Annotated in this window: 56 protein-coding genes and 4 pseudogenes (1 of these 60 running past the window's edge); 24 read left to right on the forward strand and 36 right to left on the reverse strand. The window is 60.5% G+C overall.

What is annotated here, in order from left to right:
- Window positions 1–288 precede the first annotated feature (288 nt).
- Genes NR193_RS28130 through NR193_RS28140 form a run of 3 tightly spaced genes read left to right on the forward strand, consistent with a single transcriptional unit; the run spans window position 289 to window position 2788 of the window.
- A complete protein-coding gene (locus NR193_RS28130; RefSeq protein ID WP_256753966.1) occupies window positions 289–564 on the forward strand; it encodes a metal/formaldehyde-sensitive transcriptional repressor in 276 nt (91 codons plus the stop codon).
- Between the two features lie 17 nt (window positions 565–581).
- Window positions 582–2588 (forward strand): cation-translocating P-type ATPase, encoded by a 2007-nt coding sequence (locus NR193_RS28135; protein WP_256753967.1) that lies wholly within the window; start codon window positions 582–584, stop codon window positions 2586–2588.
- Between the two features lie 2 nt (window positions 2589–2590).
- Window positions 2591–2788 (forward strand): DUF1289 domain-containing protein, encoded by a 198-nt coding sequence (locus NR193_RS28140; RefSeq protein WP_256753968.1) that lies wholly within the window; start codon window positions 2591–2593, stop codon window positions 2786–2788.
- A gap of 1008 nt (window positions 2789–3796) precedes the next feature.
- Here the strand turns inward: NR193_RS28140 and NR193_RS28150 are convergent.
- Window positions 3797–4333, reverse strand: coding sequence for a hypothetical protein (locus tag NR193_RS28150; RefSeq protein WP_256753969.1), 537 nt, complete (start codon window positions 4331–4333; stop codon window positions 3797–3799).
- Window positions 4334–4416: 83 nt separating this feature from the next.
- On the opposite strand from NR193_RS28150, the gene NR193_RS28155 reads away from it, so the two are divergent.
- Entirely contained in the window at window positions 4417–5172 is a 756-nt protein-coding gene (locus tag NR193_RS28155; protein ID WP_256753970.1) for a hypothetical protein, read from the forward strand.
- Between the two features lie 104 nt (window positions 5173–5276).
- The gene (locus NR193_RS28160) at window positions 5277–5552 is read left to right on the forward strand and encodes a hypothetical protein (protein ID WP_256753971.1); all 276 of its coding nucleotides are present in this window, start codon (window positions 5277–5279) and stop codon (window positions 5550–5552) included.
- A gap of 1 nt (window position 5553) precedes the next feature.
- On the opposite strand, the gene NR193_RS28165 is transcribed toward NR193_RS28160, so the two are convergent.
- The 12 genes from NR193_RS28165 to NR193_RS28220 form a co-directional block, all read right to left on the reverse strand.
- Window positions 5554–6147 (reverse strand): SOS response-associated peptidase, encoded by a 594-nt coding sequence (locus NR193_RS28165; RefSeq protein WP_256753972.1) that lies wholly within the window; start codon window positions 6145–6147, stop codon window positions 5554–5556.
- Window positions 6148–6218: 71 nt separating this feature from the next.
- Window positions 6219–6527, reverse strand: a complete 309-nt coding sequence (locus NR193_RS28170; RefSeq protein ID WP_256753973.1) for a DUF982 domain-containing protein — start codon at window positions 6525–6527, stop codon at window positions 6219–6221.
- Window positions 6528–6682: 155 nt separating this feature from the next.
- Window positions 6683–7243 (reverse strand): hypothetical protein, encoded by a 561-nt coding sequence (locus NR193_RS28175; protein WP_256753974.1) that lies wholly within the window; start codon window positions 7241–7243, stop codon window positions 6683–6685.
- 21 nt (window positions 7244–7264) lie between these two features.
- Window positions 7265–7999: a cytochrome c biogenesis CcdA family protein gene (locus NR193_RS28180; protein WP_256753975.1), complete on the reverse strand. Its 735-nt coding sequence runs from the start codon at window positions 7997–7999 to the stop codon at window positions 7265–7267.
- A 12-nt stretch (window positions 8000–8011) separates the two neighbouring features.
- On the reverse strand, window positions 8012–8809 hold the full coding sequence (locus NR193_RS28185; protein WP_256753976.1) for a DsbA family protein: 798 nt from the start codon (window positions 8807–8809) through the stop codon (window positions 8012–8014).
- Window positions 8810–8871: 62 nt separating this feature from the next.
- Complete coding sequence (locus tag NR193_RS28190) at window positions 8872–9606, reverse strand: SCO family protein (protein ID WP_256753977.1); 735 nt, start codon at window positions 9604–9606, stop codon at window positions 8872–8874.
- On the reverse strand, window positions 9606–9932 hold the full coding sequence (locus NR193_RS28195) for a hypothetical protein (RefSeq protein WP_256753978.1): 327 nt from the start codon (window positions 9930–9932) through the stop codon (window positions 9606–9608). The genes NR193_RS28190 and NR193_RS28195 overlap by 1 nt, the downstream gene beginning before the upstream one ends.
- 14 nt (window positions 9933–9946) lie before the next feature.
- Entirely contained in the window at window positions 9947–10471 is a 525-nt protein-coding gene (locus NR193_RS28200; protein ID WP_256753979.1) for a TlpA disulfide reductase family protein, read from the reverse strand.
- Entirely contained in the window at window positions 10468–11070 is a 603-nt protein-coding gene (locus NR193_RS28205) for a DsbE family thiol:disulfide interchange protein (RefSeq protein ID WP_256754051.1), read from the reverse strand. Before NR193_RS28205 ends, NR193_RS28200 begins: the two co-directional genes overlap by 4 nt.
- Before the next feature lie 169 nt (window positions 11071–11239).
- Window positions 11240–11680, reverse strand: a complete 441-nt coding sequence (locus tag NR193_RS28210; protein WP_256753980.1) for a DUF411 domain-containing protein — start codon at window positions 11678–11680, stop codon at window positions 11240–11242.
- Window positions 11681–11739: 59 nt separating this feature from the next.
- Window positions 11740–13158, reverse strand: coding sequence for a multicopper oxidase family protein (locus tag NR193_RS28215; RefSeq protein WP_306280625.1), 1419 nt, complete (start codon window positions 13156–13158; stop codon window positions 11740–11742).
- Between the two features lie 159 nt (window positions 13159–13317).
- On the reverse strand, window positions 13318–13680 hold the full coding sequence (locus tag NR193_RS28220; RefSeq protein ID WP_256753982.1) for a hypothetical protein: 363 nt from the start codon (window positions 13678–13680) through the stop codon (window positions 13318–13320).
- 496 nt (window positions 13681–14176) lie between these two features.
- On the opposite strand from NR193_RS28220, the gene NR193_RS28225 reads away from it, so the two are divergent.
- Complete coding sequence (locus NR193_RS28225; protein WP_256754052.1) at window positions 14177–15133, forward strand: murein L,D-transpeptidase family protein; 957 nt, start codon at window positions 14177–14179, stop codon at window positions 15131–15133.
- A gap of 238 nt (window positions 15134–15371) precedes the next feature.
- Window positions 15372–17141 (forward strand): DUF882 domain-containing protein, encoded by a 1770-nt coding sequence (locus NR193_RS28230; RefSeq protein ID WP_256754053.1) that lies wholly within the window; start codon window positions 15372–15374, stop codon window positions 17139–17141.
- A 217-nt stretch (window positions 17142–17358) separates the two neighbouring features.
- Here NR193_RS28230 and NR193_RS28235 read toward each other — a convergent pair whose 3' ends face one another.
- The 3 genes from NR193_RS28235 to NR193_RS28245 all read right to left on the reverse strand — a co-directional run bounded on the left by NR193_RS28235 (window position 17359) and on the right by NR193_RS28245 (window position 19324).
- Window positions 17359–17973 carry a transglutaminase-like cysteine peptidase gene (locus tag NR193_RS28235; RefSeq protein ID WP_256753983.1) on the reverse strand — a complete coding sequence of 205 codons (615 nt, stop codon included), beginning with the start codon at window positions 17971–17973 and terminating at the stop codon, window positions 17359–17361.
- Window positions 17974–18147: 174 nt separating this feature from the next.
- Entirely contained in the window at window positions 18148–18786 is a 639-nt protein-coding gene (locus NR193_RS28240) for an NrsF family protein (protein ID WP_256753984.1), read from the reverse strand.
- Window position 18787: 1 nt separating this feature from the next.
- The gene (locus NR193_RS28245; RefSeq protein ID WP_256753985.1) at window positions 18788–19324 is read right to left on the reverse strand and encodes a sigma-70 family RNA polymerase sigma factor; all 537 of its coding nucleotides are present in this window, start codon (window positions 19322–19324) and stop codon (window positions 18788–18790) included.
- 267 nt (window positions 19325–19591) lie between these two features.
- Between NR193_RS28245 and NR193_RS28250 the strand changes: the two genes are divergently transcribed.
- From NR193_RS28250 to NR193_RS28270, 5 genes and pseudogenes are all read left to right on the forward strand, one after another.
- Entirely contained in the window at window positions 19592–20734 is a 1143-nt protein-coding gene (locus NR193_RS28250; RefSeq protein ID WP_256753986.1) for an acyltransferase family protein, read from the forward strand.
- Window positions 20735–20978: 244 nt separating this feature from the next.
- Window positions 20979–22952 (forward strand): M23 family metallopeptidase, encoded by a 1974-nt coding sequence (locus tag NR193_RS28255; protein WP_256753987.1) that lies wholly within the window; start codon window positions 20979–20981, stop codon window positions 22950–22952.
- A 269-nt stretch (window positions 22953–23221) separates the two neighbouring features.
- Window positions 23222–23569 (forward strand): annotated as a pseudogene (locus tag NR193_RS28260) (aldehyde dehydrogenase family protein); the annotation flags it as partial.
- A 674-nt stretch (window positions 23570–24243) separates the two neighbouring features.
- On the forward strand, window positions 24244–24660 hold the full coding sequence (locus NR193_RS28265; protein WP_256753988.1) for a DUF305 domain-containing protein: 417 nt from the start codon (window positions 24244–24246) through the stop codon (window positions 24658–24660).
- Between the two features lie 45 nt (window positions 24661–24705).
- Complete coding sequence (locus NR193_RS28270) at window positions 24706–25038, forward strand: four-helix bundle copper-binding protein (protein ID WP_256753989.1); 333 nt, start codon at window positions 24706–24708, stop codon at window positions 25036–25038.
- A gap of 67 nt (window positions 25039–25105) precedes the next feature.
- Here NR193_RS28270 and NR193_RS28275 read toward each other — a convergent pair whose 3' ends face one another.
- The 6 genes and pseudogenes from NR193_RS28275 to lgt all read right to left on the reverse strand — a co-directional run bounded on the left by NR193_RS28275 (window position 25106) and on the right by lgt (window position 30677).
- Window positions 25106–25591: a hypothetical protein gene (locus tag NR193_RS28275; protein ID WP_256753990.1), complete on the reverse strand. Its 486-nt coding sequence runs from the start codon at window positions 25589–25591 to the stop codon at window positions 25106–25108.
- A gap of 12 nt (window positions 25592–25603) precedes the next feature.
- Window positions 25604–27358 carry a penicillin-binding protein 2 gene (locus NR193_RS28280; RefSeq protein ID WP_256753991.1) on the reverse strand — a complete coding sequence of 585 codons (1755 nt, stop codon included), beginning with the start codon at window positions 27356–27358 and terminating at the stop codon, window positions 25604–25606.
- 4 nt (window positions 27359–27362) lie between these two features.
- Complete coding sequence (locus NR193_RS28285; protein ID WP_256753992.1) at window positions 27363–28106, reverse strand: transglutaminase family protein; 744 nt, start codon at window positions 28104–28106, stop codon at window positions 27363–27365.
- Complete coding sequence (locus NR193_RS28290) at window positions 28103–29083, reverse strand: hypothetical protein (protein WP_256753993.1); 981 nt, start codon at window positions 29081–29083, stop codon at window positions 28103–28105. The genes NR193_RS28285 and NR193_RS28290 overlap by 4 nt, the downstream gene beginning before the upstream one ends.
- A 614-nt stretch (window positions 29084–29697) precedes the next feature.
- Window positions 29698–29826 (reverse strand): annotated as a pseudogene (locus tag NR193_RS28295) (class I SAM-dependent methyltransferase); the annotation flags it as partial.
- A complete protein-coding gene (gene lgt, locus NR193_RS28300) occupies window positions 29823–30677 on the reverse strand; it encodes a prolipoprotein diacylglyceryl transferase (protein WP_256753994.1) in 855 nt (284 codons plus the stop codon). The pseudogene NR193_RS28295 and the gene lgt, both read right to left, overlap by 4 nt.
- Before the next feature lie 39 nt (window positions 30678–30716).
- Between lgt and NR193_RS28305 the strand changes: the two genes are divergently transcribed.
- The 3 genes from NR193_RS28305 to NR193_RS28315 all read left to right on the forward strand — a co-directional run bounded on the left by NR193_RS28305 (window position 30717) and on the right by NR193_RS28315 (window position 33561).
- The gene (locus tag NR193_RS28305) at window positions 30717–30863 is read left to right on the forward strand and encodes a hypothetical protein (RefSeq protein WP_256753995.1); all 147 of its coding nucleotides are present in this window, start codon (window positions 30717–30719) and stop codon (window positions 30861–30863) included.
- A 380-nt stretch (window positions 30864–31243) separates the two neighbouring features.
- Window positions 31244–32377 carry a multicopper oxidase domain-containing protein gene (locus NR193_RS28310; protein ID WP_256753996.1) on the forward strand — a complete coding sequence of 378 codons (1134 nt, stop codon included), beginning with the start codon at window positions 31244–31246 and terminating at the stop codon, window positions 32375–32377.
- On the forward strand, window positions 32374–33561 hold the full coding sequence (locus NR193_RS28315; protein WP_256753997.1) for a ZIP family metal transporter: 1188 nt from the start codon (window positions 32374–32376) through the stop codon (window positions 33559–33561). The genes NR193_RS28310 and NR193_RS28315 overlap by 4 nt, the downstream gene beginning before the upstream one ends.
- Before the next feature lie 109 nt (window positions 33562–33670).
- On the opposite strand, the gene NR193_RS28320 is transcribed toward NR193_RS28315, so the two are convergent.
- The 4 genes from NR193_RS28320 to NR193_RS28335 form a co-directional block, all read right to left on the reverse strand.
- Window positions 33671–35935 (reverse strand): heavy metal translocating P-type ATPase, encoded by a 2265-nt coding sequence (locus NR193_RS28320; protein ID WP_256753998.1) that lies wholly within the window; start codon window positions 35933–35935, stop codon window positions 33671–33673.
- A 72-nt stretch (window positions 35936–36007) separates the two neighbouring features.
- Window positions 36008–36592: a DUF922 domain-containing protein gene (locus tag NR193_RS28325; protein WP_256753999.1), complete on the reverse strand. Its 585-nt coding sequence runs from the start codon at window positions 36590–36592 to the stop codon at window positions 36008–36010.
- Between the two features lie 30 nt (window positions 36593–36622).
- Entirely contained in the window at window positions 36623–37912 is a 1290-nt protein-coding gene (locus NR193_RS28330; protein WP_256754000.1) for an NRAMP family divalent metal transporter, read from the reverse strand.
- 61 nt (window positions 37913–37973) lie between these two features.
- Window positions 37974–38159, reverse strand: a complete 186-nt coding sequence (locus tag NR193_RS28335; protein ID WP_256754001.1) for a hypothetical protein — start codon at window positions 38157–38159, stop codon at window positions 37974–37976.
- Window positions 38160–38234: 75 nt separating this feature from the next.
- Here NR193_RS28335 and NR193_RS28340 point away from each other — a divergent pair, with 75 nt between their 5' ends.
- Complete coding sequence (locus tag NR193_RS28340) at window positions 38235–38660, forward strand: helix-turn-helix domain-containing protein (protein WP_256754002.1); 426 nt, start codon at window positions 38235–38237, stop codon at window positions 38658–38660.
- A gap of 188 nt (window positions 38661–38848) precedes the next feature.
- Here NR193_RS28340 and NR193_RS28345 read toward each other — a convergent pair whose 3' ends face one another.
- Window positions 38849–39535 (reverse strand): ZIP family metal transporter, encoded by a 687-nt coding sequence (locus tag NR193_RS28345; RefSeq protein ID WP_256754054.1) that lies wholly within the window; start codon window positions 39533–39535, stop codon window positions 38849–38851.
- Window positions 39536–40146: 611 nt separating this feature from the next.
- Window positions 40147–40929 (reverse strand): YdcF family protein, encoded by a 783-nt coding sequence (locus tag NR193_RS28350; RefSeq protein WP_256754003.1) that lies wholly within the window; start codon window positions 40927–40929, stop codon window positions 40147–40149.
- Between the two features lie 42 nt (window positions 40930–40971).
- Here NR193_RS28350 and NR193_RS28355 point away from each other — a divergent pair, with 42 nt between their 5' ends.
- The gene (locus NR193_RS28355; protein WP_256754004.1) at window positions 40972–41583 is read left to right on the forward strand and encodes a cytochrome b; all 612 of its coding nucleotides are present in this window, start codon (window positions 40972–40974) and stop codon (window positions 41581–41583) included.
- Here the strand turns inward: NR193_RS28355 and NR193_RS28360 are convergent.
- From NR193_RS28360 to NR193_RS28375, 4 genes are all read right to left on the reverse strand, one after another.
- Window positions 41566–42000 (reverse strand): YqaA family protein, encoded by a 435-nt coding sequence (locus NR193_RS28360; protein WP_256754005.1) that lies wholly within the window; start codon window positions 41998–42000, stop codon window positions 41566–41568. The genes NR193_RS28355 and NR193_RS28360 overlap by 18 nt on opposite strands.
- A gap of 6 nt (window positions 42001–42006) precedes the next feature.
- Window positions 42007–43512 carry a multicopper oxidase family protein gene (locus NR193_RS28365; protein WP_256754006.1) on the reverse strand — a complete coding sequence of 502 codons (1506 nt, stop codon included), beginning with the start codon at window positions 43510–43512 and terminating at the stop codon, window positions 42007–42009.
- Window positions 43513–43561: 49 nt separating this feature from the next.
- A complete protein-coding gene (cueR, locus tag NR193_RS28370; RefSeq protein ID WP_256754007.1) occupies window positions 43562–44026 on the reverse strand; it encodes a Cu(I)-responsive transcriptional regulator in 465 nt (154 codons plus the stop codon).
- A 78-nt stretch (window positions 44027–44104) separates the two neighbouring features.
- A complete protein-coding gene (locus NR193_RS28375; RefSeq protein WP_256754008.1) occupies window positions 44105–46561 on the reverse strand; it encodes a heavy metal translocating P-type ATPase in 2457 nt (818 codons plus the stop codon).
- 268 nt (window positions 46562–46829) lie between these two features.
- Here NR193_RS28375 and NR193_RS28380 point away from each other — a divergent pair, with 268 nt between their 5' ends.
- The 5 genes and pseudogenes from NR193_RS28380 (at window position 46830) to NR193_RS28395 (ending at window position 50639) form a co-directional block, all read left to right on the forward strand.
- Complete coding sequence (locus tag NR193_RS28380) at window positions 46830–47033, forward strand: heavy-metal-associated domain-containing protein (RefSeq protein WP_256754009.1); 204 nt, start codon at window positions 46830–46832, stop codon at window positions 47031–47033.
- A 115-nt stretch (window positions 47034–47148) separates the two neighbouring features.
- Window positions 47149–47814, forward strand: a pseudogene (locus NR193_RS28385) (DUF4396 domain-containing protein); the annotation flags it as partial.
- 269 nt (window positions 47815–48083) lie between these two features.
- Window positions 48084–49213: pseudogene (locus NR193_RS28390) on the forward strand (DUF2231 domain-containing protein); the annotation flags it as partial.
- 144 nt (window positions 49214–49357) lie between these two features.
- Window positions 49358–49735 carry a multicopper oxidase domain-containing protein gene (locus NR193_RS33670; protein WP_375162747.1) on the forward strand — a complete coding sequence of 126 codons (378 nt, stop codon included), beginning with the start codon at window positions 49358–49360 and terminating at the stop codon, window positions 49733–49735.
- Window positions 49736–49757: 22 nt separating this feature from the next.
- On the forward strand, window positions 49758–50639 hold the full coding sequence (locus NR193_RS28395; protein ID WP_306280619.1) for an NAD(P)/FAD-dependent oxidoreductase: 882 nt from the start codon (window positions 49758–49760) through the stop codon (window positions 50637–50639).
- A gap of 97 nt (window positions 50640–50736) precedes the next feature.
- Here the strand turns inward: NR193_RS28395 and NR193_RS28400 are convergent, their stop codons facing one another.
- Window positions 50737–51858 (reverse strand): FAD-dependent oxidoreductase, encoded by a 1122-nt coding sequence (locus NR193_RS28400; protein WP_256754010.1) that lies wholly within the window; start codon window positions 51856–51858, stop codon window positions 50737–50739.
- A gap of 187 nt (window positions 51859–52045) precedes the next feature.
- Between NR193_RS28400 and NR193_RS28405 the strand changes: the two genes are divergently transcribed.
- Window positions 52046–52240, forward strand: coding sequence for a TetR/AcrR family transcriptional regulator (locus tag NR193_RS28405; RefSeq protein WP_256754011.1), 195 nt, complete (start codon window positions 52046–52048; stop codon window positions 52238–52240).
- Between the two features lie 104 nt (window positions 52241–52344).
- The gene (locus NR193_RS33675; protein WP_375162748.1) at window positions 52345–52683 is read left to right on the forward strand and encodes a TetR-like C-terminal domain-containing protein; all 339 of its coding nucleotides are present in this window, start codon (window positions 52345–52347) and stop codon (window positions 52681–52683) included.
- Window positions 52684–52822: 139 nt separating this feature from the next.
- Here NR193_RS33675 and NR193_RS28415 read toward each other — a convergent pair whose 3' ends face one another.
- The 3 genes from NR193_RS28415 to NR193_RS28425 all read right to left on the reverse strand — a co-directional run.
- Window positions 52823–53245, reverse strand: coding sequence for a hypothetical protein (locus NR193_RS28415; protein ID WP_256754013.1), 423 nt, complete (start codon window positions 53243–53245; stop codon window positions 52823–52825).
- Between the two features lie 254 nt (window positions 53246–53499).
- Window positions 53500–53739, reverse strand: a complete 240-nt coding sequence (locus tag NR193_RS28420; RefSeq protein WP_127385872.1) for a hypothetical protein — start codon at window positions 53737–53739, stop codon at window positions 53500–53502.
- A gap of 105 nt (window positions 53740–53844) precedes the next feature.
- Window positions 53845–56726, reverse strand: the 3' portion of a protein-coding gene (locus NR193_RS28425) for an efflux RND transporter permease subunit (protein ID WP_256754014.1). 301 nt of this gene lie beyond the right edge of the window; only the last 2882 of its 3183 coding nucleotides appear in the window; the start codon falls outside the window, past its right edge; the stop codon is at window positions 53845–53847.

Here is a 56726-nt window from a genome sequence, read left to right on the forward strand (position 1 = left end):
CGGTTCTCCGCGACGGGCGCCGGAGGCCTCTCCTCCAGCTCTCAACCCGTCACGGAATTCCCATCCGCACTCTCACTCTCAGGGGGCGTTGCGGGGTCTCCCCCGCAGAAGGGGCCGGCCGAGACCTTAGCTCGGCCGAGGGGAAGGCTTTCCCCTCGAACAATTATCGTTGACGACCGCCGCACCGACTTCGACATGCATCGATTTCGACATCGACGACGTGATTTGTTCGGGATTGCATATGATAGGGGGGTATACTATTTGACATCTTAGAAAGAAGGAATTCCAATGTCGCATACGACCCGCGAGAAGACGAAGCTGTTGAACCGGGTGCGGCGCATCCGCGGCCAGATGGAAGCCGTCGAACGGGCGCTCGAAGACGAGAAAGGCTGCTCCGACGTATTGCAACTGATCGCCGGCGTACGCGGCGCCATCAACGGCCTGATGGCGGAGGTGGTCGAGGATCACATCCTGATGCATGTCGCCGACCACGACCTGGCCCAGGAAGAACGCAACGAAGGCGCCGCCGAACTCATCGATGTCGTGCGCGCCTACCTCAAGTAACAACGGAGTTTGCCGTCATGGCCGTCCAGGATATCACCCAGAAGCGAACGCTGGCCGATGCCGCCGAAGCGCCTACGATCGTTCCGGATGCTTCGCATCATCACGATCATGACCACCATCCTGATGAGAACGATCATGAACACGGGCATGATCACGACCATCCCTTTGAATGGCAGGAGGCTGCCCGCATCGCCCTGGTCGCGATCGCGGCGGCCACGGTGTGGCTCCGCGTCTGGGAGCCTTTCCCAGCAGTGAGCGTCATCGGCGGCGTCGGCCTTCTGATCGGAGGGTGGCCGATTCTCAAGGAAGCCTTCGAGAACATCGTTGAGCGCCGCATGACGATGGAATTGTCGATGACAATCGCCATTGTCGCGGCGGCCGCCATCGGCGAATTCTTCACGGCCCTGGTCATCACGCTGTTCGTTTTGGTCGCTGAGGTGCTGGAAGGCCTGACCGTCGGCCGCGGCCGCAAGGCGATCCGCGATCTTCTCGATTTCCTGCCGCGTGAGGTCTCAGTCCGCCGATCCGGCTCGATCCGGTCCGTCTCGGCAGAAGAACTGTCGGTCGGCGATGCCATTCTGGTAGCGCCCGGCGGACGAATCCCGGTTGACGGAGCTGTGCTCTCCGGCCATTCCTTCGTCGACCAATCCCGCATCACCGGCGAATCCATGCCAGTCGAGAAGACGGCCGGCGCTCAAGTGTTTGCCGGCTCAATCAACCAGTCCGGCGCGCTGGAGGTTGCCGCAGAGCGGATCGGCCGTGACACGAGCTATGGCAAGATTATCGCGGCGGTCGAACGGGCCGAGAAGTCCCGCGCGCCGGTACAGCGCCTGGCCGATCGTCTGGCCGGTTATCTTGTTTACTTTGCGCTCGGTGCCGCCGTCCTGACATTCCTGATCACGCGCGACATCTACTCGACGATCTCGGTGATCATCGTCGCCGGCGCCTGCGGCATCGCGGCCGGCACACCGCTCGCCATTCTCGGCGGCATCGGCCGCTCCGCTCGTCTCGGGGCCATCGTCAAGGGCGGCGTGCATCTGGAGACCTTGGGCCATGTCGACACGGTGGTGCTCGACAAGACCGGCACGCTGACCTTCGGACGTCCCGAGGTGCAGCACGTCGCACCCGTTGCTGGCACCACCGGTGATGAACTCCTCGATGCCGCTGCGACGGCCGAGGTGCGCTCCGAGCATCCGCTCGGCAGGGCGATCGTCGCCTACGCCCGAAAGCAGGGCCGAACCGTCATGGAGCCGTCAAGCTTCGCCTACACGCCAGGCCGTGGCATCATGACCAAAGTTGCCGACGCCACCATCTTGGTGGGCAACCAGGCCTGGATGGCGGAGAACGAGATCATCGTGCCGGCCGCTGAACAGAACGTCACGGCGGGTTCCGAGGTCTTTGTCGCTCGTGACGGTCGCCTGCTGGGCTCCATCGCGGTTGCCGACATAGTCCGACCCGAAGCCAAGAGGGCGATTGAAGCCCTGCACCGCATGAACATCCGAACGGTCCTGCTCACGGGCGATGCGAAGCGTGTGGCGACCGCCGTCGGTACGGCGCTCGGGATCAAGGAGATCGAGGCGGAACTTCTGCCGGAGGACAAGCTGGCGCGCGTTCAGGCTCTCGTCGCGCAGAAGCGCGTCGTCGCCATGGTGGGCGACGGCGTGAACGACGCCCCCGCGCTCGCCGAAGCCAATGTCGGCGTCGCCATGGGGTCGGGCACCGACGTGGCGCAGGAGAGTGCCGATGTGGTGCTACTCGGTAACGATCTCGAGCGCTTCGTGGAGACGCTTGCCGTTGCAAGGAGAACGCGGGGCATCATCTGGCAGAACTTCGCCGGCACCATCGGCGTCGACGCACTCGGCATCGCGCTGGCCGCCTTCGGCTTCCTCAACCCGTTGCTCGCTGCTGGCATCCATGTCGTCTCGGAGTTGGTGTTCATCCTCAACTCGGCTCGCCTCTTGCCGACGCCGGAGAAGACGGTCACGGCGGCGTCCGAACTCAGGCCCGAACCTGTGAAAGCGTAGCCGTGTCCGTGGCATCGCCGTGTCTCGACATCTGCCAGTTCGACCGCAAGGCCGACCTGTGCGTCGGATGCTTCCGCACCACGGCTGAAATCCGCCAGTGGCGGAAGTTCACCGACCACCGGCGTCGCCAGATCCTGGCTGAACGCCGCCGGCGCGAGGTCAAGCTGGCCGCGCGCAAGACCCCAAGGCCTCCTCAATAATGGCGACGGCAAGAACAATACGGTGCAAGTGGGAGACAGGGGAAATCGTCCTTCATGGACGAAGCCGGGAGCGGACCATCTGTCGTTCTTCGCACCACCGATGGAGAAGCCCCGCCCTGGGTATCGCGCTCCTCCCAACTGTGGCGGCGCCCTCGCTTCCCGCGGGCGGCCCACATGCTTCCACGCCGACCTTCGCGCGCAAGATTGTGCCCGATGGTGGGTGCATTGGACGCTCTCCGGAAGGTGACGCCCCGTCGCGCCTGAGAACCGCCGGCGCGAGTTACAGGCGCGCTGCGCTAGCGCCGTCGGGCCAAGGGAGATCAGGTCAGGCGTACCATAGTTGCAAGGGACAGATTATAGCCGTGTAAAATTAGCCGACTTTCAACAGTGACAAGGTGGCGACGCAGGAGCGAAGTGAGGCAGCCTCGATCGCGGCATAATGATCGAACTCATTCAGCACCTTCCCGCCGAGATCGGGCTCGAAGTGCTACTGGTTCGGGCTGGCGACGAACTCCTTTGCGGCACCATCGCCCAGGTTTGACGAGATATAGACGCCAACCTCAACCCGCTCGAAGATCTCTTCAGGTCACATTGGGTCAGATCGCGACAATTGCGGTGGTTCAGTGCCATGTCTCATCGTTCTCCGCGCCGGCGACCGGCGGCGCTCTAAGGAAGAACGGCGTATAAGCCGCAGTCCTGCGCGCGTCCGCAACAGCGGATCATTGTCGCGCGTAGGACGGAGGAAATTCGCCCCCGCCGCGGGCGGTGAACGGGACAGCCGTAGGAGCGTCAGCATAGCGCCGGCCGCAGGACGGGACGCGGGACCGACTGTCCCCGTCCGCGGCGGTCCGCATGTTTTGCGTCAGGATGGAAGCTGACCGGCCAAAATCGCGCGCAGTTCCGCTTCTCGACAGTCCGGCCGCTGATCGGCGACGATGCGATAGGATTGTCCAACCCAGCGCCGAGTTGGCCTGGACGAAATCGATGAGGTCTTGCATCCTTCAGCCCTCAATTGCGTGGCAGCTTGTGAATTTCCAGCCTGACAGGCCCTCCCCTGTCACAACTTGTGCAGAAGAGCGCTCGCTCGACCGAACTGAACAGAGCGCCTTTTCCATAGCGCTCAATGAGGCCGGCTGGCTTTACCGTTGCATGGTGCGAACAGGATCTGCACCAAGCCCGCAACACATGCCACTCACGAAGATCGCCGAGCGCAACATCCAGGCCAGCGTGAACGCTGCCATCGATGATGGCCCGCGGTGGGATCTTGACCTCGCCTGGTGTCAGGATTTTCTCCATCACATGCCGACTGTTGTAGTGGATCAGCAACATGCCCGGCCGGCGCCGGATGGCAGCTTGCCAGGCCGCCTGACTCACCGTTGAATCGGGGGGACGCGAAATGGTTTCGGATAGGGCCTGCTCGTCGCGATCCCAAACCTCGATCCGAAAATTGTCTTCCGCTGTTTTTGCCATAGCTTCGCCGGCCAGCGCGATTTGACGCCGAGCCATGGTTCCTTGCTGCTCAAGACCAACGGAAATAAGGAACATATTCCTCTCTCGTCAAGGGCAAGCTTGACTCGTCGTTCTCTTTTTGTTCACATTGGCAGCCTCAGCCCAACAGGAGGCGAACCATGGAACTTCGCTTGAACATAGAGAATGCAACACCCCAGGGACTCGCGCGCGGCATCGCGGCAGCCGAAGCAGTCTTCGCACGGGCCGGCATTACGGCTCTGCAAGGCGCGGAAGGACTGTTCGCCTTGGAAGGCTGGGATATCAGGGGCTTTCCCGATGACGACAAGCCTACCGAGGACGAGGACTTAGCTGCGGCAGTCTGGATAGAGGCCGACAAGGCTGCGGCGGCGGCATGTTGTGCGGGCTGGCCGGAGGACAAAGTTCCGCACCATCAGGTCATGGAACTGATCAACGTTCCCCGCACGAAGCTGCAAGCCGAGGCGATTCCAGACACCTGGCCAGAACGGAAGCAGCTCTATCCTGAGGTCGTCAAGCGGCTGGAGATCACGACCGGCCCGGACCGCCAGATCGATTTCGATATCGCCTTCGTTCTCGGTTGGGTTCCCGAGCGGCCGACGCTGGATCGGGTCGAGCCGCTTTCGGACGATGGAGACCGTATCCCCTTCTTCACCAGCGACCTTGCCCAAGTCGAAGAGATGGCTCGCAAGGCGCTCAAGGACTGGACAATCGAGATTGACCGGGATCCCTGTGATGCCCACGTTTTCGACCCGGCGGCCAGCGATGACGGTGATGAATTGCGCATGGCGGCATGGCGTGATTTCGACGGCTCCTTGCACATGGAGAGACCGCCGGCAAATCCTGCAATCGCCCTGACGCTGGCAATGATGCGCGGCCAGTCAATGCATTTCGAATAGTGGTCAAGCGCAGTCGGGGCTCACCGACGCCATCGGTCATCGACCGGGACTGGCCACACCAGGTTGCGCTGCCGGATGACCTCTGCACGGACCGGAACTTCACCATGATCGCGAACTTCTGCCAGGAACAGGGGCTTAAGCACCAGACGCGGCATGTGCAGGCGATATGGCCGAATGGCAAATATGAAATCTATCGGCTTCATTGCTTCAATGATGCCGTATCTGCAGAGGCCTTTCTTGATCACTTCGATGGGCTGAGGTTCGATCCGAGGCGGGATCGGGAGCATGGAAAGGTGCGGGGCGTCTGGCGCCGCACGGGCGAATACACGCCAGTTCTCGATCTCGGCCCACTCAGAGTGCCGGAGATACTACGCAGCTAGGTCACGAGCTTTCGGGGCGAACTGTCTCGACCGAGAGCGATCCGGCGGGAAGCGGCCGCAAAAGCTCGGCCTCAGGCTTTGTCAAATTGATCCAGGCCGCCCAATTCTCCGGCTGAAGGACCACTACCTGACGATTGTGATACGGCGCGACATCCGGTCCGGGATCGGTCGTCAGCATGGTGAAGGTGGGCGCCTTGTTGCCGACTGCCTCACGCCAAAGCCCCGCGACAGCCATGAACGGCGAGCCGTTGAGAGTGAAGCGATGTTTCGCCTTCGGATATTTCGTGCCTGTGAATTCGAAGAACGCGGACGCCGGAACGAGGCAGCGGTTGCTGTTTCCGAATTGCCGGCCTTCGGAGCGGAAGTTGAACACAGGCCCGCCTTTTGGTCCGGTCGGCGGAAATCCGAACGTCATCGATGTCAGTTCGATCGTGTCGTCTCCAGCACGCATTATCGGCGCCGGGTCGTTGATGCGGACGTCATCAGCCTGTGGCAGATCGAGTTCGGTCTGGTGCGCTGGCATCTTACGTGCCAGCGACGCCATCATCCGGCAATATTCAGCCCAGAGGACATGCTGTTCGTAATCGTTGCACATGGGAGGCTCCGGACGTGGGCGACCTGTCTACAGTAAGGCAGTCAGGGCCACGATGAAAAGCGGATCGGCGCTCAACGAAACGGATCCCGCTCAACGAGGATGTCTGCCTCCTTTGCGGCCTCAACGAAGGCCTTGCGGGCGTCGCGGGTTTCTTTCAGGCCCTCAAGCACGCCAAGGCAGGCTTTGCGGGCAGCGACATGTTTCTTGCCGGTTATCGCCGGCCATCGGTTCAACAAGATGTCCGCTGCCTGGGCTACCCGGTCCACGGTGAAGACAGTGTTCCTCGACCTGCCGAGCGCCACATGCACAGGCTTTTCAAATCGCTGGTCTTGCACGGAACCCTCCCAAACCCGAACGCAACTCAATTCGAGATGAAGCAAAGGTTCCCAGCTAGTGCGAGCCGAAGAACCTGTGACCTCGGCCTTCGGAGGGTCCACGACGCGGAGAGTCGTCGAGTGCGGTTGAACACACGACTCTCGATCTCACACCGCTTCCAGGCTGCGCGGGGAAACGCCCGCTATCCGTACCTTCTTTCTCACCCGGCCCCACCGCCGCAACCGTCGGAGAGGTTCCACACATCGACGATCTGCTTGCCGGCGAAGCCGTGCTCGTGGATCAGGTATTTCGCCAGCCCGCCATACACCTTCCAGCGCCAGCATTGGCAGCAGCACGGGCCTTTCTCGTTGGAGTTGGCCATTGCGTAGTCGTAGGCCTTCTGCTCATCGCCAGTGAGTTGCAGATCGTAATAAGACGCCGCCTGCTGCGCCGTCGCCGCCGGAATGTCGTAGGGGTCCTGCGGGATGATCACGATGTCGCGGTATTTGGTCAGGCCCTGCGTCTGATCGGAATAGCGCTTCAGGTCCATCGGGCTGCAGCAGGAGCCCTTGATGCGCGCCATCGTCGGCATGGTGGCGATCGAGTCCGTGAATTTGGCCGAGCACGAGCTGTTGCCGTTTTTGCTGAGTTCCTCGAAACGGCTGGCGAGACCCGGATCGTCGGAGGCCGCTGCGATGTTTGCGCCAGGCAGGACGATCAGGCCAGCGACAGCGATCCCCAGGCGAAGCGCCTTGCTTGCGAAGTTCGAAACAGTGGTCATCGAAAACTCCTTTCTCGGCCTTCAGCCGATGCGCGTGAATATGGGAAACTGCTGGAGCAGCCAGAACGAGAATGTCGACATCTGCCCAGTAACCATGGCGAGCCCCATGATAACCATGATTGCGCCTGCGGCCGGTTGCAGCAGCCGGCCCGCCTGGCGCATCGCTTTCAGCCGCCGTGCCAGGCTGTCGGTGAACAGCGCGGCAAGCACGAACGGAACGCCAAGGCCGAGCGAATAGATCGCCAGCAAGGCGACGCCGTCGGCGATCGTGGCGGAGGCGGCACCCACGGTCAGGATCGAGCCGAGGATCGGACCGATGCAAGGTGTCCAGCCAAAGGCGAAGGCAAGGCCGAGAGCGTAAGCGGAGATCGCGCGTCCGCCGGGAAAGTCTGCATGAAACCGCGCTTCGCGCATCATCCAGCCCGGTCGGACGAGGCCGATCAGGAACAGCCCAAACAGGATGACGATGGCGCCGCCAACAAGATTTAGCTCGACGCGGTAGCTGAGCAGCAACCGGCCGAGCGCCGTGGCGCTGGCGCCGAGCACAATGAAGACGGTCGAGAACCCGAGCACGAAGCACAAACTAAGGCCCGCCGCAGACAAGCGGGCCGTCCAATCGGCCGGCCCGTCAGTCTGCGTTCGACCGGCGACATAGGAAATATAGCCGGGCACCAGTGGCAGCACGCAGGGAGAGAGAAACGAGACGATGCCCGCCGCAAACGCGGTCAGCACGCCGATGTTGGAGAGTTCGGGCATCGATCAGCTACCTCATTTCTGCAGGCCCCGCGCCCGCTCGATCAGTTTTTTCATCGTCTCAAGATCGGTGGCGCCGGGAAAAATCTGATCCCCGACAATAAAACCAGGCGTTCCGGTAATTTTTAGCGCCTGGGCCAGTTCCATATTGCGGTCGATCGACGCCTGGATTTCGGGCTTCTGCATGTCGGTCTGCATGCGCGCGACATCGAGGCCTGCCTCGGCCGCGACCTTGAGCACCACCGCCTCGGTCACCCGTGTCTTGGCGCCGAACAACGCCTTGTGGAACTCCACGTACTTCCCTTGTCGGTCGGCCGCGAGTGCTGCCTTGGCCGCGAACACGGAAGCCGGGCCGAGGATGGGGAATTCCTTGTAGACGATCTTGAGTTGCGGATCGTCGGCGACGGCTTGCGCCATGATAGGTGCTACCTGGCGGCAATAGGGACAGTTGTAGTCGAAGAATTCGACCATGGTGACGTTGCCTTCCACGTTGCCGCCAACGGGGCTTTGCTTGTCTCGAAGGATATCGTCGGCACGCGACGCAAGCGTCGCCTTTGCCTCGGCCGCATCGGCCTCGCGCTGGCGTGCCTCCAACCCTTGTATCGCCTCCATGATGACCTCGGGATGCGCGATGATGTAGTCGTGCACCCGTTGGTCGAACTGGTCCTGGGACATTTCACCGGCAGCGATCGCCGATCGCTGCGCGCCCTGAAAGCCCGGGTTGAGCAGCAACCATCCCGTCACTCCAGCAAGCAGAAGCGTGCGGACAAGCCAGCCCCCGCATCGATTTGCCTGTTTTACCCTGCTGATCATGTGCGTCTCTCCTTGTTATCCGTTAAGGCGGTTGGGTCGGCATGCCGCCGATGAAAACGGCGTCAAAAGAGGTCTTTCAGTTTCGCCAGCCAGCCTTCGTCCTGCTCATGGTGCGGACGCTCGACATCGTTGGTGAGCGCGTTGACGAAGGTGACCAGATTGACCGACGCGAAATTCAGGCCGTGGAAATTGGCCCGCCAGCGACCTTCCTTGTCGATCAGATGGGTGACGGTGCCGTGCATCTGATAGCCGTCGTCGGTGAGGGTGAATTTGTGGCCGAAGGCTTGCGCCAGTGTGCGGGTCGTGTCCTCTGGCTGATCCTGGGTCGTGGTCAGGAACAGCCAGTTGGCCGTGTCGAGCCCGTGCGCCGGTCCATATTTGCGCAGCACGTCCGGCGTGTCCCTCGTCGGATCGGTGGTGATGGTCACGAAGGTGACCTGATCCTTCATCGGCGTGCCGTTTACCATCGTTTGGATCTCGGCGATCTTCTCGGCATGGAGAGGGCACACATCCGGGCACGATGTGTAGATGAAGTGGAGGACGACGACCTGGCCACGCAGATCGGCCATGCGCACGACGCGCCCGTCGGCGGTGCGCAACGTGAAATCGGGCGCAGGCTTGTCGATCGACTGGAAATACTTCTCGTCGCCCTGAAGCATCGCGTCGACTTCATCCAGCGAGTGCGCTTCCGCACTATGGACCAAGCTGAAAACCAGCGCCGTCAGTGCGATGAGGCTGCGCAGCGGGTGCATGCCCGGCGACAGAGCCTTAGGCCCGTTTTGGACCCGGACGAGCATCACCTATTGCCCTTCGGATTGACGGGCACTGCCTTGGCGCCATCGCTGTCACCGTCGGCGTTTGGGGCAACATTTTCGGTCGAGCAGCCGCGGCCGGTCATCCTGTTCATGCAGAGGCCAAGCGCGCACATGGCGACGCAGGGCAGGACACTGAGCAGCAGCGGCGCGACGCCGACCGAGACCAGCCAAGTCCAGTTGAAGGCGAGGCCGGCAATGGCAATGACCGCGCCTGCAGCGATCAGGCCGCGCCGGCCGCCGAGATAGTTCCGGATAGCGAAGCCGCCACTGGGCGAGTCCTTGGCTCGGGTCATTTCCGTAGCGGTCATCTCATTTTCCTTTCTCAGTCTGCGGCGACATGGCGGCGGATGAACGCGACCATGTCGGGCGCGTCCCATTCGGCCGGTCCGATCAGCCGACCGACTTCCTTGCCCTTGCTGTCGATCAGCAAGGTTGTCGGCAGGCCGAAGACGCCGAGCGCGAACATTGCCTTGCTCGATTTGTCGATGTTGAGGGCGAGATGCGCGATGCCGATCTCAGTGAAGAACTGTTTCACCATGTCCGGGCTACGATCTATCGACAGCGCGACGACCTCGAAACCCGGTCCGCCAACCTCGGCCTGCAGCCGGTCGAGGGTCGGCATTTCCTTGCGGCAGGGGACGCACCATGTCGCCCAGATGTTAAGCAAGACGACCTTGCCGGAAAATTCGGCGAGTGTTCTCGGCCGGCCGTCGGCGTCCTCGAAGCTGATTTCCGGCAGGGGCACTGGAGCCTCATGAACGGCAAAATTCTGCGGCGGCTCGACGGCCAATGCGGGCTGCGTCACTGCCACGAAGGCGCCCAAGACGGCGAGAGCAAGCATTCTCATGGCTGCCGTTCCTTCGCTTTGGCTCTCAAGCGCTCGACCAGCGGCAATATCGTCTTCTCAAGTGCCTCTTGCGTCACCGCGCCGATGTGCTTGTAGGCAATTTGGCCGTCGGCGCTCACCACGAAGGTTTCCGGTACGCCGTAGACACCCCAGTCGATGGCAGCGCGGCCGTTGAGGTCCGCGCCAGTACGCGTGTAGGGATCGCCCATCGTGTCGAGCCATCTCGCGGCGTCATCGGGCCTGTCCTTGTAGTTGAGGCCATGGAGCGGCACCTTGCCGCCTGCCGCCAGCTGCATGAACACGGGATGCTCCTCGCGGCAGGCGAGGCACCACGACGCAAAGACGTTGACGAGCGAAACCTCGCCCCGGAGGTCGCCGCTCGACAAGCCGAGCGTGCGTCCCTGGACAGGTGCCAGGCTGAAGGCGGGCACCGGCTTACCGATCAGCGCCGACGGAATGTCCGACGCATTGCGGGTAAGTCCCCAGGCAAGCACAATGGCGAGCCCTGCAAAAACCACCACAGGCAGGACCACCAGCAGCCGCCGCCAAACGGGCCTGCTGGCCGGCCGATCTGATCCAAGGATGTCACCGCGGGTCATCATGCCACCGGCCAAATGTGATTCCCTGCCCCGTTCGCACATATCTTGCGAGCGCTGCCACTGTGAGCAACAGAACTACTAGGACAAGAAAGCCCGCAACGGACAGAAACGTCATGGCCAGCCAGGTTTTGGCAGGGCAATCGGACATATTGGCCATCATCGCTATGCCTCACTCTGTTGCGTAAACGGTAGGTGCTTTGCCGTCCTTCGTGAAAGCGTAGATCGTCCAGGTCCCAGCCTTCTCGCCACCCATGCCGGGAGCGCCGGTCGGCATGCCGGCCAGCGTGATGCCGGTGATGGCAGGCCGTTCGGTCAACAGTTTCTTGACGATATCGACCGGTACCAGGCCATCGACGACATAGCCGTCGACCATAAGTGTGTGGCAGCCTTCGAGATCGGCGGGCACGCCGGCATCGCTGCTGATCTGGGACAGGTTGTTGACGGGCTTGATGTCGACCTTGAAGCCGTTGTGGTCCAGATACCTGGCATAGGATTCGCAGCAGCTGCATTGCGGGTTCTTGTAGATCACCGCGTTGATCGTCGCCGCAACCGCAGGCAGCGGCATAGCGATCGCCACAGCGAAGGCGGCGAGGCAGTAAGTCCGTTTCATTGCAGTTCTCCTTGGTTCATTGGTTGGTTGGCGAAAAGGTTCAGCGATTAGCGAAGGAATCAGGTGACTCGAAACACCGTCATGAGACCGGCCATCTGATGGTCGGCGACATGGCAGTGCAGCATCCAGTCGCCGGGATTGTCGGCGACGAAGGCGCATTCGATCGTGTCCTTGGGGGCGAGCAGCATCGTGTCCTGCCATTGCCGGTGCGGCACCGGCGAGCCGTTGCGCGACAGCACCAGCATGCTGAAACCGTGGATGTGCATTGGATGCCACCAGGCGGTTTCGTTGCGCATGGTGAGATGACAGGTGGCACCGCGTTTCAGCGTGAACTGCGGCGCCATGCCGGCGTGGCCGTCGCCAGTCATCGACATGTCGTTGATCGCCCACGCAGCGGTACCATTCATGCCGGGTGTCGCCATGCCCATCATACCGCCGACGCCAGCGAGCTTGCCGCCACCCATCATGCCGCCCTGCAACACCATCTGCTGGCGTTCGGCATTGGCAAGGTCGGGTTCCGGCAGCGGATTGCGCGGTAGGTCGACAGGCGCGTCGAGAGGATGGGTGCGCAGCGGCGGCGCGTCGTCGTAAGCAAGCGTGGTCAGCGTGTAGGCGAGGCCCTCATAAAATTCGTCTGTCACGGCATGACGGCTGCCCGGGTCGCCCTGCATGTCGATCACGACATCAATGCGCATGGCAGGTGCGAGAACCAGACGGCCGTCTTCCGGTTCGTACGGGTCACAGGGCTGGCCGTCGATCGCCACAATGATCTGGTGATGGCCTTCGAAGCGCAGTGCCATGATGCGGGCAAGCGAGGCGTTGATAATCCGCAGCCTGACGCGCTCGCCCGCCTTCACCAGTTGGTCGGCCGGCACTGTGCCGTTGATGGTGACGAAGTTGCCCACGCGACCGGACATGGCTGCATCCATCGCGCTGCCAAAGCCGGCGGCGATCTGCCTATCGCCCGTCAGCCGCCAGTCCTGGAGCATCCACACGAGGTCGCGATCCACAACAAAAGGCTCGGCCTCCTCGACGATCAACGTCCCGGCAAGGCCGCGGCCAAGCTGCACGAGGCTGTCGGCATGCGGGTGGTACCAGAAGGTACCGGCGTCGGGCGGCGTAAACTCATAGACAAAGCTTGTTCCCGGCTTGATCGGTGCTTGGGTCAGGCCGGGCACACCGTCCATGGCATTTTGCAGCCGGATGCCATGCCAGTGAACCGTGGTGTCCTCGGAGAGCCCATTCTGGACCGTGATGCGAACCGGCCTGCCCTGCTGCACGCGTAGTGTCGGGCCGGGCACCGTCCCGTCATAAGCCCAGACAGCGGTCCAGGGACTATCCGGACCAGCAAGGCTGGCACGGCCGTGTGCTGCCTTCAGCTCGCGGTTATCGAGCTCGGATGCCCGGAGTGACCTCGCTGTAGACAGGGTTGTCGAGGCAACACCTGCCGCCGCAACGAGAAATCCGCGGCGCGACATGAAATGACTGAAATCGGACTTCACCCTTGTGCCCTTCGCGATCTCAATCGATGGCGGCCATCGGCGGCCATCGATTGATTGCTGTCCGCACCCGCCGAGCAAACGCGCGCAGCGGATGATCAAACGCCAGAAATCAGCCGCAGGACGGCTGAACCAGCCTCAGACGAGATCGATGGGTCTTGGAGGGAATGGGTCGGGCACGGAACTTCGCCCGCGCAGGAACGGGGCTGGTAGCGCCGATGGCTGCTGCGCCCGCAGAACAATCCTCATGGCGAGATCTTGCGGCAACACAGCCAGGACAGGTGCGACGCATACCGGTGGACAGTGAATCGGGTTGCCGTTGTCGCTCGCGCCCTTGAGGCAAGCCTTGCAATCGCCATTCATGGCGGAACCGGTGGCCATGCTGACGTCGGCGGGCATGGTCATGCCGCTGCCGGTCATCATCGTCATCTTGGCCGACATGACGCTGGCCCGAGCGGCAGAAAAGCTAAACCCGGCAGTCAGAAAGACCGCGAGCAGCATGACAAGGACGTGTTTTGGCGACGAGCATGCCATCATAGCCCTCAGGCTGGCCTCGAAATGTGCATTTGGCAAGTCAAAACAAGAGACTGCGACATTGAAACAGTCCCACTCGCCGAGATGTGATGGTAAGCAATCGATTCGCGAAAGGACTCGCTATCGCGCCCTTAGCCGTTCACTCGTCTCCCTCGCCTAGACCCGTCGTCGCGATAAAATTCATACCGCGCGGCCCCCGCCTTCGTCATAACAAGGCTCAATACCGCAGGCGACTTCGAGTTTGGCGGAACGGGACGGAACCAAGAAAAGTCGAAGCCGTCGTGCGCAAATTCGAATTTTGTTAACCTTGCTGACGAACGATGCTGTTATTGCTACTAACGCGAAACGCGACATCGAGCTCTCAACGGCGGAGCAGACAACAGGGGCTGATCCACAAGGGACAGAGATGAATTTGTTTCAGCGACTGCTCGGTTTTTTGACCCTGCCCGCCCTCGCCCTGGTTATGTCAGCTTGCGTGTCGACGGTTCTTGACGTCGACAACAAGGCAAATCAACCAATTGCGGCGAGCCTCATCAGCGATATGAACAAGCGCAAAATGACGCCGGCCGATCCCATTCTGATCCGCATCTTCAAAGATGAAAGCGAGCTTGAGATCTGGAAACGTGATCGCACCGGGCGTTACGCCCTGTTGAAGACCTTTCCGATGTGCCGCTGGTCCGGGAAACTCGGCCCAAAAACGAAAAATGGGGACCGGCAGGCTCCAGAAGGATTTTACAACGTCTCCGCAGGCATGCTGAATCCGAACTCGCAATATTATCTCTCGTTCAATCTCGGCTACCCGAACAAACTGGAAAGCGCCCTTGGATATAGCGGCGAAGCTTTGATGGTTCATGGCGCCTGTTCGTCGTCAGGATGCTTTGCGCTCACGGATGCAGGCGTCGCGGAAATCTACGCTATCGCCCGTGAGGCTATCAGGGGCGGCCAGTCCTCATTCCAGGTGCAGGCTTTCCCATTCCGGATGACGCCTGAAAACATGGCTCGGAACAGGAATGACCCTAATTTCGATTTTTGGACAAACCTGAAACAGGGCTACGACATTTTGGAGGTCACGGGCCGTCAACCCAAAGTATCATATTGCGGCAGACGATACGTCTTTGACGCAACCTTTGAGGGTGGCGATCCTCGCGACCCGCTTGCTGCATGTCCACCGTTGCTGAGCGCGGAAGACGATGTCGTGGCTGCTCGGCGCGTTTCAGATGAACGCAAGATGGAAGCGGTACTTGCCTCCGGCACGGATATATCGGCCCATGCCTATTCAGATGGCGGCATGCATCCAAGCTTCCGGAAACTGCTCAAAAGCCGTGGCGCAGCAGTGCTTGCCCAGAAAACGTCGCTGGATGACGTACCGATCAGTCGACCGGATGCTGCGCTGGCGGATCCCCACACGCCCAGCGAATGACATCCACAGCCCGGGATGCTGTCGAGGCGAGTTGGCTGCATTCTCAGATTTAGCCACGGTATTACCGCATTTCGGCTTTCAATAAGCGATGGTTAATAAGCGAGGGTTAACCATTAGGATCGATATTCGGGTGTGAAAACGACGCATCCGTTTGGGCAAATCCGGGGACAAACGGCAGCCTGCAAGGCCTTTTGATTTGAACCAAGTCGAACGACACAAAAACGGGCGGCATTATCACATGGGCGTCTGGCCGAGATGGCTGGCAGCGGTGATTGTTGCCTTTGGGGTTCTTGCCACAATGGTTGGCGGCGCGAACGCCGAAACACGTTCCTTGAAACTCTATCACCTGCACACGCAGGAAAAGGCCGAGATCGTCTACAAGCGCAATGGCCGCTACGTTCCGGAAGGGCTGCGGAAGATCAACATCATTTTGCGCGACTGGCGCCGCAACGAGCCGACCAAGATGGATCCGCGCCTGCTGGATCTGGTCTGGGAAACGTATCGCGCCAGCGGCGCCACCGACTACATCCAGGTCGTATGCGGTTATCGCTCGCCGGCGACGAACTCGATGCTGCGCAGCCGCAGCAGGGGTGTAGCCAAAGAAAGCCAGCACATGCTCGGCAGGGCTTTGGATTTCTACATCCCGGGCGTGCCGCTGAAGAAGCTGCGCAACATCGGCCTCAAGCTGCAGGGCGGCGGCGTCGGCTATTACCCGACGTCCGGTTCTCCATTCGTCCATCTGGATGTCGGCAACGTGCGCCATTGGCCGGGCATCAGGCGCCAGGAACTGGTGAGCCTATTTCCCAACGGCAAGACGCTGCATGTGCCAAGCGACGGCAGGCCGCTGCCTGGCTATGAACTGGCGCTTGCCGCTTACAAGACACGCAAGGGCTCCGGCGCCCCCGCTATCGAGATGGCCAGTGCCGGCGGCGGTTCCAAAAAATCCGGTGGTCTTCTGGCTGCTTTGTTTGGCGGCGGTTCTGACGAGTCCGACGACGGTGCCGATGTGGAGACGGCTACGGCCGCGCCAGCGCCAAGGGCCAGAAACCCGAAGCCAGCCGTGGCGGCCAAGAGCAGCAACCTTCCGGGCATCGCAGTCGTGGCGCCGCAGGATGCGCAGCGTGCCGACATTCCGCAGGTTGCCGACGATAACTCTGCCGATTCGCAGGCGCAGCAGGACACGCCGGAGACGATCATCGCGGCGCTGCCGGCGCGCAGCATTCCGCTGCCTGATTTCGCCCCGCGTCCGAAAGCCGATGTTGGCCCGCAGACGCCTCAAAATATGCCGGTCGGCCCAGCTGATGCCACTACCGAGCAGGCGGTGGCATCGGCGCAGGCGCCGTCAAGCATTCCGTTAGGCATGGCTGATCCGTCCAATGTTGCCTTTCCAGTTGTGGTCGCGGTCAACAACATTCCGGTTCCGGCCTGGCGTCCCGACCGATCGCTGCCGGCTGACCTCGCACCACAAGACAAGCATGTGCTGCTGGCGCTGGCCGATACGGCCGCACATAACCAGACTGCCAGTGATGTATCTTGGGTGAAGCCAACTGTCGGGCCTGACAAGGCCGAGGTCAAGGCCGTCCTCGATGAATATCAGGTCGCCTCCTTGCCGGAGGTCAGCGACCTATCTGGCGTGGATTCCGTGTCGCCGCGCAGCGCGATCGCTGCCCTGCCCGCCGATTCCGATCCGGCTACCGCGATTGGCGACGGCGTGAAGACGACGCCCAAGGAAGCAAGGGCGACCGCAGGGGACCCGAAGCATAATCCTGGATCTGTGGCCGTCGCCGCTGCGCCGCAAGCTGCACGCTGGGCGCTGGGCAGCGGAGAAAATATCGCCACGGTGTCGAGCGCAACGACAGCGCCTCGCTATGCCTACAACATCGTGCACACCCCGCCGAGCGAGGTTTATACGGCGGGCTTCCAGCTCAATAGTCAGATGGCCGACGCCAACCGGTTTACCGGCGGCGCCGTCAGGTTCCTGTCGGTCGCCCGCTTCCAGATCAACTAATTCCCAGGCACTGTGTATCCTGGTCGGGGCGGAGCGCGCTCAATCGGCCGTTAACTACATACAGCTCCAGGTCGCGACCGGGGCTTGAGCACTATGTGCCTCAATCAGCGGTAGCGACTACCCCGAAAAATTAAATTGACAAGGGTTCCTACGACCTGTCGCCAATCAATCACTTACATCAGGACCCTGAGAATCTAGCTAATTCGGCCGTACGTTTCTACTGTACCGCGCCGACCAATACCGGTTGGCCAGCGCGGATCGAAACCCAGCGGCCTGTATTGTCGATCGCCTGACGCTTCAGGAAACTATAGTCCGTCTCATCCCACAGGCGGACCTTGTCGGTCAGATTGTCGAGGAGAAAATCACCCTTGTCGGTGCGCACGGTCAGCACCGCGTGGCCCTCTCCGTCGGGCTTGCGAACAACTGTGATCAGCAGATCGGCAAACGACAATCCCATGCGGAAAAGCTCCCGTCGCTTTTCCAGAACATAGTCCTCGCAGTCGCCGACACCCTTGTCGGGATAGGCCCAGACTTCGTCCTTGCCGTAGATGTCGTAGTCACTCATTGGCTTGACGGCGGCGTTGACTCTAACGGTGACGCTGGTCAGCTTCCGAAGGAGCGCGTCAGTCATCGTCGCGGGCGCGAGGTTGCTCGGGCGAATCGAACATTCGGCCGGGTTGGTCTTGCAGAAATCATAGTGTCCGATCGGCTGCGAGGTCAGGCCGCCGGTTGCCATCGGATGAGCGGCAAGCGCAGGCGCTGCCGACCAAACCAGTCCGGCAGCAATCCCGACACACGCGCGCACTACCCGCGCCGTCGAAAAGGAATTCATTGTCCCGCTCGCCCCTATTAGTTAACGAAATGTTAAAGGCGTTTTACAGTCCGTGTCAATTGCATCGACAGCCGGATTGGCGGCATGGTTACCCGGACGGCTAGAGCAGCGGCCGTTATGCAACAGCTCAAGACAACGAGCGCGATGCCGCCGCTCGGCATTGGAGTGAAGACACTACCAACGAGCGACTCTGTTCGCGCCGACTGCCCCGATCACCGCCAGGCCCGCGATGGCGATCGTGTACCAAGTAGCAACGAACAGCGGAGAATCGTCCGTGCACTGGGCCGCGTAGAGCGTCGCCGCAATCGCTCCTGCAAATATCCCACAGACCGCGCCCGCTAGGGTCGGCCGTGTCGAGGCGCCATGGCGTAAGACTGCCAGGAAAATGCACAAGGGACCGATGCCAATTAGCGGTATGTAGGTTAGGCATACCATGCTGTTCCTGCCTATCATTCTCGCCGACCAGATATCCGGTGGAAGAAGGAAGAGTTCGACGATTACCGCAACGGCGATGAGCATGGGAGCGACCGCCAAATACGGAATTGTTTTTCGCCAAGCATTGCCTGGAGTTGACAGTGCGCGGGCCGGAACGAACGCGCTCGCCGCCAGCGATATGGTGACGACAAATTTGAACAGAAACCGCGGCGTCTGTGCAGCCGCGGCAAAGTCAGGTCGAAGGCCGAGCGTTGCGAAAAAGACAGATGCGGCCACCAGAATTGCCAGACCAACCGCCCCCCACCATATGAAGGGGAACAACAGCGCAGGGCGCCTTGCGTCCATGGTCAACGTCTTGATGAGATCATCCGTCTTCATTTCAATTCGTTCCAAATCGCCGGAAGATGGTTTTCAGGCCACGGTGAAGCGCAACTCGCACTGCCGTGTCACTCATGCCTAGGGCCATGGCCGTCTCGCCGATCGAATGCCCCTCGACTGAGACGGCCGATACTACCGCCCGCTGACCTGGAGTAAGAGTCTTGAGTGCCCGACCGATCTCAAGTTCACTGACTGCATCGGATTCCGGTTCGGCGTAACTATCGGCGACGTCTCCAATCTCCACGTGGATCCGGCGACCCTGCCGGCGAAAGGCGTCTATTAGTTTGTGGCGCGCAATTGCATAAATCCATGGCATGACGGGTCCGTCTTCCCGCCAAGTATGACGTTTCAGATGGATAGCCAGCAGCGTTTCCTGCACTACGTCCTCCGGATCAAGGCCGCTCCTTGCAATCCTCTTCCGGGCGAAACCTCGAACGAAGCATGCTGCTTGGCGAAGAAATCGCTCATAAGCGTTTTCGTCGCCAGCAATTGCGGCTCTCAACAGCCGGGCGAGTTCGTCTTCGGCCAAGGCGCTCAAAAGCCCTTTCTCCCGAGTTCGTCAAAAACCTGCCGCTGTTACCTCGACTGCAAATTATTGTTCCGCCTGATGGCCAGCCAATAACTCATTTGTGTGCGCCGAAATACAATGCCAACGTCCCGAAACGGTCGCTGACTCGTGGCGACTAGATACCCTTCGGCAGTGCGAGTTCGTTTACCAGGACAAGATTTTCCAAGCTAATCACGCGTCGTTGGATAGTTACATTAACCAAAGAGGATCAAGAAGGGGGAAATTGACTGTGCGAACATGGACGATCACTCGCCGCAAATACGCAACCCACTCGGAGCTTTGCCTGCGAGCGCCGCCGCGCGAATGCCTTGGGTAGATACGGCAAAAGGCCTTTCGATCATCCTGGTTGTGATGATGTACGCGGCTTACAACACCGGGGAATATACCGGGCAAGTCGGGTTCCTGCATTACGTCATCGGTTTCGCGACTCCCTTTCGGATGCCCGAGTTCTTTCTGATTTCAGGGCTTTTCCTTTCGCAGGTGATCGATCGACCGTGGCGCCGCTATGCCGACCGGCGAATCTTACACTATGCCTATTTCTATGCCGTCTGGGCGATCATCATGATCGGCCTGAAGATAGGCATCTATGGCCGGGACCCCAGCTCGATGCTGGGTGACATCGCCATGTCGGCCGTCGAACCGTATGGCGTCTTGTGGTTCATCTACATGCTGGCTGTATTCGGCCTCGTGGCAAGGCTGTTGTGGCAGTTGAAAATCCCCGATCCCATCGTGATCGCACTGGCGGCCGTGCTGCAGATGTCGGGCATCGAAGCGACCAGCTACATCCTGACGCAATTCGTTGCCTATTTCGTTTTCTTCTATATCGGCTATGCGGCGGCGCCGTTCGTATTCCGCCTGGTCGGATGGACGCAGCGCCATACTGTCCTGTCCGTCGCAGGCTTGCTCGTCTGGGCGCTCGCGAACGGCTTGCTGGTCTTTTCACCGGGATTCTCGGTCCAACCAACGGTCACACATATGGGACTGGCTACCTTTCCACCGCTGCATCTTGGCCTCGCCGTACTGGGCGCCCTGGCGCTTTGCGTACTGGGCGCGCTGCTTGTAAGGCTTTCTTTCATGGATTGGCTGCGCTGGCTCGGCGAGCATTCCCTGGTGATTTACGTCGCCTTCACGCTTCCGATGTCAGTCTTTCGCGCGGCTGCCTTAAGGACTGGGCTGATCACCGAAACGGGGGCACTCAGCCTCGCAGTTCTCGTTGTCTCTTTGGCCAGCCCCGTGCTGCTCTACATGCTGCTCAAGCGCGCTAGCATTGGTGCCTTCTTGTTTGAACGGCCAAACTGGGCGCGTCTTGCAGGATCGGACGCCCTGCCCGCGCCGACAGGGCAGGTTCCTTCAAGCGCGAGGCTCAAAACCGTGGAGTGAGGGGTTTCAACGACTACGCGCCGCATCGGGGCGAAGGTCTAACTTCATTGCAAAGCTGGGACCGCCACATTCGGACCAAACTGCCGCCTCATTGCCATTGGAAACCGGTCTGGACGATGAGGCCGAACCAACAGAGCACCGCTTTGGCCAGCCGCGTCGTTGACTTTGCCGGCTGTGACGGGCAACTGTTTCGGCTCAATACGGCGAAAAGCCGTTCCGCCTCGGGGAAGAAGCGCCTTTCTGGATGCACGATACAGCCGATGTCATCGCTGCGCTCGGCAATGAGCCGCCGCTGGTCGCGGATGGCCGCAGCCGCCCGCCTGACCGGCGCGAGATCTCGGCGCGCTGGCTGTCGGGCACCTTCCTGACCGGTATCACCTCGAGTGTGCTGATGGGCGTGGCGCTTTTCGCCGCTGTTGACGGCCGCCAGCAATTGGCGACGCCACCCGAGATCGCCGAGTTGGCTCACCTTGAAAACGGCGGCGATTCCGGCGAAGTCGCCAAGACGACCAGGCTGGTGGCGCTACGCCAGATCGCCAAGGCAAAGGACCGCCGGCGCATGGAAGTGTCGATGGTGACGAAGGTCGGCGACCGCGACGTCATCAACACCGTACCTTTCGTCCAGATCAAGATGGCGCTTGCCGCCGGGCACACGACCAGCCGTCCCTACCCGCCTTTCGACCCCATGCAGGTGTTTGCCGACGACGGTGCCGAGCAATCAGCGCCAAGCGACGCTGGCGTCAGTCAGATCTATGGCGCCAAGGTCGAAAGCGAGATGAGCCTGAAGACCGTCGATTTCCCGATCGAGACAGCTTCCTTCGACGAAAAGAGCGATCTATCCGCCGAGGAGGTGGAAAAGGTCGTGCGTGGCGCCGGCACGGGGCTGAGCGATGGCGCGGTGCAGGTGGCGTCGCTGCATTATGTGGACCCTCAGCGCTTTGGAGACCAACTGACGCAGAGCATGGCCGGCTCCTACGACGTCAAGGTCGTGCCTGAAAACGTCTCGGTGTCGCCGCGTGCCATCGCCGACGACAAAGCGCCGGCCTTCGCCGAAGAAATCATTCCCTTCACCAAGGACCTCGACGTCACTGAGGCTTTTGCCGATTCCGGCTACACGGGTGAAGACGCCGCCGGCATGGCCGAAGCGATCGCCAAGCTGTTGAACGCGACTGCGCTCAAGGCAGGAACCGTTCTGCGCGTCGGGCTGGAAGTTCGCGGCGAGCAGGCAAAGGTTGTCCGCACCAGCGTTTATGACAAAACCCAGCACATCGTGACCATTGCGCTCGACGATCACGGCCAGTATGTGCCGGCGCAGGAGCCTGAAACCAATCCCGAATTGCTGACCGCGTTCGACGATTCGCCGCCGGTGGCGGTGCGCGGCAATTTGCCGAACATCTATGACGGGATCTACCGCGCCGCCTATTCCTACGGCATGTCGAAGAAGATGACCCAGCAACTGGTCAAGCTTTTGGCATCCGGTGTCGACTTCCAGTCCCGGCTGAACCCGTCGGACAGCATAGGTGTTCTGTTCTCGCAGCCGGACGGCGACGACCAGCCTTCCGAAGAGTCCGAACTGCTTTATGTCTCGTCGACATTTGGCGGCAATGTGCACAATTTCTACCGCTTCCACATGCAGGATGGCAGCACCGACTATTTCGACGAAAACGGCAGCAGTGCCGAGCAGTTCCTGCTGCGCAATCCGGTTCCCAATGGCAGGTTTACCTCTGGTTTTGGACTTCGGCGTCACCCGATCCTGGGTTACGTTAAAATGCATACCGGAACAGATTGGGCAGCCCCGATCGGAACGCCAATCATTGCGGCCGGAAACGGCATCGTCGAGAAAGCCGGATGGGCCAGCGGCTATGGCAAACAGACAATATTACGTCACGCCAACGGCTATGAGACCTCCTACAACCACCAGAACGGCTTCGCCAAGGGCATCGTGCCGGGGGCTCAAGTGAGGCAAGGACAGGTCATTGGCTATCTTGGCTCGACCGGTCTTTCCACCGGTCCCCATCTCCACTACGAGTTGATCGTCAACGGCACCAAGGTCGACGCGATGCGCGTTCGCCTTCCGGTCGGCAAGGTGCTGAAGGGCGATGACCTTGTAGCATTCAAGCGCGAGCGCCAGCGCATTGACGACCTGCTCAAACAGGAAGACAGCGATCACTTGAGGGTAGCAAGCGTCAAGGGCGACGACTGTGCAACCATTTGCTAAGATTCTGCGACAGGTACAGCACGCCCGTCGACACCAGGTATACGTTTGAAATCGAGCCATCCTTTTGGGGAGCCTGGGAGAAACAAGCTTTGTCGCAACAGTCCCAGGCTTTGCTCTCCTGCCTTGGAGGCGTGTCGATGAATCGCAAATTGGCATTTAGAACCGCGTCAATCGCGCCGATGGTCGCCTTTTTCTTGGCGGGCCTCCCCAAAGGAAGTTCATCCGAGCACAAACTCAATAGCCGACTGTCCGGTCAAATAGGGGCAACTCCACCGACCGTCATCTCCAATGTTCGTCGCGACATGCTTGTCGCTTGCGATGAGACGTTTGGTCCGGTGGCACCGCTCATCCGTTTCAACACCGTAGAGGACGTCATCCAGCAGGCCAATGACACTATTTATGGGCTTGCCGCCTACTTCTACGCAAATGAGCTAAAGAAGGTATGGCGTGTCGCCGAAGCTCTGGAATATGGGATGGTTGGCATTAATACTGGGAGGATGTCCTCAGAAGCAGCTCCGTTTGGAGGTATGAAACAGTCCGGAATGGGGCGGGAGGGCTCACGTCATGGCGCGGACGACTACCTGGAGATGAAGTATCTATGCTTCGGGAACCTCTGATCTGAGATTACTGACGATCTGTCAAACAACACCCGTTTGGCAGTTTCTTCGTTATGAATCTTCGGCATGGTGGTGTCATAGGCCTTCGATTTTGGGCTGTCGATCCGGCAGCGCTACCATCTGGCCGGACGCACCGGTGGGCCTTTTTCAAGGCCTCACGAGCGAGGCGATTTCCGGTCTTCTTCGCTTCCGTAGGAACAAATATCGGCAGGTGTTCGTTAGCCCCGGAATTGAAGGCTATCAGCTTCGTGACCGATCGGCGGCCAAACCTCCTCATCCTAATCGCGCTTTGCATCGCGGGACCAGTGACGTTTGCGGTCGCTATGGCGGCGCATGCCGCCCATTCGCAACCGTTTGCTGATAGGGTTTTGGTAGAAGACGGTGCGATATCTGGACCAAGCGGATCCCCTGATTGCGATAAAGTCGGCAATAATGGCAATTGCTGTGTGGCTTTCCATTGCGTGGTCGGCATTGCCACGGGGTCCGCGACCCTTGGATTTCGTCTGTTGAGTTCAAGGGCTGTTGCAGAGGCGCAGGAGTCATTTCCGTCTCGATCAACAGGTCGGTTGGAGCGACCGCCCAAGCGGTCCTTTTCGGCGTAGTCCCGTTCCCTAATCGGACAGCCGCAGCGTAGCTGCGTACCCCTCGAAGTCAGACGAAACAGGAGAAAGACCATGCGTAACGTCATCGCCACCCTTGCGGTCGCTACTTCACTCGCCGGGGCTAGTTCAGCCGCCTTCAGCCAAGAGAACCCTCTCCCACAGCAATGCCGGCAAGCCGGCACTGAACAAATGGCTGGCATGGATATGCCAAAGATGGACGCATCCGGTATGGACGAGGCCCACCAAGCATACATGGCGTCAATGACGAAAATGGAGCCAGCCATGATGGAGGGTATCAAAGCCAAGGATGCTGACGTGGCCTTCATCTGCGGAATGATTGCCCATCACCAGGGCGCGATCGATATGGCGGAGGTCGAGCTCAAATACGGCGACAACGCCGACGCTAAGAAAAAGGCACAGATGGTCATTGATGCTCAAAAGAAGGAAATCAAAGACTACACGAAGTGGCTCAAGATCAATGCAAAATAGTCAAGCATGACCGCATCCGATACGAACGTTCATAGGAGAATTTCCATGCACCAACTGAACCCAGTAATGAGGGCCTGCATCGAGGAGTGCTTGCGCTGCTATTCAACATGCCTTTCGACTGCGATGGGACATTGTCTGGAAACGGGCGGAAAGCACACCGAGAGGAAGCATTTCACCCTGATGATGGCTTGTGCCGAAATCTGTCGAACATCCGCACATTTCATGTTGCTCGGCTCCGAGCATCACAAGCATGTCTGCCGTGAATGCGCGGAAATCTGCAGCCAATGCGCGAACGACTGCGAACGGCTTGGCGATATGCAAGAATGCGTTGACGCCTGCCGCCAGTGTGCCGAAAGCTGCGCCAGGATGGCCGCATAGGCACAAATCAAATGCGGGGCGCGACCACAGCGCCCCGCTTCTCATTGTCATACCGACCGCAGACTGCCTAGACGGTGGCGGGAGGCACGTTGCGAAAAGGCGGCGTAGGAAGAGACGAAACGAGGCGGAAGTTGCGCCACCGGACGTAAACAGCGACCATCGTCACGAGCGCCCCGCCCGCAGCCAGATAAATCCGGACGGGCTCCAGATAAGTCAACAGCGCGCTGGCGCCAAACAGGAAGAGCAAGAGCTTGTTGCAGATTGGGCAAGCGATGCCGATGTAATTGGCGATGCCGCCAAGGCTCGCGAGTTTCAGAGCACATGCGGGAACTGGAATCGTGACATAAATCCCGAGCAAAAGCGCCTGTAAGGCAAGCAGCCCCACTTCGAAGCCGCTTGTCGGCGTCATGCGTATGAAGAAGGGGTTTGCCCACAACGCCGCAACGGTTCCGAGCATGGCGAAAGAACCAATCGCGACCAACGCTCCCTTGACGTATGAGGCGAATGCCACCTTCGCTTCCGTGTTTTTTCCAATTCGAATGGTGTCGTCCATTTTTTCACTCCGTTACGGTTTTACGGGGGCGGCCACAGCTTCCATTGTAGATTGGTTGGCGACGGGAAGAACCGGCCGAAAGCGTTCGGAACCCCAGGCTGCGATCCGAACTATGGTCGGAAAGGGATCAGTCGGCCGTTCCTTGTAAGGCGCGATCGGGAGAAGCGGCAAAACGCGCTTCATGACGTCCCCTGTCACCGGCACCGCGTTCCAACCCGACGTTTTGAATCCGCTGGTTTCCGGCAGTGCCTGGGGCTCATCGAGAATAGTCAGGAACAGATAGCGGGGCTGGTCCGCAGGAACTATGCCCATGAAGGCTGTCAGCACCCGGTCTCCGGAATAGCGGCCGTTGACCACCTTGTTAGAAGTGCCTGTCTTACCTCCAATGAAATACTCCGGAATGTCGGCTTTTTTTGCGGAACCGACTTCGGCGTTCAGGCGCATTAGAAACCGCAGCGCCTGCCCTGTTTCCGATGTCACCACATCCGTGGCTAAAATTCGCGACGCAAAGGGGGTTCCCTTGATGAAAGTCGGCCGGATAAGATTCCCGCCGTTGACAAGCGACGCAACCGCCATCGTCGCCTGAAGCGGTGTCACCGCCATGCCATGGCCAAAGGCGATCGTGGCGGTGCTCAGTTCGCTCCAGTTCGGAGGAATAAGCGGCTCGGCGTTCTCGGGCAGTTCGGTAGTCAGGCGATCGAACTGACCCAGTCTTTTCAGGAAGGTTTTGTGGTTTTCGACGCCTACACCCATGGCCATTCGAGCCATGGCAATGTTCGACGAATAGATGAATGCCTCGGGAACAGTCAGCGGCCTTCCCTGGCCGCGGTAGTCGTTGATCGCAAACCGGCCAAATCGCAAAGGTCGACTGGCGTCGAGGACGGAGTGGATATTGAACACGCCGGAGTCCAACGCCATGGCGGTGGTCATGGCCTTGAAGGTGGACCCCATCTCGTATGTGCCGACACTGATGCGATTGATGCGGTCCGGCTTCAGTGCATCAGCGGGAATATTGGGGTCAAAATCGGGCAGCGACACCAGCGCAAGCACTTCCCCGTTGGTGACATCCAATACCAGCCCCGCCCCAGCGATGGCGCTGAAGCGGGCGACAGCTTTCCTCAACTCGTCGCTCAACGCATACTGGACCCTCAGGTCCAGGCTGAGAACAACCGGCTCGAGATCCCGTCGATTAAAGTTTAAGCCAGCTAGTCTGAGATCCTGCAGGCCTTGTTCATCGATCCAGCGTTCGATGCCAGCAATCCCGGCATTGTCTATGTTGACTGATCCCAAGACATGCGCAGCTGCAGGCCCATTGGGATAAAGGCGACGGGTTTCGTCCCGAACCCCAACCCCAGGGATTCCTAGCGCCCACAGCCGGTCCTTTTCAGCAGGCGTTACGCTACGTTTGATCCAGGTGAAGCCACTGCTGCTGCCTAGGCGTTTGTGAAGGTCTACGATATCGAGGTCCGGAAAAACGCTCGTCAGGCCCTCAACCGCCTCGTCGACATCGATAATTCGGCGCGGCTCGGCGTAGACCGAAAAGCTTGCGATATCCATCGCGAGTGTGACGTTGTTCCGATCGACTATATCCGGCCGCGCAACAGACGGCGGTACCGCCGCGTAGGCTCTGTCGGGCCGATCCATGTTTCCAAGCATCACCAGGCGCACACCTATGGCAGCAAACAAAAAAGCAAACATTGCCATAACGATATAGATACGAGCTCCGTACTTGGCGGGCTGATGGCCAGCATTCAATGCATTTTCCATGAAGCTAGCCTTTGACCGGATTTTCACGCACCCGCAGTTGATCGGTCCAGGCGTTGAAGGCGCGATTGAAGGCCAACGTGCGTTTGCGTTCGGGCCATTTGAACCCGAAATAGGCGTAGAGATCTGTCCCTGCCTTGATATCACCTGGGCGCACGATGACCTTTGCACGGGGTGTAATGGCCGGGGTCGGTTCAACGCCGTTCCAATTTGCAAGAACCGGAAAGCCTGCTTTCCCCAAGGCCAAATCCCAAGTGGCATCGAGCAAGATCATTTTGCCATCGACATTGACCTCTACGGTATCGTGGAAGCCGCGTGTTTCGGCCAGGGGTTGCAGTACCGATTGCGGTATCGGCAAGTCGGCCCAGTCAAATGGAACCTGCACGGGCTGAGCATCGATCTTCCAGGCCCGCATTAGCTGAAGCAAGGCTGCCGATTTGTGGCGACAATCCCCGCGATCAATCGCGAACAGACTGTCCGGATCGCCAGTCCATGCAGTCAGCTTGTATGGGACCTCTTGCACTATCTTGAATGCGGCGATCCGCTGATCTCGAGCGGTCAGGCCGGCTCGCAGCTGTTCAGCAATCCACTTGCAAGAAGGCGTTTTGCCATCGGCGCGCTGCGCTTGTAAGGCGCGTTGAATGTCCGCGATGCGAGCGTCGAATGCTTGAGATGTCTGATTTTGCGCCGCTGCTAGGCCTGGCGCGAGAGCCGTTGCGCCAGCGCCTATCAAAAGCATGCGTCTGTTCATCGAATGACCTCCAACATTTGCGGAAAGCCCCACTCTCCTGCGTCCCGCTGATTTCCAGGATGATGACCCGGTTCGGCCGGCATGGCAGAACTCGCCCCGGGCCGTAGCAGTTTCGCGTGCGGCAAATGAATTTCGGCAGAGCCAATTTGGGGTTTGGTCTTCCATGCAGTCAGCTGCTTTTCGAACGCGACAATGACGCCGTTCATGCCGCCCGCGTGGCACCATTTGCGCATTGCCAATCCGTTGGCACTCGCGCACTCCGAAACCAATCCGGCAAATTCCGGTCGAAGATTGAATATGAGCAGCCCGCCATTTCGCAGCAGGGTCGAAGCTGCCGTGAGGAATGATTTTACGTCTGTTTCGAAATAGGCGGCTGCTTGTGAGTAGAGAATGTCGACTGTCCCGGCCTGAAGGCCCTGGGTGTCCAGAACGGAAAGTCCGGCAGCTGTGACGTAGGGATGCTCGACGATGCCCGCAGGCAGTTCGGCATGCCACTGCGTCAAGTTGGTGAAGTGGAAAAATACGTTTTGACCGAGACCATTTTCAAAATGTCTTGCGAGGCTCGCGATGTCACGAGGCTTTGATGATGGAGGGCTTTTCAGCCCCGCCCAGCCGCCGCCAACTTCCAGATATTGCAGAGCTCCGTCTATCCGCAGGCGGCGATCCGCTTCGTGGAGAAGGTCGAAGCCAATCTGCTCGGCGAGCCGGAAGGACCCGCCGCTGGACGTCCACGCTCCGTCATGGAGAAATGAAACAAAGGTGTCGCGTATCGACCCCGTCTCTCGATATACGGCGTTGAGATATTTGATCGGTTTTCGTCGAGAGGGTATCGGCACGTTGGGACGCAGACGGCGAGCCTGGAGATCCCGTTTTACGCCCATCCTTATTGACCGCCACGCGGCCTCATCCGGCTCGTATCCGATGGTTGCAAAGTTGCGTAGAATAGATTTGCGCGCGCGCGCAGCTGCGATAAACATCCTGAAAATTCCGCTCTGGCTTGATCGGTCGATCGCATTGCGATCGACGGGCGAGCACCGAGCGGATGGAGACAGACGCAGTTTTGCGTCGGCAAAGATACGCTCAGTGCATCAGCACGAAGCGACTCTTGGAGGGCGATCTAGGGATATCTGGACAGTGCGAGCGCCGTCCTGACTGGGGAAAAAGGCCGGACGACTGATAGTTCCGACAAAGTTAACCGCAAACTGATGGATCATTTCGGCATGATGATCGTGATGCAGAGCGCTGTGCGACACGGTCCCGACGTCTTTGGAGCCTTGGTCGTGAACATGAGTGATTGCTGCAACTAGAATGTCGGCGGACTCAGCCCTTGGCGGATGCGCCGCAAACGCTGACAGCAGCATCGCGAACGCGACAGCTATCGAAATGAGGCGACGAGCATGCCATTTTGAACCGGTGGTCCACATAATTCCAGTTTGCACCACAGCGTTTATTTTTGGTTAAGGCTCAAACGCCTCTATCGAATCATAGGGTGCTCATTGATGAAAGACTAGTCTTAGGGCGCTCAAAGTGTCCATACTTTGTCCGCGTTGGCCAGCTCGTCACGCGGACCTTCCTGATCTAGTCTTGGAGTCCCGAACGGTTCGCGCGTCGCGTAGTAGCCGTCCTCGGGGTCGAACAGGCACAGCGCCATGTATTCGTTGACGGGGATGGCCCCTACCGCGCCGATCAGGTCGACGATGCGGGCTTTCAGCCGTGTCATGCCGGCTGCTGCTGTGGCACCTGCCTGGCCGTTACCATCGCCCAGATGCCGGCCAGCACCATCGGCGACGACAGGATCATGCCCATGGTCAGCCAGTTGGTGCCGAGGAGATAGCCGAGCTGCTGGTCGGGCTCACGGAAGAACTCGACGACGATGCGCGACAGGCCGTAGCCGCAGATGAAGGCGCCGCCGACGAAGCGTGGCGTCTTCAGCTTGAGGCGCGAATGGGTGAGGAAGCGCAGGATGAGAAACAGCAGCAATCCTTCGAGCAATGCCTCATAGATCTGGCTCGGATGACGGGCAAATGGGCCACCATTGGGGAATTCGACCGCCCACGGCACGTCGGTCACCCGGCCCCAGAGTTCGGAATTGATGAAATTCGCGACACGCACAAGGCCAAGGCCAACCGGCACGCCGGCCGCCACCACGTCGAACAGCGTCCATGTGCGGATGCCGCGCTTCCGCGAAAACAGCGTCATGGCGAGAATGACGCCAAGCAGCCCGCCATGGAACGACATGCCGCCTTGCCAGACGGCGACGATGTCGAACGGGTGGGCGATGTAGCGCGGCAGGTCGTAGAACAGCACATAGCCGGTGCGGCCGCCCAGCACGACGCCGATGGCCGCCCAGACGATGAAATCGTCGAGATCTTCCGGCTTCATCGGCAGGATGCCGTCGGGCCAGAGCTTTGTGTTGGTGACGAGCCGCTTGGCGTACCACCAGGCGAACAGGATGCCGACGATGTAGCCGACGCCGTACCAGTGTACCGCCAGCGGCCCGATCTGGATGAGGATCGGGTTGATGTTGGGGAAGGGTAGCGAGGCCAGCGGCAGCAGGAAATATTCGTTCAACAGGGAACTCTCGGTTGCGATCGCGTTCGGGCGCGGACCATGCGGCAGGGTTTTGGCGGGGTCAAGGCAGGCCCGCGTCGCGCGCCACTACGTCAATCCATCTCGCTTGGCTGGGTCCTGTCGGGGCGCAGCCTGTGGTGGGCTCTCGCCGAAGTCTACGCCATTGGCGTGTTCGGCTACGTATAGAGGGGAAATTGTTGGAGCGGCCGCGTGCCGGCGGCCGCTCCAGATCGCAGCTGAAACCTGAAACAGTGGAGGAAACACATGCGACGGTATTTTATAACATAAACAGTTGCATCTGTCCTGATGTCCGCGCCAGAAACGCCTGGCCGCTCTATGCTTGAAGCAGATGCCCGCACATGACAGTTGCACAGGATTGGTCGACCTAATCGATCCGGAATCGATCCACTTCACAGTGGTTACTCATTCAGCTGGCCAAACTCAAACGTCGATCTTTGAAGATCGGTTGACGTCGGGCATAGCGCAAAGCAAAAATAAGCCGTTGCTATATTTCACAGCCAATACTATCCTGCGGCCGGCGAATGGTCTTTGCAAGGTAACCGAAGATGGTTGACGTGGGGATATGGCTTCGTGATCGGATAAATCGGCGATCCATCTTGACGGGAAGCCTTGCGGCGGTGGGCGGCACGGCGATCGCTGCCCACAGTGCGCTCGGCCAATCCGACCCATATGCCGATCATGATATGGCGGCTATGGCCTCCACCGATGCAGCGCCTCAACACATGAATGCGCATGGCGCAATGGTTACCGTTGGCAAGGTGGACAACGCCGCCAATGGTTTTGATCCGACCCTGATGTTGACGGACTGGGAGCGAGGAATCGTCTCGGTCCTGCCCGACGGGCGGACGCTGCGGACATTCGAGGTCACGGCCGAGGACAAGACCATCGAGATCGCACCGGGCGTGACCTTCCCGGCTTGGACCTACAACGGTCGAGTGCCCGGCCCTTCACTCCGCGCCAAGGAAGGCGAGCGCATTCGCGTCGTCTTCCAGAACGACGGCTCACATCGGCACTCGATGCATTTCCACGGCATCCATGCCGCCCGCATGGATGGAGTTCCGGGCGACGGGATGATCGATCCGGGCGGCGAGTTCGTCTACGAATTCGACGCCACGCCGTTTGGCTGCCACCTCTATCACTGCCACGCTCTGCCGCTGAAAAGGCATATCCACAAAGGCATGTACGGCGCTTTTGTCATCGACCCGGACCCGGATCGTCATCCCGACCAAGCGGACATCGCCCGGTCACGGCTGCTCGACACGCCCGAGAATGCCGGCTGGCAGGAACTGGTGATGGTGATGAACGGGTTCGACACCAATTTCGACGAGGCGAACGAATTCTACGCTGCCAATACGATCGCTCATGCCTATGCCAAGACGCCGATCCGCATCGTGCGAGGCAAGCCGGTGCGCATCTTTCTGATCAATATGCTGGAGTTCGATCTCATCAACTCGTTTCACCTGCACGGAAATTTCTTCGATTATTTCGATCAGGGCACGACGCTGACGCCGACCTTGAAAACGGTCGACCTGATCATGCAGTGCCAAGGCCAGCGCGGCATCCTGGAATTCACCTTCGCCGAGCACGAACCCGGCCTCTACATGTTCCACGCGCATCAAAGCGAGTTTACCGAGCTCGGCTGGATGGGCATGTTCGACGTCGTAGAGGCATTGGCATGAGCAAGGTTGTTGCAGCCGGTTCGTCGGCAAGGTCGCGCGCCCATCTGCTGTGGATCGGCCTGCCGCTAGCAGTGCTCGCCATTGCTGCGGCGTGGATCCTCGCCGTCAATCCGTTGCAAGGATTTTCAAATGGCGCGCCGCCTGTCGAGAAGCTGACGTTCGAACGAACCGTGATCGATACGTCCGGCCTTCACCTGCTTGTGCGGGCCGGCGGCTCCGAGCCAATGAAGATCGCCCAGGTCCAGGTCGACGGCGCCTACTGGCAATTCACACAGGACCCGCCTGGTGACATCGCGCGCGCCTCCACGGCGTGGATCAACCTGCCTTTCCCATGGATCCTGGGCGAAACACACAGGGTCAACGTCGTCACCAATACAGGGGTCACGTTCGAACATGAGATCACGGTTGCGGTTCCGACGCCGACCGTCACTACGGGACAGCTCAAGCTGCAGGGACTGGTCGGCATCATCGTCGGCGTACTGCCTGTCGCCATTGGCCTGCTATTCTACCCGGCGTTGCGCGGTGTTGGGCGAAGCGGCATGAACTTCCTGCTTGCGCTCACCATCGGACTGCTCGCCTTCCTGCTGGTCGATACGATCGAAGAATCCTGCGACCTTGTCGGAACCGCGGCCGCCATCTTCCAGGGGCCGGTCATGGTGGTGCTAGCGGGTCTGGCGAGCTTTCTTGTGCTGATGGCGATCGGCCGGCGGCGCGGCACTCCGGCAGGGCTGGCGTTGGCCACCTATATCGCGCTCGGCATTGGCCTTCACAATCTCGGCGAAGGTCTTGCCATCGGTGCCGCCTTCGCCGCCGGCTCGGGAAGTCTCGGGACCTTCCTTGTGCTCGGCTTCACCTTGCACAACGTCACCGAAGGCATCGGCATTGCCGCCCCAATCCTAAAGGAGCGTCCGCCGCTGTGGACGTTCGTCTGCCTGACTTTGCTCGCCGGCGGGCCTGCCGTTCTCGGCATGTGGCTCGGCAGCTTGGCCTATGCGCCGCAATGGTCGGCACTTGCGCTTGCCATTGGTGCCGGCGCGATCCTGCAGGTCATCGTCGAGGTCGGCGCCTATCTGATGCGAAGCAACCAGAAGGGCCTCGATGCCTTCTTCACACCGCCTGTCATGGGCGGCCTGGCTGCCGGCGTCGCCTTCATGTACGCGACGGCCGCTTTGGTGAAGGTCTGACCGGACAGAACCCAAGCGCCGCGCGATTCAAACGGTACGCCGGGCCAGAGATGCCATGGCCGTGCGGTTCAGTCATCAAGCAATCCTAGAAATTGCAGCCGATGGCAGCCTATGCCCCACCCTTCCAGCGCAGCAGCCGCATGGCGTTGGCGGTCACCAGCACGGTGGCGCCCGTATCGGCCAGGATCGCCGGCCACAGGCCGGTGATGCCCAGTACCGTCGTCACCAGGAATACCGCCTTGAGGCCTAGGGCCATGGAAATGTTCTGCTTGATGTTGGCCATGGTGGTCTTCGATAGCGAAATCATCGCGGCGATGTCACCGACCCGGCCATGCAGCACGGCGGCGTCGGCGGTCTCCAGCGCCACATCGGTGCCGCCGCCCATGGCAATGCCGATGTCGGCGGCGGCGAGCGCCGGCGCATCGTTGATGCCGTCGCCGACCTTGGCGACCGTCAGCCCCTGCCCCTTTAGCTCGCCGATGATACGCTGCTTGTCCTCCGGCAGCAGTTCGGCGCGGACCTCAATGCCAAGCTGCTTGCCGATCGCCGCCGCCGTGCGCTTGTTGTCGCCGGTCAGCATGACGGTCTTGATGCCGGAGTCGGTCAGTGCTTTGAGGCCAGCCAACGCGTCCGGCCGTGGTTCGTCGCGCATGGCGATGGCGCCCGCGATTTTGTTGTCGACGAGCACGAGGGAGACGGTTTTGCCCTGATCGTTTAGCGCCGTAATTTCGGCCGTCTGTTCGGCCGAGAGCTTGACCGCTTCGTTGGCCGCCTGAGGCGATGCCAGGAAGACCACGGCGCCCTCGACCGTGGCCTTGACGCCCTTGCCGCCCAGGGCTTGCGCCTTCGATGCGGCGGGGACCTTCACCTTGTCGGCGGCGGCCTTCGCCAGGATGGCGATGGCCAGCGGGTGGCTCGACCCGGTTTCCAGTGCGGCGGCAAGGCGAAGCACGTCCGCTTCCGCACGACCAAAAGAAACAATATCGGTCACTTGCGGCTTGCCCAACGTCAACGTGCCGGTCTTGTCCAAGGCCACGGCCGTAATCTTGCCGAGGCCTTCCAGCACCGCGCCGCCCTTCATCAGCAGCCCGCGCTTGGCGCCGGCCGAGAGCGAGGCGGCGATCGCCGCCGGTACCGAAATGACCAGGGCGCAGGGACAGCCGATCAGCAGCAGCGCCAGACCCTTATAAATCCATTCGTTCCAATCACCGGCAAAAGCCAATGGCGGAACCACCGCGACCAGTCCAGCCACGACGACCACGCCGGGGGTATACCAGCGCGAGAAACGGTCGATGAACCGTTCTGTGGGGGCTTTGCTTTCCTGGGCTTCCTCGACCAGCTTGACGACGCGGGCAATGGTGTTGTCGGCGGCGGCTGCCGTAACCTTGATGCGCAGGACGGCATCGCCGTTGATCGTGCCTGCGAAGACCTTGTCGCCGACGCCCTTGCGTACTGGCACGCTTTCACCGGACACGGGTGATTCATCAATGGCGCTCTCGCCTTCGGTGATCTCGCCGTCGGCCGGGACCCGGTCGCCGGGTCGCACGAGGAGGGTAGCGCCCACGGACAGGCTTTCGGCCGGCACCTCGCGGGTCGTGCCGTTCTCTTCAATCAGCGCGGTTTTGGGGATCAAAGTGGTGAGCGCCTGAATGCTGGAGCGCGCCTTGCCGGCGGCTACTCCTTCCAGCAACTCGCCGACCAGGAACAGGAAGACCACGGTTGCGGCTTCCTCGCCGGCGCCGATAATGACGGCACCGACCGCCGCGACGGTCATCAGCATTTCGATCGAGAACGGGATGCCGGCGAGTGCGGCCATCACCGCCCGCCGCCCGATCGGCACCAGGCCAATCAGCATGGCGGCGATGAAAGCCCACGGGCCAGTGGCGGGCCAGATGGTGTGAACCGCAAAGGCTACAGCCAATGCGGCGCCACTGGCGATGGTCAGGCGACCCTTGGCGCTGTTCCACCATGGCCCCGAGGCCGGTGTGTGGTCGTGCCCATGCAGGCCCTCCACCTCCTCGTCATGATCATCTTTGGCTGCGCCGGCGTAGTCGTGCCCCGCATGGGCATGGTCGGCGTGATCGTGACCGTCATGGTCGTGATCGTCCTTCGCGTCATCTTGGGCCGGCCTTGCGTTCGGTTCGGTTTTCCCTTTGACCTGGGCGACAGTATACCCGAGGCCCGTCACCTTTTTCTCGATTGCAGCGAGGTCGCTTTTCAGCGCGTGCTTCACCGTCATGGTCCCGGCCGTGACCGACACGTTCACGTCTTCGACGCCAGGCATCCGGCGCACCGCCGTGTCAATTTTGGTGGCGCAGGCGGCACAATCCATGCCGTCCACGCGATAACGGGTTTGTGCGGCGGGTGAGGTCATTGCAAAAGCTCCTTCATTTAAGGAGCAGGCTACATCCTCTAGCGACTAGAGGAGCAAGCAAAAAATGACACCCTATTCGAGCGCAACGGGTTCGTCTTTGGCATCCAACTGCTCCTGCGCTTTTTCCGCAGCCTCGACAATTTGACTGGCGGCGCTATTCAGGGACCTCTTAAGCGCGTCGCAGGAGCCAAGTGCTGTGGCGCCGTGGGTCAACCTGCTAATCTTTTCGGCGGCATCGACAGCAATTGTTTTGTGCCCGTCCTCATGCGCCTTCAAATCATCAATGTAGGCCTTCCATGCCGTGCGAAGGGCTGGGTCGGCATGCTCTTCATCCGCCCAGCGCGGAAGCAGCATGTTCAGCTTGAGCATGATGTCATCCGAAGTCACCCGGCACGCATCTGCCGTTTCGACAAACTTGAAAGTCCAGTTGAAATCATCTTTCAACTCGCCTTCAATAATACCATCGCTGTCTTTCTCAGCCACGCGGTGCAGGTCTACGTCAATCGCGTGCAGGCTGAGTCCGCGCAATTCATAGGTCGTGTTGGTGACTTCGAGTTTCACGTCGGCGCGGGCGGCGCCGACGCCGACGATGAAGGCGAGACCAGTGAAAACTACGGCGTAGCCGCTCATGCTTCGGTTCAACAACTTGCTTTTCAAGATCATACTCCTTCAAGTGCGTCAGGCAGCTCACCCAAACAGCTGGAAAATCATCACGGCCGCTGCAGCCGCCATGATGGAGGTTGCCAGCCAGCCGATCAACCGCATCACGAGCGGCACCGTCGATGTGCCCATGACATCGCCGCGCGCCGTCATCAGCATCATCACCGCCATCACCGGCACAGCGACCATGCCGTTGACCACTGCGCTCCAATACAGAGCCTTGATGGGACTGATAGGGGTGAAATTGAGACAGGCACCGATGAGCGTGGCCAGCACAATCGTCGCATAGAATGCCTTGGCCGCTAACGGCTTGCGTTCGAGCCCGACCGGCCACTTGCGCGCTTCACCCAGCGCATAACCGGCCGAGCCTGCGAGCACCGGGATGGCCAGCAATCCCGTGCCGATGACGCCGAGCGCAAAAATCACAAAGGCGAGAGAGCCGGCAACCGGCCGCAGGGCTTCGGCAGCCTGGCTTGTCGATTCGATGTCGGTGATGCCCTTGGCGTGCAGGGTAGCGCCCGCCGTAATCATGATGGCAAGGGCAACAATGTTGGAAAACGCCATGCCGATATAGGTATCCAGGCGAATGCGATGTATCGCATCTTCCGCCTGCTCTGGGGCCTTCTTCAGGGGCTCGCGCTCCGGCTTTGCCTTTTCGTCTTCGACCTCCTGGGAAGCCTGCCAGAAGAACAGGTAGGGGCTGATGGTGGTGCCAAAAATCGCCACGACAGCCGTCCAGAACTGCGCATCGAGGGAAAAGCTCGGAATGAAGAGCCCCCGCGCGACCTCACTCCAGGGCACGTGAACGAACAGTACCGTGCCAAAATAAGCGAACAGCGAAAGCGTCAGCCATTTCAGAACGGAGACGTAGCGGCTGTATTTGAGAAAAATCTGGAGAACGACCGAAACTGCGCCAAACAGTACGACGTAGAGGAGGTGCGGACCTCCAACGATGAGTTTCAGGGCATCGGCCATGGCGCCGAGATCAGCACCGATGTTGATGGTGTTTGCCATGAGTAGGAGAACAACGACCGACTGCAGAAGCCAGTTCGGGTAATACAGCCGCATGTTGCCGGCGATGCCGCGTCCGGTGGTCCGTCCTATGCGGGCACTGATTTCCTGGACAACCGACATCAGCGGATAGCTGAACAGCATGGTCCAAGTGAGCCCGAAACCAAACTGTGCACCAGCTTGCGAATAGGTGGCGATGCCGCTGGGATCGTCATCAGAGGCGCCAGTAATCAGGCCAGGACCGAGTAGGCCGAGCAGCCGTGGCTTTGACGGCCCGACGACTGGATTCGCTTTTTTTGCGCCCAACTGAAGCCTCCCATACCCCTGACTAACGCGATAACTCCGTGGTCAGGACAAAGCTCCACGCCTATATTCGATTGCGGTAATATTTGTTGAAACCCAGGACTGCCCCGACGCACAGCAGCGGTCCGGCGATGATCAGAACGCGCGCATTCGGAAACAGCCGCTCGAGGACCAGCACGATCACGGTGCTGTCCACCGAAATCGCGACCAACGCTCCCAATAAGAAAATCATCTTCTGCAGCGTTGTCATGGCGCGGCTACTCCAGGCGTCTTGACGGCTGGCCCAGTAGGTACAATCTATAGCGACTAGAGGAGCAAGCAGAAAATGTTAGACGGCGTAACCATTGGCGCAGCGGCCCGCCAAAGCGGCGTGAAGGTGCCGACCATCCGCTACTACGAGCAGATTGGTCTCCTGGCACCCCCAAGCCGAACCGAAAGCCAGCGGCGGCTTTACGGCAAGGCTGACCTGCGCCGCTTGGCATTCATCCGGCACGCTCGCGAGCTTGGCTTCGAAGTTGACGCGATTCGCACTTTGCTGACGCTCCAGGACGATCCCCATCAGTCGTGCGCGGCGGCCGACGAAACCGCCCGCGCCCGGCTCGCCGAGGTTGAACAGCGCATTGCCAGCTTGCTGGCCCTCCGCGCCGAGCTCAAGCGCATGGTCGACGGCTGCGCGAATGGACATGTCTGCGATTGCCGGGTAATTGAGACCTTGGCTGATCAGACCCACAATCACGGCCGGTTGGCTTAGTGCCGCTTGGAATCGTCACCTGACCCGGTTGGAGCGGCCGCGTGCCGGCGGCCGCTCCGTGTCTCGCTGTGCCATTTAATATGGAGGAAACACAGATCGACTGCCGTGTGTACATCCTCCAGCCGCTAGAGAATCAATGGCCGCGATGGGCGATCACACGAACGTGTTTGGGTGATCATTCGCCGGCGTCAGCCGATCGCCTCATCGAGAATGAGCAATATCAAGAACCCGACGAAGAACATCGCCGTCACCCACGGTTGATCGGGAATTTCGTGGGCTTCGACAAGTAGCTCCTCGGTAACGAGGTAAAGCAGCGCAATGAGGCCGAACGCGAAGAACCCGGCCAGGATCGGCGCGGACAGGCCTGCAATCGGTAGCGCGAGAAGGGCGCCGATCGGCAGAAGCAGGGCCAGCGCCCCGGTTAAAAGCACGATCTGCCCGCGAGAACGTTCGCTTTCGCCGATTTCAGCGGCAACGGTCAGGCCCAAGAACAAAACCTCGATTGTCAGGGCTATGGTCAGCAACAGTCCGACCTTGGCACCGGCCGCGAAGCCGATGCCGAGTACCAAACCATCGATCAGGATGTCAACGCCGACCAGGGCAAGAAGCCCCACCGCGCCGCCGACCCGTTCCTCAAGCCGCTTGAGGCCCAGCATCAGAACAATGCCCACAGTCCCGCCAATGGCAATCGCCCACAGCGAACCGCCATGCTTGAGGTCAGGCAGGATTTCGCCGGCGGCGGCGGCGAAGACAACGCCGGCAGCGAAGTGCTGGATGGCGCTAACCAGGACCGGCGCCGGCGGCCTGTAGGCCGCCACGCTCGCACCGACAATCGCGGCCACCACCGGGATCAGGGTATAGAGAAACCACGACATGCTTGCCAGCTCTGCGCCCATAGGTGCACCTCCAGCCGGCATTCTAGTATCTCGAGCGACTAGAGGAGCAAGCCGAAACTGATGCCCGATGAACATGGGGATTATAGATGTACGGAAAACGACCGTTTTCTATACAGGGCTGCCGTCGCAAAATTGGTGGCGTTTCGCGACGCGCATTGTTTACGGAAACTCTTTTCGGATTTCTAGTGTCTGGAAAACCCGCGATCGCACGCGTTCGCTCTGGGGGGTGGTGGACGGTCAACTGAGCCGGGCATTCGAGCTCGCGACTAACCGCGCGTCGGACCGGCTCCGAGCAGAGCGTCCGTAGAACGTTAGCAGAGCGGCATACCGCTTAATATGGATACACTGGCGACCAGTCTCGGGGGATTGACGAGAGGCGTCAGAAAGAAGCGCCTCGCGAGGCCAAGTGGCGGATCGATCGCAGAACGAAAATGGAAGAGCGCCAGCGGACAAGCAGCTTGGCCAAGCCGCACGCCAAGGCGTTGACGAACGCCAAGCTGGAAAGGACGACGAGCGTGCCGCGGATTCCGAAGCGCTCCAGCAATGCACCAAGCGACGGCGCTGCCGAGGACGCGTTGAGACTGGGATACCTAATGTAAGGATGGAAACAGCTCGACCGTCAACCCGGCAATCCGGTAAGTCAGCAATCCGAACCATTCATGCGCGGCGAGACCGACGGCAATCGAACCGGCCCGGCGTTTGAGATCTCCCGTGCCGCGCGTTCGATAGTCGACCGGGTAAGGAGTCACACCAAATCCCGCGGCGCGAAAACATCCGACTGCCCTAGGCATGTGGCTGGCCGATGTCACAAGAAGCCAGAGTTCGCCTGTCTTCGGTCGAACCGCGGCCACGCTTTCCGTGCCATTCTCGCACGTGTTTCGCGATCGTTCTTCCATGTCGATGCGTTGCGGCGACACGCCCAGCGATACGAGAATGTCGCGAGCGACCTGGGACTCCGCCAGTGCGCCGGCGCTGTCAATGTGGCCTAATCCTCCGGACAGAAAAATCCTTGCATCGGGATAGCGCCTGCTGAGATCGACTGTCGCGGTCAGCCGTTCCCCCGCCTCATTCATCGCCAAGGTGCCGCGGTCGCCGCTGATATGGGTGTCGACGGCTCCGCCAAGCAGTATGATGCCGGTGACGGGCCTATCAATGACCGGCTGAGGGAAGCGATCCTCGAGCACCACCAGCGCAGCCGGTCCAAGGGGGCTCCAGCCACAGATGGCCAGCAACAGAATCGACGCTATGATGCATGCCCGTCCCAGGCGAGATCTGCCAACCAGTATGGCGACAATGCCGGCCAGACCGAGGAGCGTGACAAGATTGGAAGGGATCAGAAAAAACTCGATGAGTTTCGAGATGATGAAAAACATCAGACCCTCGCGCGCGCATTTGATAAACGGCTGGCCTCACAGGTGAGAGAGAATCCCCGCCTGCGCTGGCATTTTGGCATTTGTCTGCTGCATTGGCTGACCGTGATCGCGCTCGCGGCGCAAATCGCCATTGCCTTCGGACCGATGAACGGGCCGGGCATGGCGACGATGAACTGGCTTCCGCTCCACATGTCGATCGGTGTGACGATCCTTGCCATCATCGTCCTCAGGCTTTGCTGGCGCATCTTCACCCAGCCCCCGGTAAGGCGACCCTCACGGTTCGTGCGGTTTGCGACTTCTTTCTTTCACGTGTTTCTCTACGTCATGATTCTTGCCGTCCTGATAACGGGATGGCTCGGGTACCGGCCAATGCCCTTCATGCCCCCCGCGCGGCTTTTCGGAACCTTGCATGTGCCGTTGGCGCCATCGGTCGGCGGGCTGTCGACAAGAGCTTTCGCTTTCGTCCATGCAAAGCTGGTCTGGATTTTGCTTGGATTTGTCGGCGTTCACGTCTTGGCCGCGCTCGTGCATTTCCTGGTGCTTCGCGATGGTGTCATGCGCACTATGTTTTTTGGGCGGCAGGACACCGCTTCGAGGGAAAAAGAGGCGCATGATGCGGTCGGTGATGAAGCATGCTCACCCGATCGCCCATAATCCTCCCGCAATGATCACCGCGTACCGGGCCGCTTTGCCCAATGCGACGAGCGCAACGAACACGCCGATGTTCACGCGTGCCGCGCCTGCCGCAATGGTGAAAGCATCTCCAACGACCGGCAGCCAGGCGAACAGCAGCGTCCATTCGCCAAAGCGCCGGAAGATCCGGCTTGCCTGCTCATAGCGCTCAGGAGTGACCGGAAACCAGCGCCTGTTCCGCAACGTGTCGATTCCACGCCCCAGAACCCAGTTCACCACCGAGCCGAGCGTGTTGCCGATCGTGGCGACTGCCAGAAGCAGCGCCGGATCACCGCGACCCGACACTATCAGGCCGGCGAGCACCACCTCCGATGATACTGGCAGGATGGTTGCGGCGAGGAACGCGCTGATGAACAGCGCGCCATAGAGCGCCGCCACCTCGGCCTATGCCTGCACGTCGACAATGCCCATCATGCCGAGCTGCTCGTGCTCGAGGATATGGCAGTGATACATGCGCGGCCCCGGCCGGTCCTGGCGCAGGAGCAGACGCACCGTCTCTCCGCGCGCGACGTTGACGGTGTCTTTCCAGGCGCGATAGGCCGGCTTTGATATGTTGCCGTCGCGTTCGTGCTCGACCACCTGGAACTGCGTCCCATGCACATGGAATGGATGATCCATGTCCGCCTTGTTGACGATTTCCCAGAGTTCGACCTGTCCGGCTTTCGAGACGACATCGATACGGTTCATGTCGAAGGCGGCGCCATTGATCAGAAACCCCATCTCCATACCGCTGGCGTTCATGGCCATGGTTTCGGTGAAGATGAAGCGCCGGCTGACGGCGGGAGCGCCGAGTTGCGCGATCGGCCGCAGCCTGTCGGGTAGTGGCGGGACCGGCTCGGCCGGCGTCCGCGAAACATTGACCGTGAGCAGCGTCAGGCCTGCATCGGCAGGCCGGCCCGCGCCCATCCAGCCGCGATCGTAATCGAGCGTGAACAGCGTGGCTGGGCCGGGTTTGTCAAAAGACACGATCAGTTCAAGGCGTTCCGCAGGACTGAGAAGAATCTCGTCGGCTGCGATCGGTGCCTCCAACAGGCCACCGTCTGTTCCGATAACTGTCATTGGCGCCTCAAACGACAGTCGAAGGAACCGCGCGTTTGTCGCGTTGTAGAGCCGGAAGCGCCGCTTCGTGCCGAAGGGAACCGTTAGGCGAGGATTCTTCTGTCCGTTGACGAGCACATGATCGCCGACGCGTCCGTTCATCAGGTCGACCATCGTGTTGTCCGGCATGGTGCCATCGGCAGCAAGGCGAAGGTCGGTGAACACCAGTACGGTATCGCCATATTCGGCCGGGATTGGATCGACCTTCGGCTTGACCACAAATGCCCCGGCAAGGCCGCGAAAGACTTGCTCAGCCGTCTTGCCGTGCGGATGCGGATGGTACCAGTATGAACCCGCGCTTCCTTCGGGCAGTTCGAAGCTGTAGGTGCGGTCGGTTCCGGTTGCGACGGGGTCCATCGGATTGCCGTCCTGGTCAGCCGGAACGGGCATGCCATGCCAATGGATGGTGCTCGTCTCTTCAGGAATTTGGTTGGCGAATGTGATCTCAACGCGGTCGCCCTCCGTCGCTTCGATCAATGGCCCTGGGCTCAGGCCGTTGTAGCCAAGGATCGGCGTGTCGAGCCCTTCCGCGAAACGCACCGTGGCGGACTCGGCCGTCAGCTTCCCCCTGAACAGGCTGGGGGTGCCCGCTTCGTTGGCGAGGCGGGGCAAGTCGCGAAGTGTTTCTCCTTCAGGCAGCACGGCCGCGCCTTGCGGCGCTGCGGCCATATCATGACCTGCGTGACCGCCCATATCCATGCCGGGCATGTCATCCATCTTCATTTGAGCGATGGCGCGCGGGCTCGCAAAAACCGTCACAAGACCTGCCGCCAGAAAAGCGCGTCGATGCATCTGTTATCTCCTAGGTCAAAGACTGGCGCGCGTCGGCGCGCGGTATGTTTCAGAAAGCCTGCCGTTGCCTGGCGATCTCGCCGCCGAGCTTCGGGCGCTTGGACGAGTTGGCTGGTCCGGCCTCGTGACCGCTGGAAAGGTTCTCGATGATCGGGCAGTGCGGCCGCCCATCTCCCTGGCAGTGCTCCGCCAGATGACGCAGCGTTTTTGACATATCGCGGAGTTCGCGCATTTTCCGCTCGAGTTCCGCGACATGTTCCATCGCAATCCGCTTCACATCGGCGCTCGCCCGTGAGCGGTCGCTCCAGAGAGCCAGCAAATCGGTCATCTGGTCCACGGAAAAGCCAAGATCACGCGCCCTGCGAATGAAGCGGAGCGTATAAACGTCGTCGCCAGAATAGACCCGGTAGCCAGCGTCGGTTCGGGCAACGTTCGAGATCAGCCCGATCGACTCATAGTAGCGGATCATCTTGGCCGAGACGCCTGATTCCGCGGCAGCTTCACCTATGTTCATAATTGCATCCCTGCGGGTTGGCAGTCCCGGCGACATCACATCCGGAGCTTAGGGTAAAACATATCGGCATAAAATCTGTCATACGACTTGAACGGAGAATTGATCGGCCTGTCTCCTGTCGTCGATCGGTGCCCGGAAACGCCTGAGGCGCAAAGCATTGGTCAGAACGAAGACGCTGGACAGCGCCATGGCGCCTGCCGCGAGCATCGGCGACAGAAGCGTGCCGGTCAGCGGATAGAGCACTCCAGCGGCAACGGGGATGAGCGCGATGTTGTAGGCAAAGGCCCAGAACAGGTTCTGGCCGATGTTGCGGATCGTCGCCTTGGAGAGCGCGATGGCATTCGCCACAGCGCGGAGATCGCCCGACATCAGCACGACGTCGGCACTTTCGATGGCGATATCCGTGCCGGTGCCAATCGCAATGCCGACATCCGCCGCTGCCAGCGCCGGCGCATCGTTGATGCCGTCGCCGACAAAGGCTACACGAGCCCCATGTGCGGCAAGCCGCTTCACGGCCTCGACCTTGCCGTCGGGCAGCACCTCGGCGACGATTTCGTCGATGCCGATCCGCCGCCCGATCGCCTCAGCCGTGCGCCGGTTGTCGCCGGTCACCATGGCCACTTTGAGACCGAGCGCGTGCAGTGCCTTGATGGCAGCGGGCGTCGATGCCTTGATCGGGTCGGCAACGGCAATGATCGCAGCGAGCCTGCCATCGATGGCCGCGTAGAGCGGGGTCTTGCCCTCGTCGCCGAGGCGCGCAGCCGCCGAAGCAAAGGCCGAGATGTCCAGGCCGAGCCGGGTCATCAGGCGATCAGCGCCGATCTCGATCTTGCTGCTTTCGACGTTTGCGTTCACCCCCAAGCCGGGAACGGCCTCGAAGTTCTCGATATCGGCGAGCACAAGGCCACGCCGTTCTGCCGCCCTCACAATCGCCTCGGCGACGGGATGCTCGGAGCGAGCCTCCACCGAGCCGACGAGCCGGAGCACGTCGGCTTCGACAAAACCGTCAGTCACGACGAAATCGGTCAATTCTGGCCGGCCCTCGGTGAGCGTTCCGGTCTTGTCGAGAGCAATGACCGTAGCATCACGCAGTGTCTGCAGCGCCTCGCCCTTGCGGAAGAGCACGCCCAGTTCGGCCGCCCGCCCGGTACCGACCATGATCGAGGTCGGCGTGGCGAGGCCCATGGCGCACGGGCAGGCGATGATCAGCACGGCAACGGCGTTGACCAGCGCGAAGGACAGGGCCGGCTCTGGACCCAGCACAAGCCAGGCACCAAAGGTGAGCAAGGCGGCCGCGATCACGGCCGGCACGAACCACGCAGTCACCTTATCGACCAGCGCCTGGATCGGCAGCTTCGAGCCTTGCGCAGATTCAACCATGCGGATGATCTGGGCGAGCAGTGTCGCCGAGCCGACCTTTGTGGCGCGGAACGAGAAACTGCCGGTTTTGTTGATGGTGCCGCCGACCACTTCCGCGCCTACGCCCTTGGCGACAGGCAGCGGTTCGCCGGTCATCATGGACTCGTCGACGAAGGATGATCCTTCGACGATCTCGCCGTCGACCGCAATCTTTTCGCCTGGGCGCACCACCACAACGTCACCGAACCGCACTTCGGCGAGCGGCACCTCGACGGTAACGCCGTTCTTGACGAGGCGCGCTGTCTTGGGCTGCAGCCCGACCAGTTTCTTGATTGCCTCGCTGGTCCGGCCCTTGGCCCGAGCCTCTAGGAAGCGCCCGAGCAGGATCAGCGTCACGATGACGGCCGCCGCTTCGTAATAGACGTTGGCAGTGCCAGCGGGCAGAACATAGGGAATGAAGGTCGCGACAAGCGAGTAGGCCCAGGCCGCGCCCGAGCCAACCGCCACCAGCGCGTTCATGTCCGGCGCGCCCTTGAGCAGCGCCGGCATTCCTTTCCTGAAGAACCGCAGGCCGGGGCCAAAAAGGACAATCGTAGTCAGCACGGATTGCAGCCGCCAGTTCCAGTCGCCGAGCGTCATCATTACCCAGTGATGGAATGCTGGCATAAGATGGGCGCCCATTTCGAGTATGAACACCGGCAGCGTCAAAAGCGCAGCCAACGCAAGCAAACGACCCAGCGTTCGAATCTCGGCTTCGCGTCCGTCGCTCGCACGGTCCTTGTCTGCGTCCGGCAAGATCTGGCGCGCTTCGTAGCCGGCTGCCGCCACCGCCCCCTCAAGCGCGGCGGCCTCGACACTGCCCGCGACGATGCGGATGGTGGCGCGCTCGGTTGCCAGATTGACACTGGCTTCGGTCACGCCCGGCACAGCCTTCAGCGCCTTTTCGATGCGCGCGACGCAGGAAGCGCAGGTCATTCCTTCGAGGGCGAGCTCAATCGTGTCCGGGCGCGTCTCATAGCCAGCGGCCGAGACTGCCGCGATAACGGGAGCAATGTCCGGCTTGCCGGCAAAGGTCACCTCGGCACGTTCGGTCGCCAGATTGACCGATGTCCCAACGACACCCGGCGCGGAGGCAATGGCCTTTTCGACGCGCCGCACGCACGAGGCGCACGTCATGCCCGCGATGCCGACCTGAATTGTGGAACAAGGAACCGAAACAGGTCCGGCTGGCGTGTGCGGGGTAACGGCGTTCATGGGATTGCAACTCCATTCTGGGTGGCTGCCACATGATATAAAGGTTCCCATGATAGGAAGGTCAAGGGGCAAACTTCAATCAGTACTCCAATGCGACCGCGATGATTACATCGACGAGAAAATAGGCTCTTGACCTTCCAACGATGGGAAGCCCCATAACGGGTCCATCAGCAGGAAAAGGAGAGCTGCCATGTTGAGATTGAAAGTTCCGGATATGAGCTGCAGCCATTGTGCCAGCACGATCGAAAAAGCCGTAAAAAGTGTCGATCCTGCAGCCAGGGTCATAGTCGACCTCGGCGCATCGACAGTCGCCGTGGAAACCAAGGCGAACGACGCCGCTATCCGTGACGTCATCAAGTCTGCCGGGTACGACAACGAGAAATTGGCGGCCTGAAGGATATCAGGCGCGGCCGGCGGATCATAAACGCGTCGGCCGCGTTCATTCGCATTGAGGCTTGGTACGCTGAGCCGTCTGATAGAATGCGGCGAGAAACCAAGGGCGGACCCTGATGCTTATCCAACCAATCGACTATTTTCTCGTCGCCTGGTTCGCAATTGCCGCCGCCTCGACGCTCTATGTCGGCTTCGATCAATACCGGAACAACCCCGAACCAGTGGTGATGAAATGGGGGTTTATCCTGGTGACGCTCTATATGGGTCCGATCGGACTGCTGCTCTACGTGCTTGCCGACAAGGAGCCGCGCCCAGGCGGGCATGAGGCCTTCACCAAGCCGCTCTGGAAGCAGGGCGTCGGCTCAACGATTCATTGCGTCGCCGGCGATGCGACCGGCATCATTCTTGCCGCCGTGATCACCGCGTCGCTCGGCCTGCCGATGTGGCTTGATCTCATCGTCGAATATCTGGCCGGCTTCGCCTTCGGGCTTTTCATCTTCCAGTCACTTTTCATGAAATCGATGATGGGCGGCACCTATTGGGAAAACGTCCGCAAAAGCTTTCTGCCTGAGTTCATCTCCATGAATTTCATGATGGCCGGCATGGCCCCGGTCATGAGCTTCCTGATGATGGGCCGCGACATGCGCGCGATGGAGCCGACGGAGCTTCTGTTCTGGGGCGTGATGTCGATCGGCGTCATCGCCGGCTTTGCTCTCGCCTACCCTGCCAACGTCTGGCTGGTCGCACGCAAGCTGAAGCATGGGCTGATGGCGCAGCGCTCGCAAACCGCCGAACCCGATCAGGACAAGAAGCGCGCGCATGGCGGGGCGGCGGAAGAAGCCCATGCCGGACCTACCGGGAAGACCCCGCCTGCGAAAGCACTGGCGAAAGCGAAGGTACCGGCACCGGCGAAGGCATCAGCAGTGGCGAAGGCACCGGCAGAGGTGACGGAAGATCATTCTCATGATCACGGCGGCAACACTGGAGAGCAGTTGCAGGGCCGCCCTGAATTTCCGTCGTGGCTACGATCGGCCGCCATCCCATTCATCCGATGCTGGTTCCCCTGCCGATCGGGTTGTTCGTCGGAGGACTTCTCTCCAATCTGGCTTTCTGGATCAATGGCAATCCTTTCTGGGCGACCGCCTCCATTTGGCTCATCGCGGCGGGATTGGTGGTCGGCCTCCCCGCCGCCGTCGCCGGCTTGACGGATTTCCTCGGCAGTCCGCCAATTCGCAAGCTCTATCACGCCCGCTATCATCTCGTCGGCAACCTCATCCTGCTGGCCATCGCGGCAATCAGCGTGGCCGTGCGCCTTTCCCTTGGTCCGGCAGATGCCGTATTGCCGTGGGGGCTGATGATGTCGACAGCCGTCGTTGTGCTGCTTGGCTACACCGGCTGGCATGGCGGCGAGATGGTTTTCGGGCATGGTGTCGGAATGCGGCAGCACGACCATGGTGCTTCTGATCCAGCACAGGCTCAACCCGCCAAGGGCCAACACGCGCAGATGCAAATGCATCATGCTGACGCTGGCGATCATGCTCCGCAAGGCCATGACATGGCCTCCCACATGGGCAAAAAGAGCGGCGGCCACCAAATGGAGACGGACGCCACGACGCCACAGATCACTGCCCTTGGGGTGGTGTCCCTGCTGGCGCTTGCGATCGGCATGATCGCACCCGCGAACTGGATTAATATGAGCCTGTCTGCGCGCGATGTCGGCGGAGCCATTATGCCCCCCGGCATGATCATGGATCGCGACACGCCGGCCGCTGCCATGCGCGATATGGCGGCGGTCGATCCGAGGCTGGTGAGTTTCAAGGCTGATCCCGCAGCTCAGGGAGGCACGGTCCTCGAACCACGAATCGAGAACGGCGTTAAGGTATTCGATATCGAGGCTTCGGTTATCCAATGGTCGATTCTGCCCGGAGTGACGGTCGAGGCCTTTGCCTACAACAAGCAGGTTCCCGGTCCGACGCTGCGCGTTACCCAGGGCGACCGCGTTCGCATCAACGTCACCAATCGGCTGCCCGAAAGCACGACCGTGCACTGGCATGGCCTCGATGTGCCCAATGCGATGGATGGCCCGGCCTATGTCACACAAAAGCCGATGAGCCCGGCGAAACTTTTTCCTACGAATACACCGTTGAACAGTCCGGCACATATTTCTATCACACCCATGATCATGTCGACCGTCAGCAGGCGCTCGGCCTCTATGGCGCGCTGATCATCGACCCGAAGAATCCGGCCGACGCAATCACCGCCGACCTGGAATACACCGTTCAACTCCAGGAATGGCTGAAACGGGAAGGGCTGACCTTTCCGTCCATGCCGATGGACGGCGGCTTTCCTAACTTCTTCACCATCAACGGCAAGTCTTACCCCGCGACGGACACGATCAGCATGAAGGTGGGTCAGTTGCTCAAGATCCGTTTCGTGGGATCTAACACCACCGCCATCCATCCGATGCATATTCACGGTGGGCCGTTCGAAGTCGCCGCCGTCGACGGCGTGACGCTGCCCCAAAACGCTCGGTATACGGCCGATACCATCAACGTCGGGCCCGGGCAGAGGTTTGACGTCCTGTGGCGGGCGCTTCGGCCTGGCAAGTGGCTGCTGCATTGCCACATCCCGCATCACACGACGAACAACAATGTTGAGGAGAAGGGCGGCGGCGGGCTGACGATGATCATCGATGTTAACTAGCTGCGGCCGAGGTTTTTGATCGATGTCCCCAATCTCCGGTGTTTCTCCCGACACAGCCGAACAGGTCGATTGTCTGATTGTTGGAGGAGGACCGGCCGGTTTGACGGCGGCGACATACCTTGCTCGGTTTCACCTCTCCGTCCTGGTGACCGATAGTGGTGAGAGCCGGGCCGATCTGATTCCACTCACCCGTAATTTTCCCGGCTTTCCCGACGGAATCGCGGGGTCCGAGCTTCGCGCGCGCATGCGGGAACAAGGAAGGCGCTACGGTGTAGGCCATTGGGCTGGAAAGGTCGTTTCGTTGAAGGGAGGCCCGGGCTTGTTTGTGGCCCATACGATGGAAGGGATGTTTCAAGCGCGCACCGTGCTGATGGCAACAGGCGTCTTCAACCTGAGACCGAGCATGCCTGCCGATGTCCACGATGAGGCTCTGGCGCGTGGGTTATTGCGTTATTTGCCGATTTGCGATGGTTATGAGGTGACCGATAGTGCGGTCGCGGTCATCGGAACCGGCGAACACGGAACGAACGAAGCGGAGTTCTTGCGCAGTTACACCGCTGATGTGACTTTGATTGCATCGACGGGCAATCATGAGCTCGACGTAGCGCAAAGATCGCGTCTCAAGAACGGCGCCATTCAAACAGTTGACGGTCCATGTCTCGATTTTGAACTGATGCAGGATGGCATCGCGATAGCGACACCGACGGGCCGCCGCGCGTTCGCAACGGTCTATCCAGCGTTAGGATCCCATATCCGTTCGGACCTTGCGGCTGGGATGGACGCCGAAGTATCGCGCGACGGATGTCTTATCGTCGATAACCACCAGAGAACCTCGGTAGCGGGTCTATATGCGGCGGGCGACGTGGTACGCGGGCTCGATCAGCTCTCCTATGCCATGGTATAAGGAGGGGTCGCTGCCGTTGCAATCCGAAACGACCTAGCTCGCTTGACCCCGCTGCGGCGGTAGCCTGGAGGCTGGCCACGTGCAGTGTTGCAACAGTCTACAAGGCTCCCGCAGGGCCATCATGCCGATGTTTTGTGTGATCGCCCTGCCCCAGCAAAGCGTTGCCAGCATTGCCCCTGCCAGAAAGATGGCGACCGGCAAAATACCTGATCTTGAACAGCGCAAGGGCAACAAAGATCCCGATCGCTGCATACCATCCGAACGTCACGTAGGTTGGATTCGGACCCGACAATCCTTCGAAACCGTAGCGAAATATCGAGACAGCAGCGCCAGCATGGAGGATGACCAGCGCGGCCAAAGCCAGCGCCGTTGCGACCATCGGAACGAATCGCCTCCACTCACGGCCGGCGACACCGCCGATTATGTTGAGATCGAATCCGGTGAACGTCTCGGCCTGTATGCTAGCCTCGTTCACTCCTGAACCGCCGAGCATCGTCTTCATGGCGCTGACCATCTCCGGCAGCCCGGAAATGTAGTAGACGGGAAGCAGCGGGTCATCGACATGCTTTGCAAGCATCGAGTGGGTTATGCGCTCGGTTTCGCCGGTCCATGAACGGATCGACCGCGCCGCTTCAGTCATCGTGGCAACCAGTTTGAAAGACGGGTTTTGCTCCGCGAGCCTTTGCAACTCGTCGAGATACGCCGCGTCCTCCGGCCGCCGGTTCGAGTAGAACAGAAATAGTCTGTGCGACAGCTTTCGCTCGATCGCGTCCTTTATCATCGAGAAGGCCGGAACGATGCCGATGCCCCCGACGAGAAAAACAGCGGGCCGCGAAGCATCCTGGTGCAGCGCAAACGCTCCTTGCGGAACATCCAGCAGCATCTGGACGAGAACCCTGTCTCCGGTCTGCAGCCGGCTGAGAACCCGCTTGAAAGCTGTGTCACGCATCCTCATGGCGATAACCAGATCGGCTTCCTGAGGTGTGCTGGCGAGCGAGAAAAACCGGCTATCGCCCGCGTGGTCCGTTTCGGGAGGATCAATGAGCGTCATCCGCACATGCTGGCCGGCCTTGAAGCGAAAGCCGTCCGGTCTCTCGAACACGAAAGCCCAGCTGTCTTGCGCGATCTGCCTCCTGCCCTTCAACGCCAATTCAAATGAAGCCTTCTTCATCGAAGCGCCCGAGCGGCCATGCATGCGACGAAAGTGTTCGTGATCCATATTGGTCCTCTGCGCGAGATGCGCGGCCTGGGCTGAAAGCAGGGCTTGCCGCCGAAGCCATCGGCCACTTAAAAGGAACAAGGCGTGCGATATCGGATATAGTGTGCGGAATTCTGTCAACGAACGGGATGCTGTGAACGTCCGAAAATGAACACTCGACCTGGAATTTCTTTGAATAGAGTCGAAGATGGCAAAAGGAATGATCGACCGTCGCATTGCCCGCACCAGAGGGATGCTACAGCACGCTTTGATCTCGTTGATCCCGAAAAAGGGTTATGAGGCCATCACGGTCGAAGACATCTGCGACGTGGCCAATGTCGGCCGATCGACCTTTTATGCCCACTACACTTTTATGCCCACTACACAAGCAAGGACGATCTGAAGCGGCGCGGTCTGGACCAGCATTTGCGCTCACTGCTCGCCGACCAGCAGCGAGAGGCCGTTGCGACGCCGGGCGACAGCAGAAGCCTGGCCTTCAGCCTGGTCATGTTCGAACACGCGCGCGACCATCTGGAATTGTACCGGGCCTTGGCCGGCGGTCGCGGCGGCGCCATCAGCCTTGGCGGCATTCGCCAGATACTGTCGGATCTGGTGCGCGGTGAACTTGCCGCATCCGCCGGCGCCGAGGAGGCCGCCCCGCGCGAATTCGTCGTCCAGTATGTCGTTGGCGCCTATATGGCCGTGTTGACCTGGTGGCTCGATCGGGGTGCGAAACCGCCGCCTATGCAGGTTGATGCTATGTTCAGGCGCTTGGCAATCGATGGAATCCTGCCTCAGCCTCTCGAAAGGCGGCTCACAATAGCAAGCGAGGTCAGCAACCGATGATGGTAACAGGTTTGATCCCGTCGAGATCGCCATTATTTCAAAGATCTTGCTGCTTTGTGCGCCGGTTTGCGAGCTGGAACTGGAAATTGGTGGCCGGACGGCGTGCAACCGAGCGATCGTCCGGCCACAATCCCATCTCTTAGGCAGGTATAAGGACGGCGATGCGATGCACGCCGACCTCCTTGCTTGTATTCGTTGCCTCGTCGGTCTTGCCCTCGGCGCAGGTGTACATGTCACCCGTCTTGAGCTTGAATTCCTTGTCCGCTTTCTTGATCGTGAATGCACCTGAAGTAATGGTGCACACCATGTCGTTGTCCATCACGGTTTGAGGAACGTGTGCTCCGGGCTGAAACACAACGTCGACAATTGCCATGCTCTTGTAGGCGGGAATGTCTGCATTGCCGGTGCCGACCTCAACCACCCTGACACCGGGCGCAATCTCCTTGCCCTCTTTCGGGCCGTATTTCTTGGTTTTTGCGGACGCCGCAAGGGTGAACAAAGGAGCTACCGCAGCGGCCGTCACACCGAGAGCAATTGCAGATCGGCGATTCATGTTTTTCATCGCATCCTCCCAATATGTATGTCGTGCACGATAGTGCACGACATACATATATTAGCACAGACGCATTTAGTTGTAAGCGGCGGCGTTACTGTCGGCCGATTGACCTTATCGTCGAGGACGTTTTCGAACTCGGCGAGGCTGAAACCCAACGCTTCGGCTCGGACAACTATGTGAGTCGCCCGCGAGCGTCCCCGTGGGGATCGACGGGAGTGCTCAGCAGACCAGATCGCCCTCGCTCCGTAGTTGGCGTATGACTAAATGCCGAGCATCTTCTTGGCTTCGTTGAGCGCAGCCTCTGATCCTGCATGATCGCCGGCCGCATGCAATTTCTCGCCTTGGGCACGCAGCTCTTTGACCTTGGTCATATCGGCCTCCGCGAGGGTCGCGGACGGCAACGCCGCGTCGATCGCGGCCATGATGGTCGGGCATGAATTCGCAAAGGCGGCCGCTGGGATGACCGACAAGAAAAGCGCAAGAGAAATTGAACGTAACATGGCTGTTCCTCCCTGCCGGCCCCGGAATGCCTTGCATCGATGACCGGCACACCGATAGTACATGGCAGCGCCCGGTGCGGCAATCACCATGCGGGTTGCGGCCTCTCATTCGGCAGCGAGGCCAAACCTCACAGGTTCCGTGAGCGCAACCTCATCGATCGTCGTCGATGCAATGTCCTTCGGCAACCGCCATCCCTTGACCAACCCGTAGATCGCCGGGATAACCACCAAGGTCAGGAGGGTGGACGAGATCATCCCACCGATCATTGGCACGGCGATGCGCTGCATCACTTCAGAGCCGGCGCCTGTGCTCCAGAGGATTGGGATCAGCCCGGCCATGATGGCAACGACAGTCATCATCTTGGGCCGGACGCGCTCCACAGCACCAAGCATGATCGCCTCATAGAGATCCGCCCGGGTGAACGGCCGATTGTGTGCGGCCCGCTCTGCCTTCACTTCGGCCATGGCCTGCTCCAGGTAGATCAGCATGACGACACCAGTCTCCGCGGCGACGCCGGCGAGCGCGATGAAGCCGACCGCCACCGCCACCGACATGTTGAAGCCGAGCCACCACATCAGCCAGATCCCGCCGACAAGGGCAAAGGGCAAGGACAGCATGACAATCAACGTCTCGGTGAGCGCCCGGAAGTTGAGATAGAGCAGCAGGAAGATGATGAGCAGCGTGACGGGCACGACGATCTTCATCCGCGCCGTGGCTCGCTCCAGATACTCGAACTGCCCGCTCCAGGCGACCGAATAGCCGGGCGGCAGCTTCACCGTTTCCGCGACGGCCTTCTGGGCGTCGGCGACATAGCCGCCGAGATCCCGGCCGTTGATGTCGACGAAGATGTAGGTCGCGAGCTGGCCATTCTCAGTGCGGATCGAGGTCGCGCCGCGCGTGAGTTGGACTTTCGCCACCTCACCGAGCGGAATGGCGCCGCCGCCGGGCAACGGCACTTCGACTTCGGTAGCGATCGACTGAGGGCTCGAGCGCAGATCGCGGGGGTAGCGGATATTGACCCCGTAGCGCTCCCTGCCCTCCACGGTTGTCGTCACGGTTTCGCCGCCGAGCGCGGTCGCGATGACGTCCTGGACGTCGCCGACGGCAAGGCTGTACCGGCCGAGCGCCTCGCGGTCCGGGACGATGTCGAGATAGTAGCCGCCGATCACCCGCTCGGCATAGGCGCTCGACGTGCCCGGAACCGCCTTAAGGGCGGCTTCGATCTGGCGCGCGATCTTCTCCATCTCCGCAAGATCGGTGCCGAACACCTTGACGCCGACCGGCGTCCGGATGCCGGTCGAAAGCATGTCGATGCGGGCGCGGATCGGCATGGTCCAGGCGTTGGAGACGCCGGGGAACTGCAGGGCCTTGTCCATCTCGGCCTTCAGGCTGTCGATGGTGACGCCAGTCCGCCATTGCTCCTTTGGCTTCAGATTGATGATGGTCTCGAACATCTCGGTGGGGGCCGGGTCGGTCGCGGTCAGCGCCCTCCCCGCCTTGCCATAGACCGATTCCACTTCCGGAAACGACTTGATGATCCGGTCCTGCATCTGAAGCAGCTCCGCCGCCTTGGTGACGGAAATTCCCGGCAGCGTCGTCGGCATGTACATCAGCGTGCCTTCGTTCAGGGTCGGCATGAATTCCGAGCCGATCTGGCTTACTGGCCAGACGGATACTCCAAGCAAGACAAGCGCGAGCGCGATGGTGAGCGTCTTAGCCTTCAGCACGCCGCGAATGACGGGACGGTAGACCCAGATCAGGAAGCGGTTGATCGGGTTCTTGTGCTCCGGGATGATCCGGCCGCGCACAAACACCACCATCAAGGCTGGCACCAGAGTGACCGACAGGATCGCAGCAGCGGCCATCGAGAAGGTCTTGGTGAAGGCGAGAGGACCGAACATCCGGCCCTCCTGCGACTCGAGCGTAAAGATCGGCAGGAACGATACCGTTATGACAAGGAGGCTGAAGAACAGCGCCGGGCCGACCTCGCTCGCCGCATCGATCAGGATCTGTACTCGCGGCTTGCCCGGCGGAGCGCGCTCCAGATGCTTGTGGGCGTTCTCGATCATGACGATCGCGGCGTCGATCATCGCGCCGACGGCGATAGCGATGCCGCCGAGGCTCATGATGTTGGAGCCGAGCCCGATCGCCTTCATGGCGCCGAACGCCATCAGGATACCGACCGGCAGCATTAAGATGGCGACGAGCGCGCTGCGTAGGTGAAGGAGGAACACCACGCAGACCAGGGCGACGATGACGCTCTCCTCGGCCAGCGTGTGCTTCAAAGTTTCGATCGCCGCTTCGATGAGATGCGAACGGTCGTAGACAGGCACGATCTCAACACCCTTGGGAAGGCTCCCGGCAATGTCGCTCAAGCGTTGCTTGACGTTCTCGATCACGGTCAGGGCATTGGCTCCGAACCTCTGCAGGACGATGCCGCTGGCGACCTCGCCTTCGCCATTGAGTTCGGTGATGCCGCGCCGCTCGTCGGGACCGATCTCGACTTTGGCGACGTCCTTGAGGCGCACAGGCACGCCCTGGTCCGTCTTCAGGACGATGTCTTCGATATCGGCAATCGACTTGATGTAGCCGCGGCCACGCACCATAAACTCGAACTCGGAAAGCTCCAGCGTGCGTCCGCCGACATCCCGATTGCTGGCGCGCACGGCGTCGCGGACCATCGACAGCGATATGCCCTGGGCGCGCAGCCGCAGCGGATCGACGACGATGTTGTACTGCTTGACGAAGCCGCCGACGCTTGCGACCTCGGCGACCCCCTCGGCCTTGGAGGCGGCGTATCGCACAACCCAGTCCTGTAGTGACCGCAACTCGGCCAGCGTCATGTCCTTGGCAACCACGGCGTACTGGTAGACCCAACCGACGCCGGTCGCGTCGGGGCCCAGGCCCGGTGTAACGCCAGCCGGCAGGCGCTGCGCGGCGGCGTTGAGATATTCGAGCACGCGGCTGCGCGCCCAATAGGGGTCAG

It is taken from the genome of Mesorhizobium sp. Mes31 (genome assembly GCF_024519675.1).
Lineage (GTDB): Bacteria > Pseudomonadota > Alphaproteobacteria > Rhizobiales > Rhizobiaceae > Mesorhizobium.

Coding starts and splice junctions, on each gene's coding strand:
- NR193_RS28130 (WP_256753966.1), top strand. CDS start 289: ATGTCGCATACGACCCGCGAGAAGACGAAGCTGTTGAACCGGGTGCGG.
- NR193_RS28135 (WP_256753967.1), top strand. CDS start 582: ATGGCCGTCCAGGATATCACCCAGAAGCGAACGCTGGCCGATGCCGCC.
- NR193_RS28150 (WP_256753969.1), bottom strand. CDS start 4,333: ATGTTCCTTATTTCCGTTGGTCTTGAGCAGCAAGGAACCATGGCTCGG.
- NR193_RS28155 (WP_256753970.1), top strand. CDS start 4,417: ATGGAACTTCGCTTGAACATAGAGAATGCAACACCCCAGGGACTCGCG.
- NR193_RS28160 (WP_256753971.1), top strand. CDS start 5,277: ATGATCGCGAACTTCTGCCAGGAACAGGGGCTTAAGCACCAGACGCGG.
- NR193_RS28165 (WP_256753972.1), bottom strand. CDS start 6,147: ATGTGCAACGATTACGAACAGCATGTCCTCTGGGCTGAATATTGCCGG.
- NR193_RS28175 (WP_256753974.1), bottom strand. CDS start 7,243: ATGACCACTGTTTCGAACTTCGCAAGCAAGGCGCTTCGCCTGGGGATC.
- NR193_RS28180 (WP_256753975.1), bottom strand. CDS start 7,999: ATGCCCGAACTCTCCAACATCGGCGTGCTGACCGCGTTTGCGGCGGGC.
- NR193_RS28185 (WP_256753976.1), bottom strand. CDS start 8,809: ATGATCAGCAGGGTAAAACAGGCAAATCGATGCGGGGGCTGGCTTGTC.
- NR193_RS28190 (WP_256753977.1), bottom strand. CDS start 9,606: ATGCTCGTCCGGGTCCAAAACGGGCCTAAGGCTCTGTCGCCGGGCATG.
- NR193_RS28195 (WP_256753978.1), bottom strand. CDS start 9,932: ATGACCGCTACGGAAATGACCCGAGCCAAGGACTCGCCCAGTGGCGGC.
- NR193_RS28200 (WP_256753979.1), bottom strand. CDS start 10,471: ATGAGAATGCTTGCTCTCGCCGTCTTGGGCGCCTTCGTGGCAGTGACG.
- NR193_RS28205 (WP_256754051.1), bottom strand. CDS start 11,070: ATGACCCGCGGTGACATCCTTGGATCAGATCGGCCGGCCAGCAGGCCC.
- NR193_RS28210 (WP_256753980.1), bottom strand. CDS start 11,680: ATGAAACGGACTTACTGCCTCGCCGCCTTCGCTGTGGCGATCGCTATG.
- NR193_RS28215 (WP_306280625.1), bottom strand. CDS start 13,158: ATGTCGCGCCGCGGATTTCTCGTTGCGGCGGCAGGTGTTGCCTCGACA.
- NR193_RS28220 (WP_256753982.1), bottom strand. CDS start 13,680: ATGCTGCTCGCGGTCTTTCTGACTGCCGGGTTTAGCTTTTCTGCCGCT.
- NR193_RS28225 (WP_256754052.1), top strand. CDS start 14,177: ATGTCAGCTTGCGTGTCGACGGTTCTTGACGTCGACAACAAGGCAAAT.
- NR193_RS28230 (WP_256754053.1), top strand. CDS start 15,372: ATGGGCGTCTGGCCGAGATGGCTGGCAGCGGTGATTGTTGCCTTTGGG.
- NR193_RS28235 (WP_256753983.1), bottom strand. CDS start 17,973: ATGAATTCCTTTTCGACGGCGCGGGTAGTGCGCGCGTGTGTCGGGATT.
- NR193_RS28240 (WP_256753984.1), bottom strand. CDS start 18,786: ATGAAGACGGATGATCTCATCAAGACGTTGACCATGGACGCAAGGCGC.
- NR193_RS28250 (WP_256753986.1), top strand. CDS start 19,592: ATGGACGATCACTCGCCGCAAATACGCAACCCACTCGGAGCTTTGCCT.
- NR193_RS28255 (WP_256753987.1), top strand. CDS start 20,979: ATGCACGATACAGCCGATGTCATCGCTGCGCTCGGCAATGAGCCGCCG.
- NR193_RS28265 (WP_256753988.1), top strand. CDS start 24,244: ATGCGTAACGTCATCGCCACCCTTGCGGTCGCTACTTCACTCGCCGGG.
- NR193_RS28270 (WP_256753989.1), top strand. CDS start 24,706: ATGCACCAACTGAACCCAGTAATGAGGGCCTGCATCGAGGAGTGCTTG.
- NR193_RS28275 (WP_256753990.1), bottom strand. CDS start 25,591: ATGGACGACACCATTCGAATTGGAAAAAACACGGAAGCGAAGGTGGCA.
- NR193_RS28280 (WP_256753991.1), bottom strand. CDS start 27,358: ATGGAAAATGCATTGAATGCTGGCCATCAGCCCGCCAAGTACGGAGCT.
- NR193_RS28285 (WP_256753992.1), bottom strand. CDS start 28,106: ATGAACAGACGCATGCTTTTGATAGGCGCTGGCGCAACGGCTCTCGCG.
- NR193_RS28290 (WP_256753993.1), bottom strand. CDS start 29,083: ATGTTTATCGCAGCTGCGCGCGCGCGCAAATCTATTCTACGCAACTTT.
- NR193_RS28305 (WP_256753995.1), top strand. CDS start 30,717: ATGCGGCAGGGTTTTGGCGGGGTCAAGGCAGGCCCGCGTCGCGCGCCA.
- NR193_RS28310 (WP_256753996.1), top strand. CDS start 31,244: ATGGTTGACGTGGGGATATGGCTTCGTGATCGGATAAATCGGCGATCC.
- NR193_RS28315 (WP_256753997.1), top strand. CDS start 32,374: ATGAGCAAGGTTGTTGCAGCCGGTTCGTCGGCAAGGTCGCGCGCCCAT.
- NR193_RS28320 (WP_256753998.1), bottom strand. CDS start 35,935: ATGACCTCACCCGCCGCACAAACCCGTTATCGCGTGGACGGCATGGAT.
- NR193_RS28335 (WP_256754001.1), bottom strand. CDS start 38,159: ATGACAACGCTGCAGAAGATGATTTTCTTATTGGGAGCGTTGGTCGCG.
- NR193_RS28340 (WP_256754002.1), top strand. CDS start 38,235: ATGTTAGACGGCGTAACCATTGGCGCAGCGGCCCGCCAAAGCGGCGTG.
- NR193_RS28345 (WP_256754054.1), bottom strand. CDS start 39,535: ATGTCGTGGTTTCTCTATACCCTGATCCCGGTGGTGGCCGCGATTGTC.
- NR193_RS28350 (WP_256754003.1), bottom strand. CDS start 40,929: ATGTTTTTCATCATCTCGAAACTCATCGAGTTTTTTCTGATCCCTTCC.
- NR193_RS28365 (WP_256754006.1), bottom strand. CDS start 43,512: ATGCATCGACGCGCTTTTCTGGCGGCAGGTCTTGTGACGGTTTTTGCG.
- cueR (WP_256754007.1), bottom strand. CDS start 44,026: ATGAACATAGGTGAAGCTGCCGCGGAATCAGGCGTCTCGGCCAAGATG.
- NR193_RS28375 (WP_256754008.1), bottom strand. CDS start 46,561: ATGACGTGCGCCTCGTGCGTGCGGCGCGTCGAAAAGGCCATTGCCTCC.
- NR193_RS28380 (WP_256754009.1), top strand. CDS start 46,830: ATGTTGAGATTGAAAGTTCCGGATATGAGCTGCAGCCATTGTGCCAGC.
- NR193_RS33670 (WP_375162747.1), top strand. CDS start 49,358: ATGCCGATGGACGGCGGCTTTCCTAACTTCTTCACCATCAACGGCAAG.
- NR193_RS28395 (WP_306280619.1), top strand. CDS start 49,758: ATGTCCCCAATCTCCGGTGTTTCTCCCGACACAGCCGAACAGGTCGAT.
- NR193_RS28400 (WP_256754010.1), bottom strand. CDS start 51,858: ATGGATCACGAACACTTTCGTCGCATGCATGGCCGCTCGGGCGCTTCG.
- NR193_RS28405 (WP_256754011.1), top strand. CDS start 52,046: ATGGCAAAAGGAATGATCGACCGTCGCATTGCCCGCACCAGAGGGATG.
- NR193_RS33675 (WP_375162748.1), top strand. CDS start 52,345: ATGTTCGAACACGCGCGCGACCATCTGGAATTGTACCGGGCCTTGGCC.
- NR193_RS28415 (WP_256754013.1), bottom strand. CDS start 53,245: ATGAAAAACATGAATCGCCGATCTGCAATTGCTCTCGGTGTGACGGCC.
- NR193_RS28420 (WP_127385872.1), bottom strand. CDS start 53,739: ATGTTACGTTCAATTTCTCTTGCGCTTTTCTTGTCGGTCATCCCAGCG.